General features: G+C 60.2%; 37 protein-coding genes and 4 pseudogenes (1 of these 41 cut by a window edge). 17 read left to right on the top strand and 24 right to left on the bottom strand.

What is annotated here, in order from left to right:
• The 3 genes from FJ938_RS03060 to FJ938_RS03070 form a co-directional block, all read left to right on the top strand.
• Positions 1-47, top strand: partial view of a LacI family DNA-binding transcriptional regulator gene (locus FJ938_RS03060; protein ID WP_181165734.1) — the end only. 1,051 nt of this gene lie to the left of the window's left edge; only the last 47 of its 1,098 coding nucleotides appear in the window; its start codon lies beyond the left edge, outside the window; its stop codon occupies positions 45-47.
• A 208-nt stretch (positions 48-255) separates the two neighbouring features.
• Positions 256-858 carry a hypothetical protein gene (locus FJ938_RS03065; protein WP_140690930.1) on the top strand — a complete coding sequence of 201 codons (603 nt, stop codon included), beginning with the start codon at positions 256-258 and terminating at the stop codon, positions 856-858.
• Positions 859-1,212: 354 nt separating this feature from the next.
• Positions 1,213-2,493, top strand: a complete 1,281-nt coding sequence (locus FJ938_RS03070; RefSeq protein WP_181165735.1) for a DNA sulfur modification protein DndB — start codon at positions 1,213-1,215, stop codon at positions 2,491-2,493.
• A gap of 241 nt (positions 2,494-2,734) precedes the next feature.
• On the opposite strand, the gene FJ938_RS03075 is transcribed toward FJ938_RS03070, so the two are convergent.
• From FJ938_RS03075 to FJ938_RS03085, 3 genes are read right to left on the bottom strand one after another with little or no spacing between them, the layout of a single operon-like run.
• Positions 2,735-3,361, bottom strand: a complete 627-nt coding sequence (locus tag FJ938_RS03075) for an MAE_28990/MAE_18760 family HEPN-like nuclease (RefSeq protein ID WP_181168995.1) — start codon at positions 3,359-3,361, stop codon at positions 2,735-2,737.
• A complete protein-coding gene (locus tag FJ938_RS03080) occupies positions 3,358-3,651 on the bottom strand; it encodes a DUF262 domain-containing protein (RefSeq protein ID WP_210243406.1) in 294 nt (97 codons plus the stop codon). Before FJ938_RS03080 ends, FJ938_RS03075 begins: the two co-directional genes overlap by 4 nt.
• Positions 3,648-4,724 (bottom strand): hypothetical protein, encoded by a 1,077-nt coding sequence (locus tag FJ938_RS03085; RefSeq protein WP_246671600.1) that lies wholly within the window; start codon positions 4,722-4,724, stop codon positions 3,648-3,650. Before FJ938_RS03085 ends, FJ938_RS03080 begins: the two co-directional genes overlap by 4 nt.
• Before the next feature lie 1,175 nt (positions 4,725-5,899).
• Here FJ938_RS03085 and FJ938_RS03090 point away from each other — a divergent pair.
• Positions 5,900-5,989, top strand: a pseudogene (locus FJ938_RS03090) (magnesium chelatase domain-containing protein); the annotation flags it as partial.
• Positions 5,990-6,741: 752 nt separating this feature from the next.
• Here FJ938_RS03090 and FJ938_RS03095 read toward each other — a convergent pair.
• From FJ938_RS03095 to FJ938_RS03110, 4 genes are all read right to left on the bottom strand, one after another.
• On the bottom strand, positions 6,742-9,861 hold the full coding sequence (locus FJ938_RS03095) for a helicase-related protein (RefSeq protein ID WP_140690934.1): 3,120 nt from the start codon (positions 9,859-9,861) through the stop codon (positions 6,742-6,744).
• On the bottom strand, positions 9,851-11,704 hold the full coding sequence (locus FJ938_RS03100; RefSeq protein WP_140690936.1) for a phospholipase D family protein: 1,854 nt from the start codon (positions 11,702-11,704) through the stop codon (positions 9,851-9,853). Before FJ938_RS03100 ends, FJ938_RS03095 begins: the two co-directional genes overlap by 11 nt.
• Positions 11,697-12,872: a DUF6361 family protein gene (locus FJ938_RS03105; RefSeq protein ID WP_140690938.1), complete on the bottom strand. Its 1,176-nt coding sequence runs from the start codon at positions 12,870-12,872 to the stop codon at positions 11,697-11,699. Before FJ938_RS03105 ends, FJ938_RS03100 begins: the two co-directional genes overlap by 8 nt.
• A 374-nt stretch (positions 12,873-13,246) precedes the next feature.
• Positions 13,247-13,567, bottom strand: a complete 321-nt coding sequence (locus FJ938_RS03110) for a plasmid partitioning protein RepB C-terminal domain-containing protein (RefSeq protein ID WP_140690940.1) — start codon at positions 13,565-13,567, stop codon at positions 13,247-13,249.
• On the opposite strand from FJ938_RS03110, the pseudogene FJ938_RS03115 reads away from it, so the two are divergent.
• Together FJ938_RS03115 and FJ938_RS03120 are read left to right on the top strand one after the other, a co-directional pair.
• Positions 13,563-13,953 (top strand): annotated as a pseudogene (locus FJ938_RS03115) (tyrosine-type recombinase/integrase); the annotation flags it as partial. The gene FJ938_RS03110 and the pseudogene FJ938_RS03115 sit on opposite strands and share 5 nt — an antisense overlap.
• A 3-nt stretch (positions 13,954-13,956) precedes the next feature.
• The gene (locus FJ938_RS03120; protein ID WP_140690943.1) at positions 13,957-14,220 is read left to right on the top strand and encodes a hypothetical protein; all 264 of its coding nucleotides are present in this window, start codon (positions 13,957-13,959) and stop codon (positions 14,218-14,220) included.
• A gap of 12 nt (positions 14,221-14,232) precedes the next feature.
• Here the strand turns inward: FJ938_RS03120 and FJ938_RS03125 are convergent, their stop codons facing one another.
• From FJ938_RS03125 to FJ938_RS03165, 9 genes are all read right to left on the bottom strand, one after another.
• Positions 14,233-14,400: a hypothetical protein gene (locus tag FJ938_RS03125; RefSeq protein ID WP_246673145.1), complete on the bottom strand. Its 168-nt coding sequence runs from the start codon at positions 14,398-14,400 to the stop codon at positions 14,233-14,235.
• Positions 14,401-14,743: 343 nt separating this feature from the next.
• Positions 14,744-16,567 (bottom strand): allophanate hydrolase, encoded by a 1,824-nt coding sequence (gene atzF, locus FJ938_RS03130; protein ID WP_140690946.1) that lies wholly within the window; start codon positions 16,565-16,567, stop codon positions 14,744-14,746.
• Positions 16,564-16,914, bottom strand: a complete 351-nt coding sequence (locus FJ938_RS03135) for a cupin domain-containing protein (RefSeq protein WP_140690948.1) — start codon at positions 16,912-16,914, stop codon at positions 16,564-16,566. Before FJ938_RS03135 ends, atzF begins: the two co-directional genes overlap by 4 nt.
• Complete coding sequence (locus FJ938_RS03140; RefSeq protein WP_140690950.1) at positions 16,907-17,575, bottom strand: cysteine hydrolase; 669 nt, start codon at positions 17,573-17,575, stop codon at positions 16,907-16,909. Before FJ938_RS03140 ends, FJ938_RS03135 begins: the two co-directional genes overlap by 8 nt.
• The gene (locus FJ938_RS03145) at positions 17,575-19,104 is read right to left on the bottom strand and encodes an ABC transporter ATP-binding protein (RefSeq protein ID WP_140690952.1); all 1,530 of its coding nucleotides are present in this window, start codon (positions 19,102-19,104) and stop codon (positions 17,575-17,577) included. Before FJ938_RS03145 ends, FJ938_RS03140 begins: the two co-directional genes overlap by 1 nt.
• Positions 19,105-19,113: 9 nt before the next feature.
• Entirely contained in the window at positions 19,114-19,815 is a 702-nt protein-coding gene (locus FJ938_RS03150) for an isochorismatase family cysteine hydrolase (RefSeq protein WP_140690954.1), read from the bottom strand.
• 13 nt (positions 19,816-19,828) lie between these two features.
• A complete protein-coding gene (locus FJ938_RS03155) occupies positions 19,829-20,755 on the bottom strand; it encodes an ABC transporter permease (protein ID WP_140690957.1) in 927 nt (308 codons plus the stop codon).
• The gene (locus tag FJ938_RS03160; RefSeq protein ID WP_246673162.1) at positions 20,755-21,843 is read right to left on the bottom strand and encodes an ABC transporter permease; all 1,089 of its coding nucleotides are present in this window, start codon (positions 21,841-21,843) and stop codon (positions 20,755-20,757) included. Before FJ938_RS03160 ends, FJ938_RS03155 begins: the two co-directional genes overlap by 1 nt.
• Before the next feature lie 56 nt (positions 21,844-21,899).
• Entirely contained in the window at positions 21,900-23,027 is a 1,128-nt protein-coding gene (locus FJ938_RS03165) for a BMP family ABC transporter substrate-binding protein (protein WP_140690961.1), read from the bottom strand.
• A gap of 337 nt (positions 23,028-23,364) precedes the next feature.
• On the opposite strand from FJ938_RS03165, the gene FJ938_RS03170 reads away from it, so the two are divergent.
• The 3 genes and pseudogenes from FJ938_RS03170 to FJ938_RS29785 form a co-directional block, all read left to right on the top strand.
• Positions 23,365-24,009: a GntR family transcriptional regulator gene (locus tag FJ938_RS03170; RefSeq protein WP_140691050.1), complete on the top strand. Its 645-nt coding sequence runs from the start codon at positions 23,365-23,367 to the stop codon at positions 24,007-24,009.
• Between the two features lie 651 nt (positions 24,010-24,660).
• A complete protein-coding gene (locus tag FJ938_RS03175; protein WP_246673146.1) occupies positions 24,661-26,247 on the top strand; it encodes a type II and III secretion system protein family protein in 1,587 nt (528 codons plus the stop codon).
• 223 nt (positions 26,248-26,470) lie between these two features.
• Positions 26,471-26,713, top strand: a pseudogene (locus FJ938_RS29785) (IS630 family transposase); the annotation flags it as partial.
• 420 nt (positions 26,714-27,133) lie between these two features.
• Here FJ938_RS29785 and FJ938_RS03185 read toward each other — a convergent pair.
• Positions 27,134-28,393, bottom strand: a complete 1,260-nt coding sequence (locus tag FJ938_RS03185) for an ATP-binding protein (protein WP_140690963.1) — start codon at positions 28,391-28,393, stop codon at positions 27,134-27,136.
• Entirely contained in the window at positions 28,390-29,115 is a 726-nt protein-coding gene (locus FJ938_RS03190) for a response regulator (protein ID WP_140690965.1), read from the bottom strand. Before FJ938_RS03190 ends, FJ938_RS03185 begins: the two co-directional genes overlap by 4 nt.
• Positions 29,116-29,326: 211 nt before the next feature.
• Here FJ938_RS03190 and FJ938_RS03195 point away from each other — a divergent pair, with 211 nt between their 5' ends.
• The 3 genes from FJ938_RS03195 to FJ938_RS03205 all read left to right on the top strand — a co-directional run bounded on the left by FJ938_RS03195 (position 29,327) and on the right by FJ938_RS03205 (position 31,238).
• On the top strand, positions 29,327-29,992 hold the full coding sequence (locus FJ938_RS03195) for a hypothetical protein (RefSeq protein WP_140690967.1): 666 nt from the start codon (positions 29,327-29,329) through the stop codon (positions 29,990-29,992).
• Between the two features lie 109 nt (positions 29,993-30,101).
• On the top strand, positions 30,102-30,446 hold the full coding sequence (locus FJ938_RS29315; RefSeq protein WP_181168997.1) for a hypothetical protein: 345 nt from the start codon (positions 30,102-30,104) through the stop codon (positions 30,444-30,446).
• A 105-nt stretch (positions 30,447-30,551) separates the two neighbouring features.
• Complete coding sequence (locus FJ938_RS03205) at positions 30,552-31,238, top strand: aspartyl/asparaginyl beta-hydroxylase domain-containing protein (RefSeq protein WP_140690970.1); 687 nt, start codon at positions 30,552-30,554, stop codon at positions 31,236-31,238.
• 228 nt (positions 31,239-31,466) lie between these two features.
• Here FJ938_RS03205 and FJ938_RS03210 read toward each other — a convergent pair whose 3' ends face one another.
• Positions 31,467-32,762, bottom strand: coding sequence for a HAMP domain-containing sensor histidine kinase (locus FJ938_RS03210; RefSeq protein WP_140690971.1), 1,296 nt, complete (start codon positions 32,760-32,762; stop codon positions 31,467-31,469).
• Complete coding sequence (locus FJ938_RS03215) at positions 32,762-33,451, bottom strand: response regulator transcription factor (RefSeq protein WP_140690973.1); 690 nt, start codon at positions 33,449-33,451, stop codon at positions 32,762-32,764. The genes FJ938_RS03210 and FJ938_RS03215 overlap by 1 nt, the downstream gene beginning before the upstream one ends.
• Positions 33,452-33,599: 148 nt before the next feature.
• On the opposite strand from FJ938_RS03215, the gene FJ938_RS03220 reads away from it, so the two are divergent.
• The 5 genes and pseudogenes from FJ938_RS03220 (at position 33,600) to FJ938_RS03240 (ending at position 42,350) form a co-directional block, all read left to right on the top strand.
• Positions 33,600-35,036, top strand: a complete 1,437-nt coding sequence (locus tag FJ938_RS03220; RefSeq protein WP_281409088.1) for an efflux transporter outer membrane subunit — start codon at positions 33,600-33,602, stop codon at positions 35,034-35,036.
• A complete protein-coding gene (locus FJ938_RS03225) occupies positions 35,036-36,112 on the top strand; it encodes an efflux RND transporter periplasmic adaptor subunit (protein WP_140690977.1) in 1,077 nt (358 codons plus the stop codon). Before FJ938_RS03220 ends, FJ938_RS03225 begins: the two co-directional genes overlap by 1 nt.
• Positions 36,109-39,195 carry an efflux RND transporter permease subunit gene (locus FJ938_RS03230; RefSeq protein ID WP_140690979.1) on the top strand — a complete coding sequence of 1,029 codons (3,087 nt, stop codon included), beginning with the start codon at positions 36,109-36,111 and terminating at the stop codon, positions 39,193-39,195. Before FJ938_RS03225 ends, FJ938_RS03230 begins: the two co-directional genes overlap by 4 nt.
• 242 nt (positions 39,196-39,437) lie before the next feature.
• Entirely contained in the window at positions 39,438-41,807 is a 2,370-nt protein-coding gene (bamA, locus tag FJ938_RS03235; protein WP_140690981.1) for an outer membrane protein assembly factor BamA, read from the top strand.
• 170 nt (positions 41,808-41,977) lie between these two features.
• Positions 41,978-42,350 (top strand): annotated as a pseudogene (locus FJ938_RS03240) (ISAs1 family transposase).
• 61 nt (positions 42,351-42,411) lie between these two features.
• Here the strand turns inward: FJ938_RS03240 and FJ938_RS03245 are convergent.
• The 4 genes from FJ938_RS03245 to FJ938_RS03260 all read right to left on the bottom strand — a co-directional run bounded on the left by FJ938_RS03245 (position 42,412) and on the right by FJ938_RS03260 (position 45,931).
• The gene (locus FJ938_RS03245; protein ID WP_181168990.1) at positions 42,412-43,053 is read right to left on the bottom strand and encodes an invasion associated locus B family protein; all 642 of its coding nucleotides are present in this window, start codon (positions 43,051-43,053) and stop codon (positions 42,412-42,414) included.
• A gap of 208 nt (positions 43,054-43,261) precedes the next feature.
• Positions 43,262-44,401 (bottom strand): patatin-like phospholipase family protein, encoded by a 1,140-nt coding sequence (locus tag FJ938_RS03250; RefSeq protein WP_140690986.1) that lies wholly within the window; start codon positions 44,399-44,401, stop codon positions 43,262-43,264.
• Between the two features lie 53 nt (positions 44,402-44,454).
• Positions 44,455-44,904 (bottom strand): MucR family transcriptional regulator, encoded by a 450-nt coding sequence (locus FJ938_RS03255; RefSeq protein WP_140690988.1) that lies wholly within the window; start codon positions 44,902-44,904, stop codon positions 44,455-44,457.
• 301 nt (positions 44,905-45,205) lie between these two features.
• Positions 45,206-45,931 carry a response regulator gene (locus FJ938_RS03260; RefSeq protein WP_140690991.1) on the bottom strand — a complete coding sequence of 242 codons (726 nt, stop codon included), beginning with the start codon at positions 45,929-45,931 and terminating at the stop codon, positions 45,206-45,208.
• Positions 45,932-46,592: the final 661 nt, after the last annotated feature.

A 46,592-nucleotide genomic window follows, 5' to 3' on the forward strand; every position in this document is an offset into this window, starting at 1 on the left:
GCCCGCTGGTGGAACGCGAGAGCGTGCGGGCCATGGCGGCAGGCTGAGGCGAGGCGACGGGCTGACACAGCGCCTTGTCCGCCAGCGGGCCGCGAGGGTGTATTCCGGCGGTCCGCCGGCAGATCCGACAACCCAGCTCACCCTTTTGCGGCAGCGCCCTTGCCTGCGACCACCCTGTGGGCCCATCGATCGCGGTCACCATCATGCCGTCTGTTGCCAGTAGGCGGCCGGGCAATTGTCGTCCATACTTGAGCCATGATGGGTCGAGGCTTGCGCTGTGTGCAGGTGTGTGCGGCTTTGCTGGCCGCGGACTGCCCACGCGCCGAAGCCGACGGGACCAAACTCTTCCAGGCGGGCGCCTACTCGTTCTCGGACGAACTCGGCGGCTTCAGGATCCTTTCGGCCACCGGCGCCGGAACGCGCACCGACCCGATCGTGGTCACCGAGGAACTGGAGACCGCGGACCCGGTGACGCTGACCATACGCGCCGCCATGCCGATCCAGCCGTTCGGAACGGCAGGCAATTACGCGACCGGCTTCCTGCCGCTGAAGATCGTCGCCCGCAACAACAGCGGCGACGCCTGGATCGAATTCGAATTCGAGCTGCAGCCGATCATGAACCGGCCGAGCGACTATGGCGACGGGCTGTCCTTCGACCAGGCGCAGCGCGAGGACAAAATGATCAAATCCGACAGCTTCGCCGAATTCAAACGCGACTTCGAGCCCTATGACAGGCTGCTGTTCCGCAAAGGCAAGGTCGACCCGCTGGAGACAGCCTCGTTTTCATTTCTGATCACGGACTTTTCGCCGAAGGATAGGTTTTATCTGGTGGAGGAGCCAAGGGTTCCTTCGTCGTAGGGGCTGGTGTTAGGGACGAGGATTGGTTCTTCGGTTGGGTGGCTGAGCATCTTCACGATCGGGGCTCTACGGCTCATTGCACTGCGAAAGATCGCTGCCATCCTCCGACGAGCGGTTAGGCGCATTGCGAGATGTCGATTCTGGAAATCCGGACGACGTCCAATCCGACAAGCCAGCAGGCCTTCCGAAATCCCGCATCATTTGTAGCCATCCCCGTAGAAAAATCCTACGGGGAATAGGAAATTACCTACGGGGACGTCTTGACCCCGCCCGGTCGGGTATGCTCCAAAAGAAAATGCCGGCGAGGTTTCTGCCCTCACCGGCATCATTCAACCAAGCACCATGGAGAACACCGTGCTTAATTCTACTCAACTTACCATCCGCATTGCGGCCGTTCAAGGCGCCTACGGTCATCGGCTCGCAACCTATGCTACCCAAATCTCGCCGCGCTCGCTGGAGGCATTCCTTGGGCACGATCCGCGTTCGCGCTTCTGGAAGAAGCTCGATCCGGAGCTCGAGCAAATCTACGTCCAACTCCAGCGCACCACCACCAGTGATCGTCTCCGTGCCATTCAGGCCTACATCCGGAAGCGGTTCTCCCAGTTAGCGGTAATCCTCGGTGCCTTCCCTGCGATTTCCGTCGCCGTTAAAAGACATCTCCGGTTCGATCCGTTCAATGAGAGCGGCGTGGAGGGGGCCGGCACCCTTCACCTCGACATGTCGAAGTCGAACGGGAGGATCGTCCTCGATGGTCTCGCTCGTGTGTCTGGAGTTATTGAGCTTGTGGAATTGGCCAACGATGAAGCACTGAGCATTGATGAACGCAGGGCCCTCAACGAATTGATCGACCAGTTCACTCTCCCGCTTGTGATCTTTGCGCCGCGGCAGGCCGACAAGCCTCTCGATCTCAAGGAGTTGAGGCAGTTATTTGCGGACTTCAACTTCAAACAGACGTCGATCAGTCCCACCATGGCTATGAACTACGATTCGAGCGACATCTATGTTGAGGCTACCCGTCGCCTCGCTGATCGTGCCGTTATCAAGTCGAACGGGGGCATGGAGACGAAGGCCGCGTCACTCGGTGCCAAGTCGACGGCCCTCGTAGTCCTGCAGCACCTCGTCCGCTTCGTGCGCGGCGCCGCCGAGGGCGATGCGTTCACCGAGGCCAAGACCAACGTGGACAAGGCGGAGGGGCAGCGCCGTCTGTCCGAGGACAGTATTGATGAATTTGTCACCCAGGCCAATCGCTTCCTGAGCGGCATGACCGAAATGATGGGCGCTGAGCGTTTCTCGGATACCAAGAACAGCATCCATCTGACAGGCCCAGGCTGGGGGGCACTAGGGACCATCTTCCACGACCTCGACGTGACGTTGGAGGTCGACGACATCGCGGCCATGGGCAGGAGGCTAGGAGAGCTCGACTGGAGGCGCGACGCCGAGTTCTGGTCCGATGTTATGCGTGAGAGGGAGGTTCGTGGGAAGATGATGCTGACTTTTGTCGGCGGAGGCTACGAGAGCCGGCAGGCCATCCGCCGCAAGGCTCATCAATATCTTGGGACATGGGATCGGCTCCAAGCCAAAACAGCTCCCTCCGAAGTTGGCGCGCCGACCGAGAGCAACGCTGCCGCTGCGTGATGCTGCGTAGATCTGGCCGGGCTTAGCCTATGAGCCCGGTCAGATTCTACTTGGAGCTGATCTTGGGGTATTCTAGTCCTCTGATCGATGACCGAAACTTCGACGGCAACGACGTGATCGCTGGCAATATCTTGTGCGTTAAATGGGCGGGCAAGAGCAACCATTGGTCAGATCGACCAGCCAGGTTGACGGTTCACGGTGCGTGGCGGCCGCACGCGATATGATATGATGGCTCTGCGATTTAAATAGATGGTACTCGACGAAAAGCCCCATCTCGCAGGGCAATGAAGACACCACTTTGAACGAACTGCATTACTTCGAAGGCGACAGCAGTGTATTCGCGGACATGATCGGCGCTCGGCACCCGCAGAGCATCACCGTGTGCGATGGCATTGCGCACGCCAAGCAACCGATCGATGGTGCCGCGATGCCGATCGATTGCTGGATAGTCGAGGCCAAGCTGGTATAAGTTCCGTTTCAGCACGACTGAATTCAGATTGGCTTTCGTGTCGATTACCCGATCGGGGATCTCGACCGTGCGGCTGAGGATTCCTTCGTAGGCTTCGACGAACGTTCGTTCCCTCCACAGCATATGGAGCTCTTGGTCGTCCGGCAGGCCAGTACGAAATTCTGGTGCCTTGCTGTTCGGATTGCGGAGTGCCGCGAAAATATCGCCAAGGCTGGCAGCCAGTACTGGGAAGGCTGCGTCGCGGCAAGACAAGGCCAAAGCATTGACTGCACCCGCGTAGGCCAGCAGAGCGAACTTGCAGAAGCCTTCCAGATGAGCATAGGTCAAGAGGGTCAACGAGCGGAACAGCATGTTGCGCTCAGCCTCGACCTCGGTCCGCGAGGCGATGTTCTCGATCAGGCGGAGTTCGGCCTCGCGCTGAAGCCGATCTGATTCGAGAGTTGATACGTTCCGTCCGGTTCCTCGATAACAAAGATGGGCGGCACCGGCATCTCAAGAAGCAAAGACTCGATGAAACGGGATCGTTGTCCCTCACTCCAACGAAACAGGCGCTGGTAATCTGGTGTTATGTTGAGTTCACCGTTCTCACTCATGTCCAAAAGTTCGTTGAACGACAGATCCAAGGATTGAGTGCTCGCCTGCTTCAACGTTGCGGCAATAGACTCAATCAAGGGGGACGCATTTGTCATTGCTGGATCGCCTCTCGACTCTTCTCGAAGCAGAGTACTGCCTCGATGGCCCCAGCGGCGCGCTTATAGGTTCGAGTGTGGGGGTTTATACCGGCCATGGAGCGCTTGAACTCGAAGTCATGGCGCCGTCTTAACTGAAGGCCCGCAGCCGCACCCATCTCCGTCACTATGCCGGGAAGATCGTTGTGGATGTCCTTATAATAAGAGTCTTGGACCACGAGGATTGCAGCCCCGGCAGGCTTAAGTCCCTTAGCAAGATGGGTGAGCGAGAGGGCCATCTTTTCGAAGTAGTCGAGATGAGTTTTGTAGTAGTAACCGGCTGAAGCCTTTGACGGATGTGCCTTCAGATCCCCAAGAAACCGGCCACAGATCGGTCCCCAGGCGGCGTCTACTGCAATGTCGTGATCCGGCACTCGAGTCGAGCCGATCATCTGACGACCGAGATCCTCCATCTTCACCTCAACCAGGGGATGCATCACGGCGAGCTCTATGCGTGTCGCCGCGCTGTAATCTATTCGTGTGCAATAGGGCGGCGAAGTCAGCACCATGTCGACGCTGGCTTCGGTCAGAGCGGTCAAGGTGGTGTTCGCCAGTTGTAGCTCCGCTACTGCATGGTCGGTATGCTGTTCGGTAGCGCGCTGAGCTAGGGCGGCGGCCATGTTCTTGACGTTCGCCGCAAACGACGAGAGGATAGCTTCTCGATCTCCTGTGATGAGACTCTCGTCGATCTTAGGCTTGCGGAACCAAGTAGGATTGGATGAGCGAAAATGCCCAGCCATCTGTCGGCAAACGGAAAACAGCGCCACATAGAAGGTGGCCGCTAAACCGGATATATGATCCAGTTTAACGCCGTTGGCCGTCAACGTATACTCGCCAACCAACTGGCCGCGAATGCGACGCTCGAGCGCCCGGATGAGCGCAGCTGTAGACAGTTCGAACCACCAGAGCAGCGGATCGTCAGGCCGCAGGATTCGTGGATCGGCTCGAACGCCTTTTATGGTGTCCCGAGCCAGCGCTTCGAGACTATCGGCCTCGGAAGGCGATAGCAGACGTGCCCGCGCGATCACGATCATCACTGGATTCAGATCGAATCCACGCGAGACAAGGCCAAGTTGCGACGCAGAAAATGTGGTCGTACCACTTCCATTCCAAGGGTCGAGAACGACCGCCCCCTTCGGAAGGAGTGCGCTCTTTAGCAGTGCCCGAGCGAAGCTTTCTGGATAGCCCGCGTAGTAGGGGAAGAATCCATCCCAACCCCGCTGGGTTTGGGGCGACCGCTTAGGTGATTGTATGTTAAGGGACTCGAACGCGACCACTTCTCTCTTCCTGTAACTTAGTGGCGCGGACGGGCGACCGGCGGCGCGGCCGACTCAGGCCAACCGGATTCTGCCCCATCTAGACACATTCGCACAAGTCAGCCTTAGACACCTGCAGGCAACGAATCCAGGTTAACAAAGTTTACCTTGGTGCCTTTTGCCACGACCCTTGGTTGAGTTTTGATGGAACGAGGACTCGCATGACGGGCTTAGGCAGCGCTCTCCGTCGCAAAAACATGCGAACTGTGGTTCGTCCATGCAATGCAACCGACACTTCGCAGCTTTTTGTTAACCTGAGTTCGGCGCCATGAGACGCCTGGGGTTGGAATGTCTCACTTCCTGCGTGATGCCACGTGCATTTATCACCCAAGACTGTTCACACGAACTGCTAGCCGAATAGCTGACTCCTACCTTCCTAGGCAACGCGCGATCGGTGCTGGGGGTTTATGAACGGCTGTCTCTGCAGAGAATGGTGATACGAGCCCGACTATACTGCGTCGATCGGCATCGGTCGGCCAACGAAGAAAGCGAGTTACTTCGGTGGTTTTTGCTTCGACGCAAGCTGCATCACTTTGTGGGTGCAACCAGCTGAAATGCAGAGCGAAATCTGGCGCACCCGACAGGATTCGAACCTGTGACCTCTGCCTTCGGAGGGCGCATACTCCGCGCCAAAGTGGCACGTTTCAGCGGTGTCCCTATCGGCGAAACCCCGATCGAGAGGTGTTTGTGCTCGTTCCGTTCACTGCTTTCGGTTCAACTGAACCGGAAGCTCCTGTCCGAATAAAACGGCTGCGACTCTTGGTCGTCGAGAATGGCTATCATTACCGTGATCTTCAACTCAGAAACCCGCCCCAGCGCCTCGAGCATCCCGCCTCGTGGTCCAACGCTCGCCTCCCGGAAGTGGGGACCGCAATGCGCATGAGATCATCGGAGTGACGGTCAATCTCGCGCCCGCCGACCTGCCGAAGGAGGGCAGCCATTACGACCTGCCGATCGCGCTCGGGCTGATGGCGGCTCTCGGCCACCGCGTTGTCTATTCGGATCTCAATAACGGCCCCTGTCGGCAATCATCGCTCGCCGTTTAATTAGCCACAATGTCAAAACGATTGACGCCCCAGATATTAGACTCTGCTAAAGGACTGGAGCAGGCAGGTTTCCTGCCGGACGCACTCGTTGCCTGGACGAGCAACCAGCGCCAGGAGCTGACTACCGATTGAAGAGATCGAATGTCGTCCTGGTCCACAATGATCCTGCTCGACACCCTACGACCATTGTGGATCACGGTTAGTCGGCTTCGGTCCAATTTCCCCTAAAATAGATTTGCGAGTTAGCCCAACCGTAGTGCGACGGGTGATAGATCGCAAACATAGCCATCGACCTGCGAGGGCGTTGGCGCAAGACATGCGCCCTTCCCTGCCCGACACCACAGCGTCGATTTTGCGTCGCTGCACCCTTTGACGAGCCTACTGAGAGCCGGAAACATCGGCAATTGCCGCTCGCTGAAAAGATATATTGTTCTCAGAACCGGCCCCACTAACCAGCGATCGGAATGACCGAAATGGGACGCTAGCCGACTGGCAGCTTTCAGAGCCGACGACGGGATAGCAGCAGTTCAGCGGCAGTCTGACCGGGCCGCTCCTGACCCAATTTCGGCCGTTCAGGTAACCCCTCGCGATTTTCTTGGAGCTGCCATTTACACAGGGTTTCAGACGACCACGGGCTGGTTGCTGTCCTCGAATTAGGAATAAGTTGAAGCGGACAGTGCCGGCCTGCGTTATGGGCGAAGACGGATTTGGAGTTCATCGAAGGCGCTTGCATCAACACCCTCTCCAACCAGCCTCACGAGATGTGCAAGCAAATCGTCCTGCCGCGGCTGGCCAAATGCCAGGCGATAAACCGTCAGGCTCCGCTTGAGCCATTCCAGCCGCTTCTCTTCTCGACTGAAGGGAAGCATCGGCACTCGTCGTTCCACCTTCGTCGGTCCTTCATAGATCCAGTAGGGGATGAGTTCGTCCCGGCTCGTTGTCGATCGGCGCGCTGCGGCAAACATGGCGGCCCAGGGGTCTGCAGCAGGCGTTCGGCTCTGCCGTACCGCGTCGCCATGAGCCGCGGCTACGTTCAAGCGTACTGCGTGTCCTTTGAACCGGTGGACACGTCCTTCACGCTGTTCGAGATCGACAGGGTTACCAGGCAGGTTCCAGTGGTACACTCGGTGGCAATAAGGATGGAAGTCGAGCCCCTCCTGACCGATGGAAGTCGTCGCGAGCACAAAAGGTCGGAAGGGTGAGTTGAAGGCTTCGCGCACGGTGGCCAGTCGGACCGCACCACCCTCTTCGTCCTTGAGCTCGGCCAGACGCATGGCAAATCGACCACGCATCTTGATGGGAGTCCGAAACACGATGCGTCCGTTCTCCACCCCAACGTCATCGACTTCGATTTGCGAAGGGCGAATGGAGAGTGCGTTCACCATCGCCTGCGCCACGCCTGTCGCGCGTGCAGACGGACTAGCACTCGACAGGCCCTCGCCTTCAACCAGGTAATGGGCGTATTCATCCAGAACCGCTTGCAGATTGTGACCAGCACAGTGTGTCAGGACGCTTCGCCAATAGTGCTCCTCGCTCTCCTGGCGCAGCAGCGCCACCGCCTCATGTTGGTTGAAGAGAGTACGGAAGCCCCAGGCGACATGAGCCGCAGCCTCGAGCAGAACAGGGTCGTCCCAGGCCAATTCTGGCGCAATGCGCCTCAAAGCGCGGACTGCGCACACTGCAGGACTTCCAAGCGAGAGATCCACGAGCAGCTCTATCGCTGCATTGTTCAAAGGTGCAGGGGCGCCCTCTGCGGAGCGCTTCAACTCGGCGACGTGCTCTCGAAAACCAGCCTCTTTTCCCGTCCACGCAAAGGCACCGCCTTGCAGCCATTCCAACGCACGATTGCCAGCCGCGGCGTCCATCGACGCGGCTGTGGACCACTCCCAGTCACGCGGTCCTAGGATGGCGCCGTCGGCTGCTTGGGGATATCCAACTAGGCGCGGAATTATCTGCTCGCGTACCGCACTGCGCACTTCCTCCTGCGTTAGTCGTTCGGACCTCGCGGCGAAGATGGCCAGCGGATCGCCCAATTCAGCGAGCGTTGGGGATGGATAGATGAGGTTGAGCGTGCGCAGAGCTGCAGGCCGGCCTTGCTCGAGCCGGAACTGCAAAGGCCGTCTTTTCGTGGCCTCGCGATAGGTCAACTTCGCTGCTGCGGCCCCCATGCGGCGTTCGACCTCGTAGGAGATAAGAGCCGCAAGCGCGTCCGGCACCATCTGCCATGCGGAGAATACCAATGCCTTAGTGGGTGGCGGCCCATTCGGCATTGGACCGTAATAAGGTAGTGCTGGAGCGATCCAGAGCTGCTGATCAAGTCCCGCATCGAATAAATCCGACATCAAGGCTCGAAGTCGCGCATTGCCCGGCTCGATGGGTTGGTAGTCGTCGATTGCATCCAGTCGCAATGCCAGCGCTTCTGCCTCAGCAACAGCAGCGACCAGGTCATTATTTGGACTCGTCCTCGCATCCTTGAGCAATTTTTTGAGAGCGTAGTCCCGCATAAAGTTGAGCAGATACGGCGCGGACTTCCAGTATTCGATGATCTCCGGCGCGCCAGCAATACGGGCCACCGCTGCTGCTACCGTGGCGTGGCGAAGATCGATCGCGGCGATCTTCACGTCCATAGCTGGTTCCGCCAGCATCGAGTCCTTCTTGATCGTGCTGTCGATCCTTTCGGTTCGAATCATCACCCTCTTCAAGCGACGTTCTATTAAGACCCGAGCCTGCTTTGCTTGCTTGGTCCCCGAGGGCAGCTGTTGCAGAAAGCGGCGGAATTGCCTCATCTCGATGTCCAGTTCCGTCGCAACGGATGCAGCACGTTCATGACCGTGAAGGAAGCCGACGGTCTTGAGGAAGTCGTCATAATGGTCGCCGTCATCGGGTGCGTCTTCCGACAGTGTCAACATCTTGTATGGGGTGGCCGAAAGAAGGAGGGTGCGGGCTCCTGATGCTTGGTCGCCGTATTCGAACAACGCACGCGCCAGTTCTCCAGCGTCTCCACCGCCTGAGAGCAATTCGCGAAAGCGTTGGAATTCGTCCAGAATGATCAGATCGGGCTTGAGGGCCATCACGCAGGCGTGTGACAGCACCTTCCTAAGCTTGCCGATCAATGCGCTACGCGCCGCAACAGACGCATCGGGGTACTTCGGCCGGCGGCGAGCGAACAGCTGGCACACCTCATCGAGTTCGGTAAATATTGCCTTGTTCTTCGAAACGGTTGATTCGAAACGGCGGATGATCGACTTGTCGATGCCCTCGAGAGACATCCGGCTGACTTGATCATCCCAATTCTTGAAGTTCGCGCCCACTTGCAAGGCGTTCCTGAGCGGTGTGAACCGCGCAAAAGGTTCGAGGAGCCGTAGGAGAAGCGCTCGCTCCTCCATGACACCCGTGGTAGAATGAAGATTGAATGTCGTGCCCGGTGTGAGGCTGATGAAGTTGACGCCGTTCGAACTAATGTTGTTTTTCTCACGCAACCGCAGAGGCATGAGTGTGATGCGTGTGGGCAGCGCCATCGCCTCTTTACCCAGCACGTTCAGTCGATTGAGATTTTGCGCAGCTATTGCTTGGTTGGAGCAAATATACAGGATGTCGATGCGCTTGGCCTTGGGCCAGAGCATCTCGATTGTCTTGGCAACGATGCCACGCGCGATCATCGTCTTTCCTAGACCAACCTCGTCGGCAACGAGAAAATGTCGGACCTGATCGGGTCCATGCAAACGATCAAAAACGTAGTCGACAGTGCGTCGTTGAAATCGCTTGAGTTGAGCGAGCGATGCCATGGCATCGAATGGTTCACCGCGCATCGGAAGCCTCCAGGACGGTTCGGAACACTTGCCACAACTCCTTGAAGTGGGGTGGAATGCGGTCCTCCGTACCAGCCTCCTTGCTAGCCTCGAGCCGGCTGACTAGGCGGTCGACGGCAGCCAGGCGACCATCGCCAGTACAGAGCGCACGCACTAGATCCTCGAGCATGGGCTCGTCATCCGCCCCTGCTCCCCATGCGCCGCTTCCTTTCCCATTTGGTGTGAAACGCGGTGGCAAGGGCTGCTCAGCGAAGGAGGCGAGCAGGAGCCGCAGATACGTCATGAACTTCTGCCGGCTGTCGATCACCCAGTAGAGGATTGCAAGGTCGCGCTCCTCCGGCAGGCCATCCACGGTCAAACCTGTGCTGAAGAGTTCAGTGTGACCCGTGGCGTCGTCAGTAATTTCTAACGCAAGGAATCGGGTCAAATCGACGAGAGCCATCGCCCCTAGATCCACTGGCGATCCATTGCGGATTCCATCGAGCACCTCTCGAGCGTGCCCTTCGCCGAGCGTAATCGGCCAGGCGCGCACCCGTCCGAGCTTTTCGAGCGGGATTCCGACATTGGGCGGGATCAGCCACAGCCGCCAACGCTTGGTGTCGTCATCCCCTTCGGCTTCGCAACGTAGAGACAAAGAGCCGCGGGCGAGAGCTCTCCGGGCCTCCAGCAAGCGGTGATCCGCAGAAACGTCGGCAGGATCGGTTGGTTCGACCTCGTCGGGTTCAAAGGATCGTGTCATTCGACCAAAACCCTTTTCGCCTAGTATGTCGTCGATGCCACCGAGCTTGGAACGCAAGCCATGTAGTGTTGCGAAAACCTCGACGTTGGACGTCGTTCGACGCCCAGAGAGGAGCGCCGCATTGGTCGCGTTGCCGGACCCAAGCGTCAGGCTTGTGCGTCTGCCATGCTCTTGAATGAAGAGCTTGGCATGAAGACCTTGGTGTTCGTTGGGGTGGGTCTCCTCGCCGTCCTCGGTCTCGGCCATTTCATCCAGCACCGATACCTGATGGAACTTGCTCAGAGTCTCAGCAGGAAGACAAACAAGCTGGTCGGGCCTGCTGATCAGCTTAGGGGCGTGATCAGCAAGACTGACCAAATGCTCAAGCGCCTGAGCTTCGACGAATGGCGACACAACGGCGATGCGTTTGCTCCTGCTCGGCTTCCAGCCATGTGAGCCAACACCGTTGACGTGGAAATCCATCTCTTCGCAGTCGTATGGCAGTTCCCAGTCGACGTATCTAAGGTCGTCTGCCATGGCCAAGGTCATCCCGCGGCGCGCCTCGCTCATCTGACCGACAGCCATTCCCGGCAAGGCAGTGAGAAGGTCATGCAACGGCCTGTTGGAAGCGACGGGCCTTGTTCCCATTTTTCCGTCTAGGGACAGGGCGGCGTCCCAGGATCTGTCACGCGTAAGGTTTCGCGACAGGATCAGCAATCTCATGAGCGTTGGACTCGTGCCACCAAGCGACTTGAAGCGAAGCGCCCAAAGTTTGGGATGGAAGCTGCCAGCGTTTGGCGCCTTCACTTCAACCACCGCCTTCTCAAGCAGCGAGGAGAGCCGAGAGCCTTGCCCTTTTTCGGCACGGATTTGCCCGGCATCGACATAGACAACGAGTTTCTCAGCCGTGCGTTCTGCGGACTCCAGCAGTGCCACCGGATCGTTCAAGACGTCCTCACGGCTCCTGCACGAGAAGAAGGCGAGACTCACCGGAACGGCGAGTGCGGTCTCGAAATCCATAGAGAAAGTAGTGGCGACCCCGCCATCAAACTCATAGCCGATCGGTGCCTTCAGGCTATCACCGTAAAGCAGCCGTGTTTCTGGATCGAGAGTGGACTTAACCACGGGTAAGATCTTGCAGATGACGGCGAGCCTGCGACCAGCGGTATTGGAGTCGATAGGCGCCAGATGAACCCTTCCAACGGTCGCGAGCAGTTCGATTGGTGAACCGCGACTGGCCTTTTTTCAAGCGACGCTCACGCTCCTTCACCAAGGACTGCGCCCTTGCTCGGTCACGCTTCAATGCCCCGCTTATTTGCAGCAGCTCTGTCCATTCCGAAACGAAACGTCGTGTGGGATCGAGTACCTGGTGAGCGGGGTGTCGGATCTCTTGCCAGAAGTCCTCGATCGACCATCGCTTCAGTCGGACCAAGTCGATATCTTGTTGCCACTCCGCGATCTGCTTCTTGTAATCCTCGATCCACTCTTCCTTGCCGCGCAACTGGCTGAGCTGCAGATTGTATTGAAGCGCGGCACCGTACATAGCCTCCGAGAAAATTGACGCGTGCTCGACAAGCCGGCGCATGCGGTTCGGGAAGTCCGAGACGTGGGGATGCGTCCAGATATGATCCGACTTCGCGTGACCGCCCTTTTGCGCCAAAAACGTCAGCAGGCTATCGGGATTGCTATCGACCAAACGGTCCACGATGAATTCAGCTTCGTCATCGCTCAACGCGAAGCTTGCTTTGTCGAGCATGCCTTTCGGAACTGGCGGTAGACGAGGATGCCAAGGTGTTGGCGTGCTTCGGCTCGCACCGTGGTCGTCATCGACATGATCCTTGCCTGCATCATTCGGCCATGATGGCATCGACGCTGCATAGGCGTCGATCGAGCCGGAGAAGCGTCGGATGCCCCATGTCTCTAGGCCTGACCAGTAGACGCTTGCGGGCAGCCTCTTCAATTTGGGACCGGCGTTTACCCCGATCACCCCGTTGTTTTCTTTGCCGGCGACCAGCGCATCCCGGAGGCGGATCTGGTCCGTTCTGATCTGCTCCGCGATCTGGTTAGCGTTTCGCTGCCGAGAAAGCCGAGAAAAGATCCATGGCACGAACAGCATATAGCGCAGACGAGTTTGAACCGTACTCGTGCCGGGGAACAGGTGATCGGCAATAGAGTCTCGGATCGCGCCCAGGCCCAGTTCGTCTCGGGCTTCTTGTTCGGTGAAGAGCTGCATCAAGCGCTGCGCCCGTTCACGCTCCTTCTCGTCGAAGTCGATCCATCCAATTGAAGACAAGTCCACTCCCCAAGTAAGGGCATGTCCTCAATCTAACCGTGGTCGATTAGTTGGCTTCCAGTGCGCCCCCTTGCACCGGTCGCCCACAACGTGCCTGAACTTGAACGGTCAAGCAACCTCAATGGCATCCGGTGCTGGATCTCGGTCTTCGCCCTTGCGATGGTCACAGCTTCTAAGCCAAGGCAGATGCGTCTCAATGACTGACGTGGGGGCGCAAAGCTGACTTCAGCTCGCGCTCGCCGTCATGTCCGATTTCTGGCAAAGGCGAACTCTGCCTGAATGGCGGCAGACGGGCGCAAAACTGCCGTCGCTTCGCAATTCAGCCGTCATGAGCCGTGCGACTGGCAGGACGTATCATGGTTGTAGCAATTCACTTATTTGGGAGCGGGCATCGACAAGCTGTGAAACTCTTCAAATTGGCCCGGGAGATTGTGGGCCAGGCAGCGCACCATCTTGGAATTGTCCATCAGCCGGTCAAAATAGCGGCCGGCTGCCAATAGTTCCAGACTCACAGTGCCACATCGCTCCACAGCGCTCAGAAACTCACTGCTTAGCCTGCCAAGTTCCGGCGTCATCGCATCCAGTTGATCTTCAGACAGGTTAGCAACCATCGCCGGATAGAAGCCCTCGACCAGCAGCGCACGCGGCGCAAAGGCGACAAGGATCTTTGCGTATGTGAACGAGACCCGCTCCATGCTCTCGGAGGACCTGCTCACGCTTCTGCGTGAGTGGTGGAAGGTCGGCCGTCAGCAGGGCGTGATGCACCGCGACGGCTGGTTGTTTCCCGGGCAGCACGCGATGAAGCCGATCAGCACGCGGCAGCTCTATCGCATCGTCGTCGAGGCGGCCGAGGCCGCTGACATCGCCAAGCGGGTCGGGCCGCACACGCTGCGCCATAGCTTCGCCACCCACCTGCTGGAGGACGGCACCACATCCGCATCATCCAGGTCCTCTCGGGCATGCCAAGCTCAACAACACCGCCCTTTACGCGAAGGTGGCGACCCGGACAGTGCGTGCCGTGACGAGCCCGCTCGACAAGCTCGGGCTGTTCAAGCCGGGAGAGGGCTCGCCCGACATCTGAGCCGTGCGCGCCTCGATCGAGGTCGCCGACATCTTGTTCTTCGACACAATCGAGAACGGCCAAATCACGCGTGACGATCTGGGCGTCGACATAAGCCCTTCTGATATGCGCGAGGAGGCGAAGCGCCTGCTGCTTTCAATCGTGGCAGAGCATCCCCTGCCGACAGACCTCAACGATTTCGCGGTGTGGGTACGCGACGAGACCGGGCAGTGCGTCTTTGAGGCGAGCTTAACCCTAGTCACAAGGTCGCTGCTTGCACCAGCGTAAAGCTCCAGGCTGTCAAGCCGCAGCGCCGTCCGGGCGGTTGGCCGCTTCGATTATCAGCAAGGCTTCTTCTGGGGTAATGCCGCACTTGCGGGCATAGTAAGCGGCTTCCGTTTGAACCTCTTCATCCAACGGTAGTGCAATGATAGCCTGCTTTGCCTTGAGCTTCGCCTTCTTGCCCATGTCACGAATCATACCACAATTCTGAATGACTATCGCGCAGATCGTGTTGCCGGTTTCCTTCCGGCCAGCCGGCGAGAATGCAGATGCGCATCAAAGATGGCAAGCTTGAGCCCATATGTGAGAGAGAGAGGCGGGTTTGCGTATTGCAGCAGCCCCCGTCGCTTTGGCCATTGGTCCAGAGCATGATGGCTGATCCGTTTGGCCGGCATGGCGTTAATAGAATTAACGGCCGGTGGGCGCGGCCGCGGGTAAAGTCCCATGGTCGAATTAGGATCCCCAAGTACGGGCGTTATCCGCTCTGGAGACAGCATCTGTTAAGCATATTGGCCGCCGGCTTCCACGCCTATGCAGCTCCCGAGGCTGAGTCGGATGGACTTGCCGCACTGACAAAGCGGCGCCAGCTGCCATATGTAGAGATATCTCTAGCCATCGACAGCCCCGCAGTCTCTGCTAGAAAACCCTTTGCCGACGTGCCGTCGGCGAGCTCGATGGTGCCGATGCCAAGCGGGGGCGGAATGGCGGCAACGAAGCGGCCGAAGGCGTCAGCGGAAAGCCGCCAGACCTCGACCTCGATAGCCGCGCCGCCGCTGTCGATCCGAAGCAAGCCGGGCTTAGGCGGGGTTTGGTCAGCAAGCTCATAAAGCCTGTAGATAGGCGACGTCCTCGTGGCCCTTGAGAAACGCGCACCGGCAAATTTGAGCTGGTTATTGAGCGGCATCCCCGAGAGGTGCGCGCCGACCACCACTAGTTCGATTGTGCCATCTTCGGTCGGTCCAGCTTTGGGCTGGAAATTCAACTGCTGCCAGCCGGTCGCGCCAAGGGTAAGACCACTTGCGGCATGAAGATCGCATGCGAGGTATGCGACGAGACCGTCTCGCTCGGCGGTCGCCAGCAGAGTTACGCTCATCGGTAGGCCATCGCCGCGCGTGCCGGTGGGCACGGCGATGCCGCACATGTCGAGCAGGTTGACGAAGTTGGTGTAGGTGCCGAGCCGGCTGTTGGTGACGATCGGATCGGCGAGCACGGCGTCGACTGTGTAATGCGTCGGCGCTGTCGGCACGCAGAACAGGTCGACTGACGCAATGACGGGCGCGAGCTTTGCCTTGTAAGCCTCCAAAGCGTAAAGTCCCTCGAAGACGTCGGCCGCCGACAGCTTGCGTGCGCCACCGATGATTTGCCGCGTCACCGGATGCATTGACTCTTCGTTGGCGTCCATGAAATCCCGGATCGCTGCATAGCGCTCGGCCACCCAGGCGCCTTCATAAAGCAGGTTGGCGGTGGCGTAGAAATCGCGGAAGGGAATTTCCACCAGTTTGCAGCCGAGCGTCTCCAACATCGAGAGTGCGGCGGCAAAACCGGCCTGCATTGCATCGTCGCCAAAAAATTTGAGGTCGTTTCCAGCCGGAACGCCGACGGTCAGCACCGGCGGTCGGGCGGCGAGCGGCGGCGCGGCGATAGCGCGCGAATAAGCATCGGCCTCGTCCTTGGCGGCGGCGACCCTGAACACCGTGTAGGCATCGTCGACGGTGAGCGCGAAAACCGAGATGCAATCGAGCGTGCGGCAGGCCGGCACCACGCCGGCGGTCGACAGGGCGCCGACCGTAGGCTTCAACCCAACGATGTTGTTGAGGCCGGCCGGGATGCGGCCGGAGCCGGCGGTGTCGGTGCCAAGCGCGAACGAGACGATGCCGCGTGCCGTGGCGACGGCCGAACCGGACGATGATCCGCCAGGCACCAGTTTCGGGTCGATGGCGTTCTTCGGGATAGAGTAGGGCGAGCGCACGCCAACGAGACCGGTGGCGAACTGGTCGAGATTGGTCTTGCCAATCACCAATGCTCCGGCCGCTTTCAGCCGGGCAACCACCGTCGCGTCCCTTTGCGGCGTATAGGCATATTCGGCGCAGGCCGCCGTGGTCGGCATGGCGGCGACGTCGATATTGTCCTTGACCGCGAAGGGTATCCCCCACAGCGGCTTCGTGATGGGATCGAAGGGCCCGAGCGCGACCGCCTGCGCAAGCAGGTCAGCCCTGCCGGCAAGGTGGATGAAGATCCCGGGGTCCGAGGCTTGGGCGATGCGCTCGAACACCACGTCAATCATGGCTGACACGGGCAGGCCCGCCGCATAGGCGGTGTGCAGGCTGCCGAGATCGAAGCGAATGTCGCTCATTGTCCTTCCCCCAGAATGATTACCGGCAGATCCCACTGGATCAGCACGACGCATCCGTTTTCCGTCCACACCGAATGCTCGGTGCCGACCGGATTGAGGATGACGCACCCGGCGGCATAATCGCCATTCTCGTCGCTTTGCGTGCCCTCCAGCACGACAATGGTCTCCAGCCCGACGTGGCGATGGCGTGGCACGCCGGCGCCGGGCTGGTATTTCAGGACCGCTACGGAGGGCTCTACCGGGCCGCCCTTCAGCAGCCAATGTACGGTGATGCCTTCGCGAAAATGCTCGAACGCCAGGTCGCGCCAACCCCCACCAAGGAGACCGGCAAAACTCAGATTAGCCATTGGCAATTCTCTCGAGTACTTGGTCGGTCGTCGCCGTCCAGCCGACAATGGCACCTTGCGCCCGGATCATGGCGAGCGCTGCCGCCTTGAATTCGGGGAAATAGCTTTCAGTGGCATCCTCGGCCAGCAGGCATTCATAGCCGCGGTCGTTGGCTTCGCGCATCGTCGTCTGCACGCAGACCTCGGTGGTGACGCCGGCAAAGACGAGCTGTTGCGCGCCGAGCCGCTTGAGATCGTCGCCGAAGCTGGTCGCATAAAAGGCGCCTTTGCCGGGCTTTTCGATGACGGTCTCGCCGGGCAACGGCGCCAACTCGTCCAGGATTGCCGTACCCGGCTCGCCCGCGATCAGCACCCGTCCCATCGGACCGACATCACCGATGCGGATCGACGGGTTGCCCCGATTGCGCTTGGCCGGCGGCAGGTCGGAAAGATCCGGTCGGTGGCATTCCATCGTATGGATCACCGGCAGGCCGGCGGAACGAAATCCTTCGATAAGCTTCTTCACCGTCGGAACGATGGCGGTGATGCGCCCGACATCGTTGCCCAGGCTGGCACCGAAGCCGCCCGGCTCGGCAAAATCGCGCTGCATGTCGATCACTACTAGTGCCATCGTGTCCGGCCTGAAAACAAAGGCGAAGGGGAGAGCGTCAATTTCCGCCATCAGTGATGTCCTGCCATATGCTCGCCGATGGTCTGGACGCTGGCCTTCGCGATCGGTGTCTCGTAGACCAGCGCCCCATCCGACATGACGAAGATGCGGTCGGAGAGCTCAAGCAATTCGTCGAGATCCTCGGACATCAAAAGCACCGCGGCGCCGGAATTGCGCGCGCGCATGATCCGCGCCCGAATTTCGGCTACGGCGGAAAAGTCGAGGCCGAAGCAAGGGTTGGAGACGATCAGCAGATCGACCTTGCCGGTCAGTTCGCGGGCTAGCACCGCGCGCTGGACATTGCCGCCGGAAAGCGACGAGATCGGCGACGCCAGCGACGCCGTTTTGACCTTGAACTGCTCGACCAGGCTCGCAGCGAAACTTCTGATGCCGCTGGTGCTGATCCAGTTCACCGGCTTGCCGTTGCCGTCGATGTCGAAGGTGCGAAAGGCAATGTTCTCGGCCACCGTCATCTTCGGGGCGCAGGCATTCTTCAGCGGCTCTTCCGGAATGAGACGCACATTCAACGTGCGTGCCTCGGTGCGGCTCGACGCGTAGGGCGAGCCCTTGACCAGAACCGCGCCACCATCGCGTGGGCGCTGCCCGGCAAGCACTTCGAGAAATTCCTTCTGGCCATTGCCGGAAATGCCGGCGATGCCAACGATCTCGCCCGAGCGGACACCGAGATCGTCGATGCGGATCGATTTCAGGCCTGTGCGGTCGGGCGCTTTCAGCGAGGTCACCTTGAGCACGGTATCCGCGTCCATTTCGGTTGCCGCGCGGCTGTCGAGTGCGGTGATCGGCTGGTTGCCGATCATCATCGCCGCCATCGCCTTGTGGTCGAGATCGGCGACCCGGCCGGTGCCGGTCAGCTTGCCCTTGCGCAGCACGCTGACATCGTCGGCGAACGCGGTCACCTCGTGGAATTTGTGCGAGATCATCAGCACGGTGAGATTGCCGGCCTTGGTCATGCCACGCACAAGGCCAAGCACTTCCTGCGCCTCGCCAGGCGTCAGCACCGAGGTTGGCTCGTCCAGGACCAGGAAATTGCGGCCGAGATAGAGCTGCTTGATGATTTCGAGCTTCTGCTTTTCGCCCGCGGCAAGTTCGGCGACCTTCACATCGAGCGGTAGTTTGAACGGCATGCGCTCCATGAAGTCGGCGAGGTCGGCGCGTTCCTGGCGCCAGTCAATGATGCCGGGAACATTCTCGCGCGAGATCACCAGGTTTTCCGCCCCCGTCAGCGACGGCACCAGCGTGAAATGTTGGTAGACCATGCCGAGGCCGAGCGCTGAGGCGTCGCGCGCGCTGGCGATCGTCACCTCGCGCCCGTCGACGAGGATGTCGCCCGATGTCGGGTGGTAAAAACCCATCATGCATTTGACCAGCGTCGACTTGCCGGCGCCGTTTTCGCCAAGCAGCCCATGGAACGATCCGGCAGACACCTTGATCGATACGCTATCAAGCGCGGTGAAGGCGCCGAAGCGCATCGTCATGCCGATGGTCTCGACGCCGACCGCTTTCTTACCGCTGTCACTCATGGCGGGACCTCATGGCAGTTGCGCCACGAAGGACTTCGAATTCGAAACCGCGCCGAACACGCCGCCCTGCATCTTGATCATCTTGATCGCCGCCAGGTGGTTGCCGTGGTCGGTTGCGCCGCAGCAATCCTCCAGCATCACGCATTCGAAGCCGCGGTCGTTGGCTTCGCGCATTGTCGTGTGCACGCAGACATCGGTGGTGATGCCGGTGAGCACGATATTCTCGATCCGGCGCTGGTTGAGGATCAGCTCCAGGTCGGTAGCACAGAACGAACCTTTTCCGGGCTTGTCGATGATCGGCTCGCCTTCGATGGGATAGAGGTCGGGGATGATGTCCCAGCCCGGCTCCCCGCGCACCAGGATGCGGCCGCACGGACCGACATCGCCGATGCCGGCATTGATGCGGCGTGAGCGCCAGCGTTTGTTGGCCGGCAGGTCGGCGAGGTCGGGCCGGTGGCCTTCGCGCGTGTGGATGACGGTGTAGCCCTTGGCCCGCATGGCTGACAGCACCGACTTGATCGGCTCGATCGGAGCCCGCACGACCGAGAGGTCGTAGCCCATATGGTCGACATAGCCGCCCGGCCCGCAGAAATCGGTCTGCATGTCGATGATGATCAGGGCGGTGTTTTCCGGACGAAGATCGCCATTGTAGGGCCATGGGTAAGGATCGGCGTCGATATAGTGCTGGGCGATTTCGGCGTGCGCATTCATGCGAAAGCTCCGGTCACTTTGTGATCGACAGTTCGCCGGGAGCTCCAGTCAGCGAGCGACCGGGCGAGGAGGTGGCGATCATGATGACGAGTGTGAGGATGTAGGGAGCGGCGTAGAACAGGTAGTAGCCTTGGGTGACGCCGACCGATTGCAGGGCAGGACCCAACGCGCCGGCGCCGCCGAACAACAGCGCCGCGGCAAAGCAGCCGAGTGGGTTCCAGCGCGCGAAGATGACCAACGCCACTGCCATCAGGCCTTGTCCGGAGGAAATGCGCTCGGTCCAGCTGCCGGGATAGTAAAGGGAGAGGTAAGCGCCGCCGATGCCGGCGAACGCGCCACCGACGCCGGTGGCGAGCAGGCGCACGGTGTCAGGATTGAGGCCCATGGCGCGGGCGGCATCGGAACTGTCGCCGACCACGCGCAGGATCAAACCCGCGCGGGTGTTGCGGAAAGCCCACCACAGAACGGCGGCCAACACTGCCCCCAATAGAAACAGCACGTTGACGTCAAGCGCGGCCTGCACCTGCGGAATATCGGACCAGCCGCCAAGGGGGATCGCCGGCAAATTGGGCGCCTTGGGCTGGATGAACGGCTTGCCGAAGAAGAAGGCGAGACCCGAGCCGAACAGCATCAACGCAATGCCGATAGCGATGTCGTTGACCTTGGGAAATTTGCAGATCCAGCCATGGAACAGGCCGAAGCACGAGCCGGCGGCGGCGGCGGCCAGCAGGCCAAGCCATGACGAGCCGGTGATCACCGCGATCGCATAGGCGGTCATCGCGCCGAACACCAGCGTCCCTTCGAGCCCGAGATTGATGCGGCCGGAGCGCTCGGTGATGGCTTCGCCCAGCGACACGAAGATGAAGGGGGTCGAAACGCGGATGGCGCCGCCGAGTATGGCGAGCGGCACGCCCCAGAGGCCGATGTTGGTCGCGTCCATCAGGTCACCCGCTTCCACAAATCCGGGTTGAATGCCTTGAAGCGGCCGTAGAAGGTCTCGCTGAACAGGATGACGATGAACAGCATGCCTTGCAGCACCAGCACGGTTGCGTCGGGCAGATCCATGCGCCGCTGGATCAGTCCGCCGGAGGCCTCGATGCCGCCGAGCAGGAAAGCGACGGGGACGATGGCCAACGGATTGTGGCGGGCGAGGAAGGCGATGAGAATGCCGGTGTAGCCGTAACCGGCAGCGAGCGAGGCGTTGGCGCTGCCTTGCACCGCGGCGACCTCGAGCATGCCGGCGAGGCCGGCGAAGCCGCCGGCCAGCGCCGTGAAGCCGACGATCAGCGGCCCGACGGCAAGCCCTTGCACCTGTGCGGCCTTCACATTGCCGCCGGCGATGCGGGCGGCAAAACCCCAGCGGGTCTTTTCGATCAGCACCCATGACAGCACGCAGGCGACGACGCCGACGCCCAGACCCCAATGCACGTCCATGCCGGGAATGTTGCCGATGCGGTAAGCTTCCGCCAGCGGCTGCGTGGACGGCTTGTTGAGCGAGGCCGGGTCGCGCAGCGGTCCTTCCACCAGCTGGTTCATCAGTGCGATGGCGATATAGGCCATCAGCAAGCTCGAAATGGTCTCGTTGACAGCACGATAGTGGCGCAGCGCGCCGACGGCACCGATCCAGATGCCGCCGGCGGCCATGCCCGCGACGCCCATGGCTGGAATGACGACGACGTAGGGGGCACCGTTAAGCGCCACGCCTATTGCGGCGGCAGCGACGCCGCCGAGTACGATCGCCCCTTCGCCTCCGATGACGACGAGGCCGAGCCTGGCCGGCAGCGCCACGCAGAGCGCGGCGAGCAATAGAGGGGCCGCGCGTGACAGCGAGTTCTGGATCGAGAACCAGGACCCGAAGCCGCCGCGCCACGTCACCTCGTAGAGTTGCACCGGCGACTTGCCGACCGCCAGGATGAACAGGCTGAAGATCGCCATGCCTACGATCAGCGCGGTAACCGGAATGACGAAGGCCTCGGCCCGGCGGGCGACCCATTCGAGTGCCGCCGGATAGCCCTTAACGCCAAACATCGGCACGTCCGCGTTGCTGACCGTCTCTGCCATGACCTCGTCTCCGTCCGGCTGGATCAAGCGATGGAGCCGACGACTCCGTCGACCAGATAATCCATGCTTTCGAGTTCGATGGCGGTCTCGGGAAAGGCCTGGCCTTCGGTGGCGATGACGGCGCCCTTGTTGCTCTTCAGCGGCCCCTTGATGACGGCGAAGCCGCCCTTCATCATTTCCGCCAGCGTGGCGTCGAACTGCTTGCGCGCCGGCTCGCCGACGGCGGGGCCGAGCGGACTCATCTTGACAAAGCCGTCGGCCAGGCCACCGCGGGTAAAGTTGGGCAGCGGCTTGCCGGCCAGCAGGTCATCGACAAACATCTTGTAGACGTTGGCCCAGTTCCACTCGGCGCCGGTGAGGTATTTTTCGGGCGCCAGCGGGCTTTGGTTGGCGTGGTAGCCGCAGACGAAGGCGCCGCGCCCGGCGGCCGTCTCCACCACCACTTTCGGGCTGTCGACATGGCAGGTGACCACATCGATGCCCTGGTCGACCAGCGCGTTGGTGGCCTCCGCCTCCTTGACCGCCAGCGACCATTCGCCGGTGAAGATGACCTGGCAGGTGATGGTCGGGTCGACTGAGTGAGCGCCAAGCAGGAAGGAGTTGATATTGAGAAGCACCTGGGGGATCGGCTTGGCGGCGACGAAGCCGAGCTTCTTTGACTTCGTGGTGTGGCCGGCGACGACGCCGTTGAGATACTGACCCATGCCGATATAGCCGAAATAGGAGCCTGCGTTCATCGGGTGCTTGGCTTTGTCCCACATGCCGCCGCAATGGCGGAACTGGACGCCGGGGAATTTTGCGCACATGGCCAGCATGTGCGGGTCGAAATAGCCGAACGATGTGGGGAAGACCAGCGAGGCGCCATCGAGGTTGATCATCGATTCCATTGTCTTCTGAGCGTCGACCGTCTCCGGTACGTTCTCCTCTTCGACAATGGAAATGCCTTCGATGCCCTTCAGCGCCGCCGCCCCTTCGGCATGCGCCTGGTTGTAGCCGTAGTCGTCCTTCGGGCCGACATAGATGAACCCGACAGTGGCCGCTGCGGCAAAGGCCCGGCTCATCGGCGATACGTTGAAGAGACCGAGAGTCGCCACACCCGTGGCGGTGGTCTTGAGCAAATCGCGGCGAGTCGGCAGGAATTTGTCGGTCATCTGAATGGTCCCTTTATGAAGCCCCTTCCGGAGCCGGTTAACACCTTGCTGAGAAAGTGTATGCAACCTCCATGCCAGCTTGGAAAAACCAAATTATCTAATAGATTCAACCGGCGTGGCTTCGTTTCATGCACAAAGCCTTGGCAAATGCATGCACTTTATGCCTAAAAAATAGACCGTTTGACATACGGATTAAATTATAGGCATAAGGCTATGAGTACCGATGACTGCAGGACCTCGGGGTCATCCGAGTTGTTCTGACCAAGCGACATGACTGTACGGGGAGAACGTGTCGGGAAAGCGCAGCTTGATCAGGTCGGGCACGACCGTCGATCAAATGGTGAGGGCCATCAGCGACCGCATCGTCACTGGCGCGCTGCGCCCTGGCGAGAAGCTGGACGAGGTGCCCCTCGCCGCCCGGTTCGAGGTCTCGCGCACCCCGGTGCGCGAGGCGCTAGGCCATCTCAGTGCAATGGGACTGGTTGAAAGGCGGCCGAACCGGGGCGCCATCGTCGCCGTGGTTTCGCAGGAACACCTTGCGTCGATGTTCGAGAGCATGGCCGAATTAGAGGGGATCTGCGCCCGCCTTTCCGCCGAACGCATGACCGGCGGCGAACGCCGTGCGCTCGAAGCCGAGCATCAGGCGTCGGCGCGACTGGTGCGGCTGGGTGCTGACGAGGACTACGAGCACTTCAACACCGAGTTCCACTCAATGCTCTATCGTGGCGCCCATAGCACGCACATCCGCGAACTCACGGTAGCCACGCGCAGTCGGCTCGCACCGTTCCGGCGCGCGCAGTTCAGGCTTGCCGGACGGCTGACGAAGTCCTGGCAGGAGCACGACGCGATTGTGACCGCAATCCTGCGAGGTGACGGCGCCGCGGCCGGCAAGGCCGCCAGGGATCATGTTTCGATTGTGAGCGAGGCCAGTTCGGTGTTCGCCGCGCCTGACCGCAAGTCGCTTGGCCGGAAGGAAGCCTAACAGTCCTCAAGGGGTCGACCGCGGGCCAATCTGCTCTTGGCTCAGTGTCTGATTTCAGACTGGCGGACGCTTCTTAGCCGTCTTTAGCTCATGCGAGGGGACACAAGAACAAACCAATGAAATGCACTCTCTTATCAGCCAATGGCGGCGCCCGCCCCTGATACCCGGGGCGTTCTGAGCAACTCGAAGATCACAGAAGACCTCGATCGCCCAGTTCTGTTCGGCTGAGCATGGGCGGGACAGAATTATAGACTCGCTGGTTTTCTCCGCCATGAGCGGCCACTCGAAGTCCAAATCACCAGCGCTGTGCCGGGATTACCGGAAACAATTTGAAATGTTTTAGAAATATCAAGAAATAATCCGGCCACTAATACGCCTAATTCGTATAGCATCTTTATCAAACAATAAACGCAGAGTCTAGATAGCAAGTCTCTTTTATCAACAATGATTCCATGGCTCCGCTCATATTATCCAAATGGACAGTTCAACAAGTCGTAAATTCAGAAGTGCCTTTGTCATGTCGCGTCGGCGCGTAGTGGGTCTTTTTGAGTCAAGCAACGGACTTCAACGGCAAATCCCTTGTCAAAGCTAGCTCACCACGTTTTCAACGATACGACCCGTTGAGCAACTGACATTCCAAATGGATCAAGAATGCGACACGGCCAGCCTCGGACACATCCAACGCACCAAGTCACGCTTGTAAGCGGCAAAACAGGGCACCTGGGCTGCGCCATTTTCGCGCTAATTGTCATGGGGGGTACAGGCGCGGCAACCTCTCCCGCAAGCGCTTCAGATAGCCAAACCAAGGTTGACATTGCCGCCACGAGCCAACGTGTAAAACTCGGACTTAATAAGTCCGTGGTTATTGATTTGCCTCAAGATGCCTACGACATTCTGGTGGCCAATCCGGCCGTCGCCGACGCAGTCACACGCACCGCCCGCCGCATCTATCTGTTCGGAAAACAGGTCGGCCAAACCAATATCTTCGTATTTGACAAGGACGGCAAACCACTTGCCAGCCTCGATCTCCAGGTCGAGCGTGATGTGACAGGGTTGGAGGATTACCTCAGACGTCTTGTCCCGGGCTCGGATATCAAGGTCGAGCTTCTGAATGACAATGTCATATTGACGGGTTCCGTCGAGACGCCAATCGATGCAAAACGGGCGGTCGAACTCGCTTCCGCTTTGGTAGCTGGTGGCGAGGCCACCACCGGTCAATATTCGCAGACGGCCGCAGGCGGCTCAGCGTCGTCTGGCGTTGCTATCAACAATCCGGATTCTGCCCGCCAGAAGAGCACGATCATCAATCTTTTGAAAATTGTAGGCGAGGACCAAGTGACGCTGAAAGTCACGGTCGCGGAGGTCAGCCGGTCTGTTATGAAGCAACTCTCGATGAACCTTGTAGCCTCGGGTTCTTCGAACGGCGTTTCGTGGAGTGCGCTTAGTCAGACAGTCACGGGTCTCGGCAAGCAAATATCCGATTCAGGACTGAGCGTGGCAAGCAGCGTTGGGTCGACGTCGATCGAAGCATATCTCAACGCCATGGAGGAAGCTGGCGTCATGAAAACGCTGGCCGAACCAACCCTAACCGCGGTTTCGGGTGAGAAGGCGACGTTCAAGGTCGGCGGAAATTACAATATGGTAACAGGTGTTTCTTCGGCCACCTCGGATGACAACCAGACCGGGAAATTACAGTATTCGATTAATCAGATCGAATACGGGATCGGCCTCGAATTTCAACCGGTCGTGCTTTCAGCCGGTCGCATCAGCCTCAAGATAAGAACATCCGTTTCCGAACCCACAGTGTCGGGCTCGGTCACCCAGTCCAGCAGCTCCAGCACTCCGGCTACAAATATTCTCTCTCTTCGCCAGCGGCTTGCCGACACGACGGTAGAGCTTCCGTCGGGTGGCTCGATGATGATCGCGGGACTGGTGCAGGACAATGTCCGCCAAGCGGCTAGCGGGCTGCCAGGGCTATCCAAAATTCCGGTGCTGGGCACCTTGTTTCGCAGTCGCGATTTCGTTCGCGACGAATCTGAGCTTGTCATCATCGTCACGCCCTATCTTGTGCGTCCGACGGCGCGTAACGAACTTGCAAAGCCTGACGACAATTTCAATCCCGCCGGCGACAAAGCCGCAAATTTTCTCGGCCGAGTGAACAGGATATATAATGGGTCGCTACCTGCTCAAGTCCCTCAAGGGCAATACTACGGTTCTGTCGGCTACATCTATAAGTGAGACGGCGAACCTCACTGGCTTCGCTCGGGGCTGCTTCGTTTGAGCCACCCTCCCATGCACAGTTTTCCTGATCTTCCGGGGAAACTGTCCGCCATTTTCTGTGTCTCAGTCGAGGGGCGCACTCCCAGGCGTTCGCTAATTCCTGGACACCAGTTTCGCTAATGCCGGGACACTTTTGGTGGTGTCGACCCCTTGAGTGTCTTGTTGCGTTCACGGGTGATCTATACGGCGTCGCTGGCATATATACACTTCACGCCGACATCGGCGTCATGGATCAGCCAGATCGAACGTTTCTTCGCGCTGCTGACGGAGCGCGCCTTCAAGCGAGGGGTATTCCGCTCGGTCGCCGGACTCGAAGGCAATCAACGCTTTCATCGAGGCCAACAACGCCGAATCGAAACCCTTCCGCTGGACCAAGACCGCCGACGACATCCTGGCCAGCATCCAACGCTTCTGCGTCCGAACCCAACCGGACTTCAGAATCAGGACACTGGAATCGCCAAGCGGCGCGCAGCCGCATCCTCGTTGGTTGGCGCGCCCGCGTGCTCGGAAATACCCTGTTAACGTCGTTCGCGGTGACAAGTATGTCGGCCCCTGCTCAGAAGTGTAAAGTTCCGCCCGCTTTCAGCCATGGAGGCGGCAATGAATTTGCTTCGGATGGCGCTCTTGTGCACCGCCATGATCAGCCTGGCAGGATCGTCGGCCGTTCGCGCTGAGGATCAGCCTGCTCCGCCGAGTGGTGAAAAAGCGCCGGAGCAGCCGCCGGTTCATTGCGCGGGCCGAAATTGCCTGCCCCCGGCCGAGAACCCAGTCCAGGAGTGCAAGGGCCAGGATTGCACGCCGACCCCGGCAACTGACCAGCCGCAGGCCCCGGTGATTGAAAAGGTCAAGTGACCGGCGTCCGTTCCGCTCCAAACACCACCGTCTGAACCAGGCCTCCCCCCGGCCTGTTCTCCAGCCTGATGCTCCCGCCGTAGCGCTCGATGATCTCCTTGGCGATCGCCAAGCCAAGCCCGGCGCCCCGAATGGACTGCGCGCGCGCCGGATCGACGCGGAAGAACGGCTCGAACGCCTTGTTCAGGAGGTCCGGCGGGATGCCGGGGCCCCGGTCGGCGATGGTGAGAACCGCGCGGCCGCCCTTACCGGCGAGCGAGATGCTGCAGCTTTTGCCATGCGTCGCGGCGTTGACGATCAGGTTGCGCAGCGCGCGGCGAAGGCCGAGCGCGCCCGCCTTGACCGAGACCTTGTCCAGATGGTCGACCGACACCGCATGGCCAAGCGAGACCATCTCGGTTTCGATATCGCGGACCAGCCCGTCGAGTTCGACCGAGTCGACCGCGTCCTGGTTCACCTCCTCGCGCACCAAGCGGATGGCGCTGTCAGCTATGCGGTCGAGTTCGTCGAGGTCGTGAAGCCATTTGTCGCGATCCTCGTCGAGGAATTCGGCGCGCAGCCGCATCCTGGTCATCGGTGTCCTCAGGTCGTGGCCGGCGGCCGCGACCAGCCGCATGCGGCTTTCCATCGCCGTCTTCAGCCTGGCTGATAGCTGGTTGAGCGCCTGCGCCGTTACCCTGACCTCGGCCGATCCCTCTTCCGGCACCTCCGCCAGCACGCCATCCGAGCCGATCTTGCTGACGGCGGCCTCCAGGATTTCCAGAGGCCGCACCAGCACGGCGGTGAAATAGACCGACACTGCGGTGGCGCCGAGCACGATCAGCACCATCCAGCCCGCCAGCACGAGCCAGACGTCGCGTGGCGGATCGTAATTGGTGACATCCACGATCATCCAGCGATTGCCGGGCAGCGCGACGGACGCGACCATGCCGCGTTTGCCGATCGTGCGACTGACCACGGCCGAAACATCGAGGCCGTCGCCATGCAGGATGTCGTTGAGCACCCGCGTGTGCTTGCGATCCTCAAGCCCGTCCGCCGGATGGTCGCTGAGCTGAACTGGAGCATCGCCCGCGCCCGGCACATGGCCGGGCACAAGCTGCACCATGAACTGGATCTGACGGGCGACCGGCCGCATGATCAGCTCGGGGGACGGCCCACCCAGCACCTTGATCGCGACGGCGGTGGCAAGGCCGACGACGCCGACGATCGAAACCACCAGCAGGATGATCAGCCGCCGGCGCAGCGAGTTCACGCCTGGCTCTCCACCGTCTCGACGCGCGCGGTGAACTGGTAACCGCCATTGCGCACGGTCTTGAACAGCGCCTCCTCGCCCGCTTCGGCAAACTTCCTGCGCAGCCGGCTCATCAGCACGTCGACGGAACGCTCGAGCGGGTCGCGCTCGCGGCCTTGCGTCAGGTCGAGCAGCTGGTCGCGCGACAAAAGCCGGCCGGGGCGGTCGAGGAAAACCTGCAAGAGGTCGAACTCGGCGCCGGTGAGATCGACGAGCCCACCTTCGGCATCCATCACCTTACGGGTATCCGGCTCCAGCCTGTAGCCGGCGAAATGGTAGACGCGCACGCGCGGCGGCGCGGCCTCTTCCGGCGCCGAGCGCCGAAGCACGGCGCGGATGCGGGCCGAGAGCTCGCGCGGGTTGAACGGCTTGCCGAGATAGTCGTCGGCGCCGAGCTCCAGCCCGATGATGCGGTCCACGTCCTCCTTCAGCGCCGTCAGCAAAATGACCGGGATATGCGGCTTGCGGTCGCGCAGCGCCCGGCAGATATCGAGGCCGGAGCCATCGGGCAGCATGACGTCGAGCACGATCACGTCGAACTGGCCGGAGCCAAGCTTCTGCTCGCACTCCCGCCGGTCGACCGCCACCGAGACGCGAAAGCCCTGGCCGTCGAGATAGCGCCCGAGCAGCGTCCTGATCTCGCGGTCGTCGTCGACGACAAGGATATGGGGTTGTGCCTGCATGATCGCCCGGTTGCCTGTTCGCTGCTCATAATAAGGGCTGCCAGGGGCAAGCGGCACGGAAAATTGCAACCGAATGTTGCCGGCGGGCAAACAGAAACATTCGGAAACAAATCTCCTTCTTCTGGCAACCTTTGGCAACGCGCCGAAGCAATGCGGCAAAAGACGCTGCCTATCCTCCTGCCGTCCGAAGCATGAGAGAAAGGAAAACATCATGCGAAGCAGACTACTTGCGCTCGGCCTGTTCTCGGTCGCCGCCATTCACCCGGCGCTGGCCGCGCAGCCCGGATTCGGCGCGCCGGACGATCAGCCGCCGATGATGGCGCGGCCTGACGGCGACAACCACGGTCCGATGCCCTGGGATGGCCCACATGGGCCGATGCGGCAGGGACCGGAAGGCTTCGGCTTCCGCCGCATGGGTCCGCCGCCGGAACTGCTTGCGGCCCGGCTTTCGGTGCTGGAGACGCGCATCGGCATCCGCTCCGATCAGCTCGACGCCTGGCGCGACTACACCAGCGCCCTGCAGGCGGTGCTGGCGCCGCCGCCGCGGCCGGATTTCGGCCCGGGCGGTCCCGATGGTCGCGATGCCGGGCAAGCCGGTCCTGGCGATCAGGCAAAGCGCGATCCCTTCGCCTTCCAGGAAAGGCTGGCCGACGAGGTCACCAAACGCGCCGCATCCGCCGCCAAGCTGAAGGATGCGATCGCCACACTGCGCACCAAGCTGACGCCCGAACAGCTCGAAATCCTCGCTTCGGCGGATCGGCCGCACGGACCACCCCCCGGTCCCTGGGGCAATCCGCCGGACGGTGCAGCCGGCCCCGGAGATCTGCCCGACCATGGCGGACAGCTCCCGCCACCCCGGAATGGCGAGCAACTCTGACCGGCTGCGCCGGCCGGCCCGTTGACCTACCCGTTCACGAGCCGACCGGCCCCGGATGGCGGGCTCATCTCGCCATCCGATCGTTTCAATCAAGAATGGAGGCGCCACAATGTGGGAAGCCCTCATGTTGTTGCGGCTGATCGCTTGCGCGGGCCCGACCTTCTCCGTCGCGCGGCGCGCCACGCCGCCGGCCCTGCCGGCCGACACGCTCAAGGGCGCGATCCGGCTGAGCTTTGCCGCCTATCGCCTGTCGCTTCCGGTTTCGCGCCCGCCCGATGGAATCATGACCGCAGGATCGCATACGTCATATCCCGCCGTGGGGACCGGGAGGCCGCGGGACTATATCGCGCTCAACAAGGCGCTCGGCGGCGGCTGGGACGGCGCCATCGACACAACAAACCCCGAAATCGTCGATGCCAGCACCGGCCCGCGGCTGGCTTCGACAACGGAGTGACATGCGGGCCGCGGTGTCTGTCCGGCGTTCAACGCTTCAACAATCTCTGTGAGTAATAGCCGGAAAGCAATCGCTGATTATATATGACCGTGTCGAGGTAATGCGATGTCGAACGTCTACAATCTTGGAACCGATCTCGTTCGTTGTATCTATGAAAAGCGCATAGACGCCCCGCCCATTCTTGATACCGATAGCCATTTTCCGAACGCGACGAAGTTCGTTGCCGCCTGGCAGGGCATCCGCGACGAAGCGCTTGCCGTGCAGTTGAACAGGGCGCCGCGCTTTCACGACATCATGCCTGAGCAAACCGAAATCTCGGCCAATGACGGCCTCGACTGGCGCATGTTCGTGCTCAAGGCCTACGACATGACGATCCCGGAAAACCTCGAGCGGATGCCTACCCTCGGCCGGCTGTTGTCCGAATGCCCGGAGGTCAAATCGGCGGCTGTCTCATTCCTGGCCCCGCACAAGCACATCCCGCCCCACCGCGGTCCCTTTCGCGGCATCATGCGATTTCATCTCGGTCTGGTCATCCCGAAGCAGGCAGATGGCCGCCCGGCAACGATCATGATGATCAACCACGAAGAAAGGCGCATAGCCGACGGCGAGTGCATGCTGTGGGACGACACTTTCGAGCACGAAGTCATGAACAACGCCGATCAGGCGCGCGTGGCCCTGCTGCTCGATGTCTGGCGCCCGAAGATGCCGCTGGACATGGAGGTCCTGTCCCGCCTGATCGTCCGCGGCGTGCAGGTGGGAATGCACTACAGGGGCGTATCTTTTGCCGGCTGAATTGGCGGAAGCGTAGAGCAATTCCAGGAAAAGTGCAGCGGTTTTCCGTCCGGAATTGCGTAAAAACAAATAGTTAGAGCGGTTCGGCGAATCCGTGAAACGCTGAACCGCTTTACGCCCTCGCCTCGCGAAACGCCCTCGCCGCTCCTCCTGGCCAGCATCCAACGCTTCTGCGTCCGAACCCTCGAGGCAAACGCATAGAATGAACCGGACTTCAGAATCAGGACACTAGCTCCTACCATTGCTTGGGTGAATTCTGTTATTGGATCTTGAAATCACCAGAGCGACGGTCAAACCACCGGTCTCGGCGATCGAAGCAGCCACGCGACCACCGTGCCGCATGACGGCCTGCTTCGTTATGGCGAGACCGAGACCGTATCCGCTTCGTGCAACGGCATCCTCGCCGCGCGAAAACGGCTGGAATATCTTGTCGAGATCCGAGGGCGCCACGCCCGGCCCCTGATCTGTGACGAGGATGTGCAACGTGTTGTCCTCTAACTGCGAGCGAACAGAAACCTGCGAGCAGTCGGACGTGTATTTGACGGCATTGCGAATTACGTTCTCCAAGGCCCGATAGATCAGCTCTCCATTGACCTCTGCTACAAATGTCTCCGCGCCCTCGTGAAGCACGCGGATGCCGCGCGCTTGGGCTTCGAACGCTGCGTCGCTGACGATATCGTTAAGCAGATCGATGACGTCGAGAGTCTGCAGTTCGAGCCCTTCCTGCGACCGATCGGTCAGCCGGGCAAGCGTGAGGATCTCACCGACCAGCCCGTCGATGCGCTCGACCTCGCGGATCATGCGCTCCATCATGACATCGAGCTTGGCCGGATTCTGCTGCAGGACGCCGATTGCAGCCTGAAGACGTGACAAGGGCGAGCGAAGCTCGTGCGACACGTCGTGGAAGAGACGCTGCTGGCTTCTCTGAAGTTCCTCCAGGCGAGCGGCGCTCGCATCGAAATCGTGCGCGAGCGCGGCAACCTCGTCCTTGCGCCCATCCATCCTGTCTCCGATGCGAATGTCGAAGCGGCCACTGGCGAGCGCAGCCAGACCACTGCGAAGATGCCCAACAGGCCGAATGAGATACCGCGCCAGCCAGTACGCCGCGACCGCAGCCGCTAACAGAGCGGACAGCCAAGGCGCTATCCTCGTCCAGGTCTCCAAGACGAGGCCCGGCCCTTGGCTATGAAGCACAACACGATAACAGGTGCCGCCGCTTTCAACGCTTCGTACGTTCTCGGTTGTCTCGGCCGGACAATCTCCAGGGGACGGGACCTCGGAGATCGTCAGATTGATCGGAGGGTCGGCCTTTGCCGCTTCCAACCCAAACGCCATAACAGCGCCTTTACCATTGTGCGCCAGCAGCCGCGAAGCCATATCGAGCGCAAACAGCTGCTGCCCACGCTCGATCTCGCGTGACATCGGCAGGAGATGAAACAGAGCCGAAGCCGCGAACAGCACCGCGATCGATGCCGCCATGGTCAGCCAGATGATGGTAAAGAACTTCCAGAACAGGCGCCGCATTAGCGGCCCTGCAGAAGCTGGTAGCCTTGTCCCCGAACTGATTGGATCCAGGACTGACCGTCATCCCTTGCACCGAGCTTCTGCCGGACGCTGCTGATGTGGACGTCGATGCGGCGATCGAAGGGGGTCAGGGTCCTGCCGAAGGCCTGCTTGGAAATCTCCTGCTTCGATACGAGCTGGCCGACATTGCGGGCGAGCACCTCGAGCAGGCTGAACTCCGTGCCGGTGAGATCGAGCGGTTTGCTAAGCCACTGCGCAGTTCTGCTTCCCGGATACATCACGAGGTTGCCTGCGCGGATTACTTCGGAGGACGCTCCGGTATCGGTTCTGCCCACCCGGCGCAGGATCGCGCGCAGCCGCGCCGCGAGTTCACCAGGCGAACATGGCTTCGGTACGTAGTCGTCGGCGCCCAGATTGAGGCCCGCGATCCGATCGGCGTCATCGCCCTTTGCGGTCAGCATCAGTACAGGCACGGAGCTCGAGCGCCTGATACGCTGGAGTAGTTCAATGCCGTTCATGTGCGGCATCATAATATCCAGCACGATGATGTCGACGGAATTCGAGGAGGCCATTCCGATCGCGGTGCGACCGTCGTCAGCGGTCGACACCTCGAAGCCTTCCTCGACAAGATATTCCTTGAGGAGGGTGGTAAGTTCGACGTCATCGTCTACCAGAAGAACCTTTTCCATGCTCAGTGCCTGCCATTCATCATGCGAAGGCATACAGAACAAATCCCGGCCGGGCACCAAAATTTACCCATCTTAACGATGGTTTGACGCCACTTAACATTCGATCGGCTAATGCTCGCGGTAGTGCACTTGATCGCGTGGCATGATGATGAAACATAACAGGACCTCCAGTCTTGGAGCCATTTTTGCCGGCCTGTTTCTGACGGGCTGTGCCAGCTTCGCCGAATTGCGGCCCGCGGAGGTGAAGATCGCGGATGTCTGGCATACAACCTTTCCCCATGGTGCCCGCACATCCGATCTCGTGTCTTGGTGGTCGACATTCAGTGACCCACCGTTGACGTCTCTCATCGGCTACGCTCAGGCGGAGAACCCCAATCTCGACTCCGCCGCCGCCGACATCGAGAAGGCTCGCGCCACGCTTACCTCCGCGCAGGCCAGCCTTTTCCCAGGCCTCGACGGCTCCGGCTCCGTCACGCGCTCGGGCACCGACGGCGAAGCAGCCAACCGCGTCAAGGCATCGACAACGTCGAGCGGCAGTCTAGATGCTTCCTGGGAGATCGATCTATTCGGCAAGAACAGGCAGACGAGCGAGGCTGCGCGTCTTCGCATCCATAAACAGATCGCCAACTGGCATGACGCACGCGTTTCCCTGGCTGCCGAGGTGGCCGATGACTACGTTCAATACCGAGCATGCCGTCAGCTCGAAAATGCCTACAGTGCCGAACTCGCCTCGCAGCGCGAAACGATCCGCGCCACGGAAACGGCCGCTACCTCCGGCCTGACCTCGACCTCGGACCTGGCGCTGGCGCGCGCTAGCGCGGCGTCTTCCTCGTCGAGCCTGACAGCGCAGCACGCCGAATGCGAGGTTCTGGTCAAGTCGCTGGCCCAACTCACCGGCGGCAATGAGGCGAGGGTCCGGGAGCTCCTCGCCAAGGGAAAAACTGGAATTCCGGCCCCGAAGAAATTCAGCATTACCTCTGTCCCGGCCAAGGCGCTTCGACAGCGCCCGGATATCGGGGCGCTCGAACTGGGAGTTGCGGCTTCCATTGCCGATATCGGTGCCGCGAAAGCAGATCTCTATCCGAGTCTGAGCCTTAGCGGGTCCGTCGCGATCAGCAGTTCAACGCTGACCGGAACGTCGGCGCCATGGTCCTTCGGTCCAGCCCTGACAATTCCCGTCTTGGATGGTGGCTCGCGCCGGGCCGCAGTGAAAAGTGCGATCGCTGATTATGACACGGCTGTGGCCGCTTATAAGTCCGGCGTGCTGAGCGCAGTCGCGGAAGTCGAAACGGCTCTTGTACGGGTTGACACCACCCGCAAGCGCATCGGCGATGCAAGCACCGCCGCTCGCAATTATCGCGCCTACTTCAATTCCGTCGATACCAATTGGAGGGCGGGCGGAGCCAGCCTGCTCGACAGGGAGGAGGCTCGGCGCTCGGCGCAGTCCGCCGAAATCACGCTCATCGAAATCCGCCGCGATGCCGTGCGCTACTGGATCGCGCTCTACAAGGCCCTGGGTGGAGGTTGGGACGCCAGCATGGTTTCGCCGGTGCAGGAGCAGACAAAACCACAAGGAGTTTTCTAATGCGGCCCGCCCATCTCCTGGCTGTCCTGCTCGCCGGGGCAGGTATTGCTTTCGCCGATCTGCCTTCCCATGCACAACAGAAGGAAGCGGCTCCGGCTCTCACAGTGGAAATCATCAAGCCGGCAGAGCGGCAATGGGCGGAGACGGCTCCAGCGAGCGGTTGGCTGAAGCCCTGGCACGAGGCGATTATCGCATCTGAGATCGGCGGCCTTCGCATCACGGATATTCTCGTCGACGTCGGATCGGCCGTCTCGAAAGGCCAGCCGCTTATCCGGCTCGCGCAGGGATCGGTCCTTGCGGAACTGCGCCAGCAGGAAGCGGAGGTCGAAACGGCAAAGGCGGATCTCGCCAAGGCGAAGGCGAACGCCGACCGGGCGCGCAAGGTGCAGGGCAGCGGCGCACTTTCGGATGAGAAGGTCACCGAATATCTGATCGCGGAGCAGACCGCCGTGGCGAGTTTGGAATCGGCCGAGGCAGCGCTGGAAAGCCAGAAGATCAAGGTCGACCAGACGACGATCACTGCGGTCGATGACGGACTGATCACGTCCCGTTCGGCGCAACTCGGTGCCGTGGTCTCGTCCGGCACCGAACTGTTCCGGTTGTTGCGGCAAAGCCGTATTGAATGGCAGGCCGAGGTGTCGGCGCAATATCTGCCCAGGATCAAGGAAGGTCTCGACGCCGCTATCGCCGGCCCCGGCAACAGGCGCATCGCGGGGAAGGTCAGGCTGGTCGGCCCGATTGTCAGCACCGACACCGGCCGCGCCATCGTCTATGTCGTTCTGCCGACCGAGCCACGTCCGCATGTGGGCTTCTACGTGACCGGACAGATCAATCTCCAGACCACGAGCGCGCTCACGGTGCCGGAAACCGCACTCGTGTTTCGCGACGGCATCAACTACCTCTTCACCGTCAATCACGATCGCCGCGTTACGCGGCTGCGTGTCGAGACAGGCCGCCGCTGCGACGGTGAGGTCGAGATTCTGTCCGGCATCGATCGATCCGGAGATGTTGTGAAGTCCGGCGGCGCATTCCTGTCCGATAACGCTTTGGTCAGGGTCGAAGGGGAAACCCGATGAACTTCTCCGCTTGGTCCATCCGCAACCCTGTTCCGGCTATTCTGCTTTTTGTTCTACTGACCGCAGGTGGCTTGCTCGCGTTCGATCGTCTCGCCGTCCAGAACTTTCCCGACATGGATTTGCCGACGATCAAGATCTCCGCCACGCTCGAGGGTGCTGCCCCAGCGCAACTGGAGACCGAAGTCGCGCGCAAGATCGAGGACAACCTTGCTTCGCTCAGTCTTCTCGATCACATCACCACGACGATCACCGACGGGTCGGTGTCGATCAGCGTCTCCTTCAAACTCGAAAAGAACACTGAGGAAGCCCTTAACGAAGTCCGCAATGCTGTCGATAGCACGACGGACCTGCCATCCGAGATGCAGTCGCCCAGCGTGACCAAGGTGACCGTGCAGGGTTCCCCGCTACTGACCTACGCGGTGCGCTCGACCCGGCTCAACGAGACGGAACTTTCCTGGTTCGTCGACAACGACATGACCAAGGCTCTGCTGTCGGTCTCTGGCGTCGGCGAGGTCAGCAGGGTCGGCGGGATCGATCGCGAGGTGCATGTCGACCTCAATCCGCGAGTCATGGGGTCGCTCGGGATAACAGCCGGGACGGTCTCTTCTCGGCTGAAGTCGGTTCAGTCGGACACCTCCGGCGGCCGCGGCGACATCGGTGGCACAAGGCAGACGATCCGAACGCTCGGCGCCGTTTCGTCGGTGGCGGAGCTCAAAGCCATCGCGATCCCGCTTTCGAACGGCAAGCTGGTGCGCCTCGACGAAATCGGCACGGTAACGGACAGCTTTTCCGACCGCTCCTCACTAGCCTATCTCGATGGGCAGCCGGTGATTGGCGTTGAAGTGAAGCGTTCGAACGGATTTTCGGATACGGGTGTCGCGGCCGAGATTCAAGCGGCGATGCAGGAATTCGCCGCCGCTAACCCCGGTGTGGAGATCGTCAAAGCCTACGGCACGGTCGGACCAATCATCGACAACTATGACGGTTCGATGCACATGCTCCTGGAAGGCGCGATCCTTGCCGTGATCGTCGTCTGGCTCTTTTTGCGTGATTGGCGCGCGACCTTCCTGTCCGCGGTAGCGCTTCCCTTGTCTGTCATCCCGACCTTTCTTGCGATGTATCTGGCGGATTTCAGCCTGAACACGGTGACGCTGCTGGCGCTCTCCCTGGTCGTAGGCATCCTTGTCGACGACGCGATCGTCGAGATCGAGAACATCTCACGTCATCTGCAGATGGGGAAATCGTCGATCGACGCCGCGCTCGAGGCGGCCGACGAGATAGGGCTGGCCGTCATCGCAACCACCTTTACGCTGGTCTCTGTATTCCTTCCGACCGCCTTTATGGGCGGCATTCCCGGTCTCATCTTCCGTCAGTTCGGCGTGACGGCGGCCGTGGCGGTCTTAGCCTCGCTGCTGGTTGCCCGCCTGCTGACGCCGATGATGGCCGCCTATATGATGAAAGCCCATCCGGTCGAGGACAGGGATGGGCGGATCATGAGCGCCTACATGGCGGTCGTCAAAGCATGTTTGCGCCACCGAAAGCTGACGATCCTTGGCGTCTGTGTGTTCCTCGGCCTATCGCTGTCGGCCATACCGTTGCTGAAGTCCGGCTTCCTGCCCGCGTCGGATGATTCGCAGACAAAGGTCACCGTCACGCTGCAACCCGGCAGCACAATCGATCAGACGGATGTGGTCACGCGCCAGGCCATGGGTATCATCGCAAATGTACCACACGTCACCCATGTCTTTTCGGCCGTTGGAACCGCTTCTAAAGGCGGCGGGTTCGACTCCTCGACGACAAGCAATGTAACGACATCGACGCTGACCGTCGACCTGACGCCCATTGGCGACCGCGATCGCAAGCAATCGCAGATCGAAAACGACATTCGCCAAGCGCTTGCCGCGCTGCCGGGCATCAGGGTGGAAGTTGGCACCGGCGGCAATGGCACAACGCTGCAGATCACGCTCGCAAGCGACGATTCAAATGCGCTCGATCAAGCGGGAAGCGCGTTGGAAGAGCAGTTGAGAACCCTGAAGGGCATCGGCGCCGTCACGTCCAGCGCATCGCTCCAGGCACCCGAGGTCCAGATCGTGCCCGATTTTACGCGCGCGGCCGCGCTGGGCGTGACCTCGGAAGCGATTGCCGAGGCGGTCAGAGTCGCCACGAACGGCGATTATTCCTCGTCCATGGCCAAGCTCAATCTATCGCAGCGGCAGATCTCGATCCGTGTGCGCTTCGATCCCCGCAACCGGGCGACGCTGGACGACATCGCCAGTCTCCGCGTGGTCGGGACAAACGGAACCGTCGATCTCGGCTCCGTCGCCGACATTCGCATTGGTGGCAGTCCCTCCCAGATTGATCGCATCGACCGCTCGCGCAACATCACGCTTTCGGTCGAACTCAACGGACGAATCCTCAATGACGTGTATGGGGAAGCCAAGGCTTTGCCCGCGCTTCAGAACCTGCCGCAAGGGGTCAGGCTCGTTGAACAGGGCGAATTGCAGCGCAGCTCGGAATTGTTCGAGAGCTTCGGCATCGCCATGGCGATCGGTGTCTTCTGCATCTACGCAGTGCTGGTCCTTCTATTCCACGACTTCCTGCAACCCCTAACGATCTTGATGGCGCTGCCGCTGTCTCTCGGCGGCGCCCTTCTGCCGCTAGTCGTGACGGGCACGAGCTTCTCCATGCCCGCGGTGATCGGGCTGCTCATGTTGATGGGTGTGGTGACGAAGAATTCGATCCTGCTGGTCGAGTATGCCATCATGGCGCGGCGCGGTGGGATGTCGCGCTTCGATGCTCTCGTAGACGCCTGCCACAAGCGGGCCCGGCCCATCGTCATGACAACAATCGCGATGGGATTTGGCATGCTCCCGGTGGCGCTCAGCCTGAGCGGCGGCGATTCAAGCTTCCGCCAGCCGATGGCGATCGTGGTGATCGGCGGGCTGTTGACATCCACCTTCCTCAGCCTGCTCGTCATCCCGGTTATCTTTACGTTCGTCGATGACTTTCTCGGGTTCCTCAAGCGCCTCGTGCATAGAAAGCACGGGGACGAACTGGAAGCAGAAGCGAGGAATGCACGCTGACAGGCCTCGCCATGCGGCGTCTCCCTTCTGCCGAACGTGTGTACCCGCCATTGACCGTCAATGATATGCGCGACCGAAACGTTTTATAATATTAACTCACAAACTGGACATGTCCGGACACACCCGGAAATACGCCAGCCTATTTTCACACCTATTGTTCGCGAGTCTGGGCGGGGGCTCCGATCAATCCTTTGGTTGAGGCTTCCTGTGAGGAGCCCGCCGACAATTAGAGACAGGCCGCGATGAGGATTATTTCACGTTCTATGAACGCGGCGTCGGCGATAGCCTTATCCGCAGCGTTTTTCGGTCCCGCTTTATTTGCGGTTCAACTGGCATCCGTTTCCGTGGCCAAGGCAGCGACTGTCGGCACCATCGACGTAAGGGGAAACAGGCGCATTCCGGCGGAAACCATCCGCAGTTATCTTGGAATCAACTCGGGGAGGTCCTTTTCCGATTCCGATATCGACGATGCGGTCAAACGACTGTTTGGCACCGGCATGTTTTCGAACGTCAGGATAAACCAGGTCGGATCGACGCTGGTCGTCGAGGTAGAAGAATACTCCATCGTCAACCAGGTGCTGTTCCAGGGCAACAAGCAGATCAAGGACACGCAACTCAGCCAAGCGATCCGACTAAAACCGCGAGATGCCTTCACCACGGCCGCGATGGAAGCCGACGCCGAGGCGATCCGCCAGGCCTACAGCAGGATCGGCCGCGAGGACGCAAAGGTCACGACGCGGACCGTGGACCTCGGCGAGGGTCGGCTCAATGTCATCTTCGAGACCGTCGAGGGAGACCGCACCAAGATCGCCCGCATCGATTTCAGTGGCAACAATGCCTTCAGCGACCGGCGCCTTGCCGATGTCATCTCGACCAAGCGTTCGGGTATCCTGTCCTTCGTTTTGCGCAACGACGTCTATGACGAGAAGCGGCTGCACGCCGACGAGGAATTGCTGCGCCGCTTCTATTACAATCGTGGCTATGCCGATTTCCGAGTGGTCTCCGCCGCCGCCGAGCTCAATGAAACCACAAATGAATATGTCGTCTCGATCACCGTCGACGAGGGCGACCGCTATACCTTCGGGGACATCGCGGTCGAAAGTGGGCTAGAGGGCGTTGACAACCAGACACTCCGTTCGCTGCTGCACACATATTCCGGCGACGTCTACAATGCGAAGGCGGTGGAAGATACTATCATCGCGCTCACGGAAGAACTTGCCGGACGGGGTTATGCCTTCGCCCAGGTAACCCCGCGCGGCAGTCGCAATTTCGAGAACCACACCATCAGCGTCACTTATACGATCGACCAGGGTACGAAGGCCTATGTCGAGCGCATCGAAATACGCGGCAACACCCGCACTCGCGAACCCGTCATCCGCCAGGAATTCGATGTCAGCGAGGGCGACGCATTCAATCAGGTCCTGATTCAGCGCGCTAAGAAGCGACTGCAAGATCTCGACTATTTTGAAAGCGTCGAAATCTCGACCGCTCCAGGGTCTCAGCCCGACCAGGTCGTCGTAGTTGTTGATCTCGTTGAGAAGTCGACCGGCGATTTTTCCATCGGCGCAGGCTATTCGACAAGCGGCGACTCGAAGGGCCCTTCGCTCGAAGGCTCCATCACCGAGAAGAACTTCCTCGGCCGTGGCCAATATATAAAGTTGGCTGCAGGCGTGGGAGAAAGCTCGAAGGACTTCACCTTGTCGTTCACCGAGCCATACTTCTTGGGCCGGCACATCTCGGCCGGTTTCGACATTTTCCGTCAGACGCGGGAGTACGATGATTACGATAGCAAAACGACCGGCGCGACCATACGTTTCGGTCTCCCGATCAGCGAAACCTTGTCGACCCAGTTCGCCTATACCTACTCTCAGGAAAAATACAGCCTCAATGATGATTGCGACGCTGATGGTGATGGCGTGGCAGACAGCGGTTGCGAGGTGTCGAGCGCCATTGTTGACGGCATTGAAAACAGCCCTTGGATTAAGTCGTCGATCAGCGGCACGTTGCTCTACAAAACGATCGATGACATGAAGGATCCGCACAAGGGTCTCTACGCCACCTTCACGACCGAGTTTGCGGGACTGGGAGGCGACGCCAAATTCCTGAAATTCAGCGGCCGTGGCACCTACTATCACACGATCTCGGAGGAGATGAACCTGGTCGGTCTTTTGACAGCCGGCGCCGGCCATATCATGTCCACGACGGGGGACGATTTACGCGTGTTCGATCTGTTTGAGAACAGCGATCGCATTATCCGTGGCTTCGCCTATAACGGCATCGGACCGGCGGACAAGCTTTCCGATGGCAGCTACGATCATCTTGGCGGAACCACCTACTTTCATGCCTCGGCCGAGGCGCAGTTCCCCATCCCGCTGATTCCTGACAGTTTTGGACTCAAGGGTGCGTTCTTCGCAGATGCGGCGACGCTCTATGGCAACAACCTCTCGGCGGCCGATACGTCGACCTCGATGTCGTGGCGGGCTTCCGTTGGCGTCGGGATTCTATGGGCCTCACCGTTCGGCCCGCTGCGGGTCGATTACGCCGTGCCGGTCAAGAAAGAGGCCAGTGACGAGGTGGAGAACTTCACATTTGGTATTTCGACGCGCTTCTAGGCGGTTGCCGGGAGGAACGCGAATTGAAACATGGCCGCTCGGTGCGCGGTTCCTGAGCAACATCGAGGAGCCCGGCTTGATCAAGCGAGGCGCAGCGACGCAACTCCAAGCGAGGTGCCTTTCCATGCCGGATCGAGGAGCGCACGATCCGCGGCGCCGACGCCGCCTGGCTGGCCGAGCGCCATCCCGACTGGAAGGGCCTTCAAAGCATCGTCGCCGTCACCGTGCGCCGCACGATCAAGAGGACCGGCATGGTCTCGATCGAGATCCGGCTCTTCATCTCGTCGCCGCCCGACCCCGTCTGCCTCGCCGCCGCCGTGCGCGCCCACTGGAGCGTGGAGAACAATCTGCACTGGGTTCTGGACGTGGCGTTCCGCGAAGACGAATGCCGGACCCGCAAAGACCATTCGGCGCAACCTCGCCATGATCCGCCGCGCCGTGCTCAACATGCTCCGGCGCGAGCCTTCCAAGAAATCGTTCAAGCGCAAGCGCCTCAAAGCCCTCATGAGCCCCCGACTACCGCGAAGCTATCCTCGCCGTTAACGATTCATGATTTGGCCCTGTTTCTAGGCATAGAAAACATGGTCGGAACCGACCTGATGAGTTATTGCTGGAAGGTTCTCAGCCGTTCGATGGCAGCCGGGAATCCCTTAAGTGAGACGGTGAAATTCGCATCCTTCTCGCTTCCGTAGGACTTGCCGCCAACCATCATGATCTTCCCCTTTTTCATCGTCTCAATGCTGGAATTCGTCAATTTGAATGGCACCAGACATCCTGTCGGCATGCATGTCGCAAAAGTTTGCGGTTGCTCGAAAGCATGATCATCGAGCCGCAGGATTACGGCGTCCGACAAGTTCAGGCCGAAGGGCATGGTCACGGCGACCAAGCAATTCCCATTGTTATCGGGGGGGAATATTTCAATCGAAAACATCAGCGCCCGCTGCTGCTCATCATATTGGAACTGGCCGACCGAGCATCTCTTGTTGTTTTGAATGACCCGGCATTCTACGGCCCAATCGTCGTATGTCTCCTTGACAGCGTCGGCACCGTTGGGCAACGAAGCCGGAGGGCGTCCCATGCTGGATGCGCCTTGGTCCGCCCGCCGGCCATAGTTTGGATCAGTCATGAGGGGAACATCGCGGACACCCGGCCAGCCCTGCAATTCGCGATAGACGGCAGCTTGCGCATCGGCTCCTGAAAGCAGCAGTATTGTCGCAAGGAGACTCGCCGCTTTTTTCCGTGCCATTATTCGATCCACACCGCAGTTCATCTATCCACTTGCAACTTCAGGAAACATCTTGCTTGATGTTATTTGTGTGGCAAAAGCGCCCTGTTTACATTCAGTTACAAAAATCTGCGCAAGCATTCGGCCCGGTGTGCACAATGTTTCGGACTCTCCGCGGTTTTTGACATCGCATTGGGCGCAGAGACAACTATGCGGCAGCCGCCTGAAATCAGCGGAACACCGGGCTTTCTTTCCACAGGGTGCCGGAGGCAACTCCCTCAGACCCGAGTTCAAAGACCGCGCGCATGTAGTCGGTATTAAAGGGATCGAGCATAGAGTACGGGACCTGCGCGTCTATCGTCGCAACATGGAAGTCGGCTCCCGTTCGCTTGGCGAAATTGTATAGGGCCGTCAGTTCGCTCTGCGCCTGCGACTTCATGTAGATGGAATAGGCCCTGACGATAGCTGAAACCGTCTTGTTCGGCGTGACGCCAAATTCCGGCATCAAGGCGTTGTTGACGATAACGTAGAAACTGACTTTCTGGCGATTGCGACCCGCCGGCGGGCGCGCGCTTCCCAAAAAAGCTTGTGGCGGCATCAGGATTTGCGATGACGATCCTCCATCCGAATGCAGTTCCTCGAACTGACGTCCTTCTGCTTCGGCCTTTATCACGACCGCCGGGTAGACGCCCGGGATGCTGGCCGAGGCGACGACGATGTCGATAAATAGTTTTCGCGCGTCCGGCCGACCGCTCGCGGCGATGGCGCCCATGTTCCACACTACGCCGCGCTGGGTGTCGAGATTGGTCGTCAGCACGAACAGACGCCGCCCCTTGCGGTGTTCGGCAGCGATCCGGAGCAGAACTTCTGGCGTGATGGCGCGTTCGACCAGGCTCCGTAACGGCTCCGACCTCAGGAGGCTCGATCCGAACAGCCCGATCGGTCCCTTGGTGACCACGAGATCCTTTGCAATACCGCTGGTATAGAGCTGCACGAGCGCGTCGTCATAGGCCGGTCCCAGGAAGACGTAAGGCGCAATCAGCGCTCCGGTGCTGACGCCGCTGACGACGTCGAAACGCGGGCGAGTCTTCATGGCGCTCCAAGCGGAGAGTATGCCGACACTGAAGGCGCCGCCTGCACCGCCCCCAGAAATCATCAGGAAATCCAGTTTGCCCGAACTTGAGACGGGCGCCCAATCACGGGCATTGTGCGGCACCTCATCGAGGCGCGCGTCTCGATACGTCCGGATTTCGCCGTATCCGGAGACGATCGCCCTGTCGGCCTCCAGCGCATCGTGAGCCCGGTCCAACGTGTGCTGACATCCGGACAGGATTAAGACCGTCGAAACAAGAATCGTGAATGCACGCATCGTCGGTGCGCCAATCCTGAGCTTCACATCAACGCTGGTCTGGCGACAGCTTGCTAGCGGCCGTCCGCTTGCGCCTCGGCTTTGCCGGGAGCCGGCTTATTGCGCTTGCGGCCGAGACCAATGCTCTTGGCCAGCGTCGATCGGGCGGCGGCATAGGCCGGGGCGACCATCGGATAGTTCGACGGCAAGTCCCACTTGGCGCGATACTGGTCAGGCGTCAGGCCGTAACGTGCACTCAAATGGCGTTTCAACAATTTGACCCTCCTGCCGTCCTCGAGGCAGATGATATAGTCGGTCGTCACCGAGTGCCTGATCGACACCGCCGGGCTGAGCTTGCCTTTAACCTCGCGAAGAACACCGTTGCGCAACCGTTCAAACGCCGCATGGACGGTGACGATCAACTCAGTCAGGCCGGCGACCGGAACGGAATTGTTGCTGACATAGGCGGCGACGACGTCTGAGGTCAGCGAGATGCTGACCGTGCTCATTGCCTCATCTGGCATCTTGGAACTCTCCTGGCTTCGGTTTCAGTCAAAGAGCTTCTCAGCTTTGCGATCAGCAATCCGCCTTCTGAATAAGGCCCTTTGTTTCTTGGCGCCTCGCAATCAGGATCGTTTCGCCAACCGCCTGATGGTGTTCTAGGCAAGGTCGGCCCGGCGGCTTGCGGCGAGCGGCATCGACCCAGAAGAACGGCTCGAACACCTGGTCCGGGCAATTCCCTCGGGTATGTTGATTCCTTTGCCACAAAGTCCACAATGGCCGCCTTCGCATTGGCCTTCGCTTGCCAACTCAATTGAGGCGGATTCATCCCGGTGTGGCCTGAATTTTCACCGGCACGCCAAGCTGATACCCGCCGTTGCGAACGGTCTTGAAAAGCGGAGCGGTGTCATTCTCGCCGAGTTTGCGCCGCAGCCGGCTCATTAGCACGTCAATCGAGCGGTCAAGAGGATCACGGCTGCGTCCTTGGGTAACGTCGAGCAACTGATCGCGTGAAAGCAGACGGCCCGGCCGCTCGAGAAAAGCATTGAGAAGATCGAACTCGGCCCCGGTCAAATCCACCGGAACTCCGTTCTGGCGCACAACACTGCGCAAATGTGGATCGACTTGGAACTCCGCAAAACTGTAGATCCTCGGCTCGGGAACTACCTTTTCCTCATACCCTCCCCGACGTAGCACAGCCTTGATGCGGGCCACCAGCTCGCGCGGATTGAACGGCTTGCCAAGATAATCGTCAGCTCCAATTTCCAGCCCGATAATCCGATCGACGTCCTCCTTGAGCGCGGTCAGGAGGATCACGGGCGTACGTGGACGACGCTCTTGGAGGCTGCGACAGATGTCGAGCCCGGATCCATCCGGCAGCATGACATCGAGCACAACCAGATCTAGTTCGCTGTTCGAGAGCCGGGTTTCGCACTCGGCCCGGTTGGATGCGGCCAAAACCCGAAAACCCTGGCTGCTGAGATAGCGCGCCAACAACGCGCGAATTTCAGGGTCATCATCAACAATCAATATGTTGGTATGGCTTGTCATACGGTCCTCATTCCCGCCCTCGGCGCTTCTGTATATCGGCCGGTTCAAATCGGTTGAATAAATTTGCAACGGAACTTTGCTAGCGTCCTCTCAGCAAAGTTCAGTTGCAATTTTCCTTTTCGAGCAACAGTCAGAAACATTCGGATCAATAGCCGTGCGCCGAAGCCATCGCTGACAATCTTGACTTGCCTCCACGAAGGTAAGAAGCTGCGGGCGCGCGGCAGTTATCGCCAAAACATCGCTGTTTCGCTCGGCCGACGCTTAGGTTAACCGTTACACGCAACCCCGGTACTGCGTCCGCGCCTACTCCGTGCTCACGCTTCTTCCGTCCAAGCAGCAGCTGTGTGCCGCCGTCATCTGCCTGACTGAATTCGGCCGGCGTGTCAGGTACTGCATGACATTGGCGGACCTGGGACGTCGGATCGGCGAACAGCAGAGCCGTCTGTCCCGAGGTGAGTGTTGGCATGTAGTCCTCGCGCGTCCTGGAAAGCAGAGCTGTTGCCCTCTCGAAATTATCAGGGGCGAGGTCGAGGGCGGACAGGAAACCGGCCTCACTGACCACTCGGCAATGAGCTATCCCGCCACCTCAATCCGTCGGCAAGCGGTAATCCCTGAACTGCTGGCGCAAGGTGATCTTCTGGATCTTGCCGGTGGCGGTATG

It is taken from the genome of Mesorhizobium sp. B2-4-14, from assembly GCF_006442155.1.
Taxonomy (GTDB): Bacteria; Pseudomonadota; Alphaproteobacteria; order Rhizobiales; family Rhizobiaceae; genus Mesorhizobium.

Coding starts and splice junctions, on each gene's coding strand:
- FJ938_RS03210 (WP_140690971.1), bottom strand. CDS start 32,762: ATGCGGCGCCTGTTCTGGAAGTTCTTTACCATCATCTGGCTGACCATG.
- FJ938_RS03145 (WP_140690952.1), bottom strand. CDS start 19,104: ATGAGTGACAGCGGTAAGAAAGCGGTCGGCGTCGAGACCATCGGCATG.
- FJ938_RS03095 (WP_140690934.1), bottom strand. CDS start 9,861: ATGCGCGGTGAACCATTCGATGCCATGGCATCGCTCGCTCAACTCAAG.
- FJ938_RS03175 (WP_246673146.1), top strand. CDS start 24,661: ATGCGACACGGCCAGCCTCGGACACATCCAACGCACCAAGTCACGCTT.
- FJ938_RS03160 (WP_246673162.1), bottom strand. CDS start 21,843: ATGTTTGGCGTTAAGGGCTATCCGGCGGCACTCGAATGGGTCGCCCGC.
- FJ938_RS03190 (WP_140690965.1), bottom strand. CDS start 29,115: ATGCAGGCACAACCCCATATCCTTGTCGTCGACGACGACCGCGAGATC.
- FJ938_RS03125 (WP_246673145.1), bottom strand. CDS start 14,400: ATGGGCAAGAAGGCGAAGCTCAAGGCAAAGCAGGCTATCATTGCACTA.
- FJ938_RS03165 (WP_140690961.1), bottom strand. CDS start 23,027: ATGACCGACAAATTCCTGCCGACTCGCCGCGATTTGCTCAAGACCACC.
- FJ938_RS03085 (WP_246671600.1), bottom strand. CDS start 4,724: ATGATCGTGATCGCGCGGGCACGTCTGCTATCGCCTTCCGAGGCCGAT.
- FJ938_RS03205 (WP_140690970.1), top strand. CDS start 30,552: ATGTCGAACGTCTACAATCTTGGAACCGATCTCGTTCGTTGTATCTAT.
- FJ938_RS03155 (WP_140690957.1), bottom strand. CDS start 20,755: ATGGACGCGACCAACATCGGCCTCTGGGGCGTGCCGCTCGCCATACTC.
- FJ938_RS29315 (WP_181168997.1), top strand. CDS start 30,102: ATGTGGGAAGCCCTCATGTTGTTGCGGCTGATCGCTTGCGCGGGCCCG.
- FJ938_RS03150 (WP_140690954.1), bottom strand. CDS start 19,815: ATGAATGCGCACGCCGAAATCGCCCAGCACTATATCGACGCCGATCCT.
- FJ938_RS03140 (WP_140690950.1), bottom strand. CDS start 17,575: ATGGCGGAAATTGACGCTCTCCCCTTCGCCTTTGTTTTCAGGCCGGAC.
- FJ938_RS03245 (WP_181168990.1), bottom strand. CDS start 43,053: ATGGCACGGAAAAAAGCGGCGAGTCTCCTTGCGACAATACTGCTGCTT.
- FJ938_RS03110 (WP_140690940.1), bottom strand. CDS start 13,567: ATGGAGCGGGTCTCGTTCACATACGCAAAGATCCTTGTCGCCTTTGCG.
- FJ938_RS03170 (WP_140691050.1), top strand. CDS start 23,365: ATGGTGAGGGCCATCAGCGACCGCATCGTCACTGGCGCGCTGCGCCCT.
- FJ938_RS03195 (WP_140690967.1), top strand. CDS start 29,327: ATGCGAAGCAGACTACTTGCGCTCGGCCTGTTCTCGGTCGCCGCCATT.
- bamA (WP_140690981.1), top strand. CDS start 39,438: ATGAGGATTATTTCACGTTCTATGAACGCGGCGTCGGCGATAGCCTTA.
- FJ938_RS03065 (WP_140690930.1), top strand. CDS start 256: ATGATGGGTCGAGGCTTGCGCTGTGTGCAGGTGTGTGCGGCTTTGCTG.
- FJ938_RS03080 (WP_210243406.1), bottom strand. CDS start 3,651: ATGACAAATGCGTCCCCCTTGATTGAGTCTATTGCCGCAACGTTGAAG.
- atzF (WP_140690946.1), bottom strand. CDS start 16,567: ATGAGCGACATTCGCTTCGATCTCGGCAGCCTGCACACCGCCTATGCG.
- FJ938_RS03230 (WP_140690979.1), top strand. CDS start 36,109: ATGAACTTCTCCGCTTGGTCCATCCGCAACCCTGTTCCGGCTATTCTG.
- FJ938_RS03215 (WP_140690973.1), bottom strand. CDS start 33,451: ATGGAAAAGGTTCTTCTGGTAGACGATGACGTCGAACTTACCACCCTC.
- FJ938_RS03255 (WP_140690988.1), bottom strand. CDS start 44,904: ATGCCAGATGAGGCAATGAGCACGGTCAGCATCTCGCTGACCTCAGAC.
- FJ938_RS03135 (WP_140690948.1), bottom strand. CDS start 16,914: ATGGCTAATCTGAGTTTTGCCGGTCTCCTTGGTGGGGGTTGGCGCGAC.
- FJ938_RS03220 (WP_281409088.1), top strand. CDS start 33,600: ATGAAACATAACAGGACCTCCAGTCTTGGAGCCATTTTTGCCGGCCTG.
- FJ938_RS03225 (WP_140690977.1), top strand. CDS start 35,036: ATGCGGCCCGCCCATCTCCTGGCTGTCCTGCTCGCCGGGGCAGGTATT.
- FJ938_RS03260 (WP_140690991.1), bottom strand. CDS start 45,931: ATGACAAGCCATACCAACATATTGATTGTTGATGATGACCCTGAAATT.
- FJ938_RS03250 (WP_140690986.1), bottom strand. CDS start 44,401: ATGCGTGCATTCACGATTCTTGTTTCGACGGTCTTAATCCTGTCCGGA.